Annotated in this window: 59 protein-coding genes and 1 pseudogene (1 of these 60 cut by a window edge); 50 read left to right on the top strand and 10 right to left on the bottom strand. The window is 60.8% G+C overall.

Going from position 1 to position 56,108, the window contains the following annotated elements:
* Positions 1-213: 213 nt before the first annotated feature.
* Together OC605_RS02945 and OC605_RS02940 are read right to left on the bottom strand one after the other, a co-directional pair.
* Complete coding sequence (locus OC605_RS02945; protein ID WP_039760212.1) at positions 214-621, bottom strand: PA2817 family protein; 408 nt, start codon at positions 619-621, stop codon at positions 214-216.
* 73 nt (positions 622-694) lie between these two features.
* Entirely contained in the window at positions 695-3,142 is a 2,448-nt protein-coding gene (locus tag OC605_RS02940; protein WP_262136261.1) for an acyl-CoA dehydrogenase, read from the bottom strand.
* 247 nt (positions 3,143-3,389) lie between these two features.
* Here OC605_RS02940 and OC605_RS02935 point away from each other — a divergent pair, with 247 nt between their 5' ends.
* The 4 genes from OC605_RS02935 (at position 3,390) to OC605_RS02920 (ending at position 6,558) form a co-directional block, all read left to right on the top strand.
* Complete coding sequence (locus tag OC605_RS02935) at positions 3,390-4,049, top strand: transglutaminase-like domain-containing protein (protein ID WP_262136260.1); 660 nt, start codon at positions 3,390-3,392, stop codon at positions 4,047-4,049.
* A 43-nt stretch (positions 4,050-4,092) separates the two neighbouring features.
* On the top strand, positions 4,093-4,716 hold the full coding sequence (locus tag OC605_RS02930; RefSeq protein ID WP_262136259.1) for a glutathione S-transferase family protein: 624 nt from the start codon (positions 4,093-4,095) through the stop codon (positions 4,714-4,716).
* Positions 4,717-4,849: 133 nt separating this feature from the next.
* The gene (locus tag OC605_RS02925) at positions 4,850-5,782 is read left to right on the top strand and encodes an ABC transporter ATP-binding protein (RefSeq protein WP_262136258.1); all 933 of its coding nucleotides are present in this window, start codon (positions 4,850-4,852) and stop codon (positions 5,780-5,782) included.
* Positions 5,779-6,558, top strand: coding sequence for an ABC transporter permease (locus OC605_RS02920; RefSeq protein WP_039760202.1), 780 nt, complete (start codon positions 5,779-5,781; stop codon positions 6,556-6,558). The genes OC605_RS02925 and OC605_RS02920 overlap by 4 nt, the downstream gene beginning before the upstream one ends.
* Before the next feature lie 140 nt (positions 6,559-6,698).
* On the opposite strand, the gene OC605_RS02915 is transcribed toward OC605_RS02920, so the two are convergent.
* Complete coding sequence (locus OC605_RS02915; protein ID WP_016770668.1) at positions 6,699-7,217, bottom strand: DUF2062 domain-containing protein; 519 nt, start codon at positions 7,215-7,217, stop codon at positions 6,699-6,701.
* Positions 7,218-7,353: 136 nt separating this feature from the next.
* Here OC605_RS02915 and OC605_RS02910 point away from each other — a divergent pair, with 136 nt between their 5' ends.
* From OC605_RS02910 to OC605_RS02855, 12 genes are all read left to right on the top strand, one after another.
* The gene (locus tag OC605_RS02910; RefSeq protein WP_262136257.1) at positions 7,354-9,588 is read left to right on the top strand and encodes a DNA internalization-related competence protein ComEC/Rec2; all 2,235 of its coding nucleotides are present in this window, start codon (positions 7,354-7,356) and stop codon (positions 9,586-9,588) included.
* Positions 9,589-9,689: 101 nt separating this feature from the next.
* Positions 9,690-10,325, top strand: a complete 636-nt coding sequence (locus OC605_RS02905) for a MotA/TolQ/ExbB proton channel family protein (protein WP_016771007.1) — start codon at positions 9,690-9,692, stop codon at positions 10,323-10,325.
* Positions 10,322-10,750 carry an ExbD/TolR family protein gene (locus tag OC605_RS02900; RefSeq protein WP_016771006.1) on the top strand — a complete coding sequence of 143 codons (429 nt, stop codon included), beginning with the start codon at positions 10,322-10,324 and terminating at the stop codon, positions 10,748-10,750. Before OC605_RS02905 ends, OC605_RS02900 begins: the two co-directional genes overlap by 4 nt.
* A complete protein-coding gene (gene lpxK, locus OC605_RS02895; protein WP_262136256.1) occupies positions 10,750-11,760 on the top strand; it encodes a tetraacyldisaccharide 4'-kinase in 1,011 nt (336 codons plus the stop codon). The genes OC605_RS02900 and lpxK overlap by 1 nt, the downstream gene beginning before the upstream one ends.
* Before the next feature lie 23 nt (positions 11,761-11,783).
* A complete protein-coding gene (locus OC605_RS02890) occupies positions 11,784-11,969 on the top strand; it encodes a Trm112 family protein (RefSeq protein ID WP_003179363.1) in 186 nt (61 codons plus the stop codon).
* Positions 11,966-12,730: a 3-deoxy-manno-octulosonate cytidylyltransferase gene (kdsB, locus tag OC605_RS02885; RefSeq protein WP_206421732.1), complete on the top strand. Its 765-nt coding sequence runs from the start codon at positions 11,966-11,968 to the stop codon at positions 12,728-12,730. The genes OC605_RS02890 and kdsB overlap by 4 nt, the downstream gene beginning before the upstream one ends.
* Positions 12,730-13,194 (top strand): low molecular weight protein-tyrosine-phosphatase, encoded by a 465-nt coding sequence (locus OC605_RS02880; RefSeq protein ID WP_130911824.1) that lies wholly within the window; start codon positions 12,730-12,732, stop codon positions 13,192-13,194. Before kdsB ends, OC605_RS02880 begins: the two co-directional genes overlap by 1 nt.
* The gene (gene murB / locus OC605_RS02875) at positions 13,191-14,210 is read left to right on the top strand and encodes a UDP-N-acetylmuramate dehydrogenase (RefSeq protein WP_262136255.1); all 1,020 of its coding nucleotides are present in this window, start codon (positions 13,191-13,193) and stop codon (positions 14,208-14,210) included. Before OC605_RS02880 ends, murB begins: the two co-directional genes overlap by 4 nt.
* Before the next feature lie 299 nt (positions 14,211-14,509).
* On the top strand, positions 14,510-14,980 hold the full coding sequence (locus tag OC605_RS02870; RefSeq protein ID WP_262136254.1) for a (2Fe-2S)-binding protein: 471 nt from the start codon (positions 14,510-14,512) through the stop codon (positions 14,978-14,980).
* Positions 14,977-17,298, top strand: coding sequence for a xanthine dehydrogenase family protein molybdopterin-binding subunit (locus OC605_RS02865; protein ID WP_262136253.1), 2,322 nt, complete (start codon positions 14,977-14,979; stop codon positions 17,296-17,298). The genes OC605_RS02870 and OC605_RS02865 overlap by 4 nt, the downstream gene beginning before the upstream one ends.
* Positions 17,298-18,278, top strand: a complete 981-nt coding sequence (locus tag OC605_RS02860; RefSeq protein WP_262136252.1) for an XdhC family protein — start codon at positions 17,298-17,300, stop codon at positions 18,276-18,278. The genes OC605_RS02865 and OC605_RS02860 overlap by 1 nt, the downstream gene beginning before the upstream one ends.
* Positions 18,275-18,871, top strand: a complete 597-nt coding sequence (locus tag OC605_RS02855) for a nucleotidyltransferase family protein (RefSeq protein ID WP_262136251.1) — start codon at positions 18,275-18,277, stop codon at positions 18,869-18,871. The genes OC605_RS02860 and OC605_RS02855 overlap by 4 nt, the downstream gene beginning before the upstream one ends.
* A gap of 191 nt (positions 18,872-19,062) precedes the next feature.
* Here the strand turns inward: OC605_RS02855 and rne are convergent, their stop codons facing one another.
* A complete protein-coding gene (rne, locus tag OC605_RS02850; protein WP_262136250.1) occupies positions 19,063-22,329 on the bottom strand; it encodes a ribonuclease E in 3,267 nt (1,088 codons plus the stop codon).
* A gap of 699 nt (positions 22,330-23,028) precedes the next feature.
* Between rne and rluC the strand changes: the two genes are divergently transcribed.
* The 3 genes and pseudogenes from rluC (at position 23,029) to sppA (ending at position 25,650) form a co-directional block, all read left to right on the top strand.
* Entirely contained in the window at positions 23,029-23,988 is a 960-nt protein-coding gene (rluC, locus tag OC605_RS02845; protein WP_016770994.1) for a 23S rRNA pseudouridine(955/2504/2580) synthase RluC, read from the top strand.
* Positions 23,975-24,637, top strand: coding sequence for an HAD-IA family hydrolase (locus OC605_RS02840; RefSeq protein WP_262136249.1), 663 nt, complete (start codon positions 23,975-23,977; stop codon positions 24,635-24,637). Before rluC ends, OC605_RS02840 begins: the two co-directional genes overlap by 14 nt.
* A gap of 24 nt (positions 24,638-24,661) precedes the next feature.
* Positions 24,662-25,650: pseudogene (gene sppA, locus OC605_RS02835) on the top strand (signal peptide peptidase SppA).
* 86 nt (positions 25,651-25,736) lie between these two features.
* On the opposite strand, the gene OC605_RS02830 reads toward sppA, so the two are convergent.
* Complete coding sequence (locus OC605_RS02830) at positions 25,737-26,315, bottom strand: Maf family protein (RefSeq protein ID WP_262136248.1); 579 nt, start codon at positions 26,313-26,315, stop codon at positions 25,737-25,739.
* A gap of 105 nt (positions 26,316-26,420) precedes the next feature.
* Between OC605_RS02830 and OC605_RS02825 the strand changes: the two genes are divergently transcribed.
* The 19 genes from OC605_RS02825 (at position 26,421) to OC605_RS02735 (ending at position 41,879) form a co-directional block, all read left to right on the top strand.
* Positions 26,421-26,948 (top strand): YceD family protein, encoded by a 528-nt coding sequence (locus OC605_RS02825; protein WP_003204262.1) that lies wholly within the window; start codon positions 26,421-26,423, stop codon positions 26,946-26,948.
* A 13-nt stretch (positions 26,949-26,961) separates the two neighbouring features.
* Positions 26,962-27,144, top strand: coding sequence for a 50S ribosomal protein L32 (rpmF, locus tag OC605_RS02820; protein ID WP_003179396.1), 183 nt, complete (start codon positions 26,962-26,964; stop codon positions 27,142-27,144).
* A gap of 4 nt (positions 27,145-27,148) precedes the next feature.
* Complete coding sequence (gene plsX, locus OC605_RS02815) at positions 27,149-28,159, top strand: phosphate acyltransferase PlsX (protein ID WP_083387041.1); 1,011 nt, start codon at positions 27,149-27,151, stop codon at positions 28,157-28,159.
* Positions 28,160-28,282: 123 nt separating this feature from the next.
* A complete protein-coding gene (gene fabD, locus OC605_RS02810) occupies positions 28,283-29,221 on the top strand; it encodes an ACP S-malonyltransferase (RefSeq protein WP_024013921.1) in 939 nt (312 codons plus the stop codon).
* Between the two features lie 16 nt (positions 29,222-29,237).
* Complete coding sequence (gene fabG, locus OC605_RS02805; protein ID WP_016770989.1) at positions 29,238-29,981, top strand: 3-oxoacyl-ACP reductase FabG; 744 nt, start codon at positions 29,238-29,240, stop codon at positions 29,979-29,981.
* Positions 29,982-30,177: 196 nt separating this feature from the next.
* Positions 30,178-30,414, top strand: coding sequence for an acyl carrier protein (gene acpP / locus OC605_RS02800; RefSeq protein WP_003175607.1), 237 nt, complete (start codon positions 30,178-30,180; stop codon positions 30,412-30,414).
* A gap of 108 nt (positions 30,415-30,522) precedes the next feature.
* The gene (gene fabF, locus OC605_RS02795; protein WP_038860467.1) at positions 30,523-31,767 is read left to right on the top strand and encodes a beta-ketoacyl-ACP synthase II; all 1,245 of its coding nucleotides are present in this window, start codon (positions 30,523-30,525) and stop codon (positions 31,765-31,767) included.
* Positions 31,767-32,582 carry an aminodeoxychorismate lyase gene (gene pabC / locus OC605_RS02790; RefSeq protein WP_136492930.1) on the top strand — a complete coding sequence of 272 codons (816 nt, stop codon included), beginning with the start codon at positions 31,767-31,769 and terminating at the stop codon, positions 32,580-32,582. The genes fabF and pabC overlap by 1 nt, the downstream gene beginning before the upstream one ends.
* Positions 32,583-32,585: 3 nt before the next feature.
* A complete protein-coding gene (mltG, locus tag OC605_RS02785) occupies positions 32,586-33,755 on the top strand; it encodes an endolytic transglycosylase MltG (protein ID WP_262136247.1) in 1,170 nt (389 codons plus the stop codon).
* A gap of 19 nt (positions 33,756-33,774) precedes the next feature.
* Positions 33,775-34,407, top strand: coding sequence for a dTMP kinase (gene tmk, locus OC605_RS02780; protein ID WP_016770985.1), 633 nt, complete (start codon positions 33,775-33,777; stop codon positions 34,405-34,407).
* Positions 34,400-35,383 carry a DNA polymerase III subunit delta' gene (locus OC605_RS02775; RefSeq protein ID WP_262136246.1) on the top strand — a complete coding sequence of 328 codons (984 nt, stop codon included), beginning with the start codon at positions 34,400-34,402 and terminating at the stop codon, positions 35,381-35,383. The genes tmk and OC605_RS02775 overlap by 8 nt, the downstream gene beginning before the upstream one ends.
* A 42-nt stretch (positions 35,384-35,425) precedes the next feature.
* On the top strand, positions 35,426-35,782 hold the full coding sequence (locus OC605_RS02770) for a PilZ domain-containing protein (protein WP_016770983.1): 357 nt from the start codon (positions 35,426-35,428) through the stop codon (positions 35,780-35,782).
* Between the two features lie 15 nt (positions 35,783-35,797).
* Entirely contained in the window at positions 35,798-36,589 is a 792-nt protein-coding gene (locus OC605_RS02765; RefSeq protein ID WP_110645998.1) for a TatD family hydrolase, read from the top strand.
* Positions 36,590-36,940: 351 nt separating this feature from the next.
* Positions 36,941-37,579, top strand: coding sequence for a TetR/AcrR family transcriptional regulator (locus OC605_RS02760; RefSeq protein ID WP_016770981.1), 639 nt, complete (start codon positions 36,941-36,943; stop codon positions 37,577-37,579).
* Between the two features lie 138 nt (positions 37,580-37,717).
* The gene (locus OC605_RS02755; protein ID WP_076563802.1) at positions 37,718-38,686 is read left to right on the top strand and encodes a GTP 3',8-cyclase MoaA; all 969 of its coding nucleotides are present in this window, start codon (positions 37,718-37,720) and stop codon (positions 38,684-38,686) included.
* 180 nt (positions 38,687-38,866) lie between these two features.
* Positions 38,867-39,472: a DUF4823 domain-containing protein gene (locus tag OC605_RS02750; RefSeq protein ID WP_016770979.1), complete on the top strand. Its 606-nt coding sequence runs from the start codon at positions 38,867-38,869 to the stop codon at positions 39,470-39,472.
* A gap of 14 nt (positions 39,473-39,486) precedes the next feature.
* Positions 39,487-40,047, top strand: a complete 561-nt coding sequence (locus OC605_RS02745; RefSeq protein WP_186567757.1) for a DUF1285 domain-containing protein — start codon at positions 39,487-39,489, stop codon at positions 40,045-40,047.
* 193 nt (positions 40,048-40,240) lie between these two features.
* On the top strand, positions 40,241-40,957 hold the full coding sequence (locus OC605_RS02740; RefSeq protein WP_039760144.1) for a FadR/GntR family transcriptional regulator: 717 nt from the start codon (positions 40,241-40,243) through the stop codon (positions 40,955-40,957).
* Between the two features lie 46 nt (positions 40,958-41,003).
* Positions 41,004-41,879, top strand: coding sequence for an SMP-30/gluconolactonase/LRE family protein (locus OC605_RS02735; protein ID WP_262136245.1), 876 nt, complete (start codon positions 41,004-41,006; stop codon positions 41,877-41,879).
* A gap of 36 nt (positions 41,880-41,915) precedes the next feature.
* Here OC605_RS02735 and OC605_RS02730 read toward each other — a convergent pair whose 3' ends face one another.
* Entirely contained in the window at positions 41,916-42,152 is a 237-nt protein-coding gene (locus tag OC605_RS02730) for a hypothetical protein (RefSeq protein ID WP_262136244.1), read from the bottom strand.
* On the opposite strand from OC605_RS02730, the gene OC605_RS02725 reads away from it, so the two are divergent.
* The 8 genes from OC605_RS02725 (at position 42,151) to OC605_RS02690 (ending at position 51,178) form a co-directional block, all read left to right on the top strand.
* On the top strand, positions 42,151-42,969 hold the full coding sequence (locus tag OC605_RS02725) for an SDR family oxidoreductase (RefSeq protein ID WP_186567759.1): 819 nt from the start codon (positions 42,151-42,153) through the stop codon (positions 42,967-42,969). The genes OC605_RS02730 and OC605_RS02725 overlap by 2 nt on opposite strands.
* A 137-nt stretch (positions 42,970-43,106) precedes the next feature.
* Positions 43,107-44,111, top strand: a complete 1,005-nt coding sequence (locus tag OC605_RS02720; RefSeq protein WP_016770973.1) for a substrate-binding domain-containing protein — start codon at positions 43,107-43,109, stop codon at positions 44,109-44,111.
* 53 nt (positions 44,112-44,164) lie between these two features.
* Positions 44,165-45,712, top strand: a complete 1,548-nt coding sequence (araG, locus tag OC605_RS02715) for an L-arabinose ABC transporter ATP-binding protein AraG (protein WP_262136243.1) — start codon at positions 44,165-44,167, stop codon at positions 45,710-45,712.
* A 12-nt stretch (positions 45,713-45,724) separates the two neighbouring features.
* Positions 45,725-46,693, top strand: a complete 969-nt coding sequence (araH, locus tag OC605_RS02710; protein WP_038861078.1) for an L-arabinose ABC transporter permease AraH — start codon at positions 45,725-45,727, stop codon at positions 46,691-46,693.
* 186 nt (positions 46,694-46,879) lie between these two features.
* Positions 46,880-47,593, top strand: coding sequence for a GntR family transcriptional regulator (locus OC605_RS02705; protein WP_016770970.1), 714 nt, complete (start codon positions 46,880-46,882; stop codon positions 47,591-47,593).
* Complete coding sequence (locus OC605_RS02700; protein ID WP_262136242.1) at positions 47,590-48,588, top strand: ADP-ribosylglycohydrolase family protein; 999 nt, start codon at positions 47,590-47,592, stop codon at positions 48,586-48,588. The genes OC605_RS02705 and OC605_RS02700 overlap by 4 nt, the downstream gene beginning before the upstream one ends.
* Before the next feature lie 201 nt (positions 48,589-48,789).
* Positions 48,790-50,256: a purine-cytosine permease family protein gene (locus tag OC605_RS02695; RefSeq protein WP_024013910.1), complete on the top strand. Its 1,467-nt coding sequence runs from the start codon at positions 48,790-48,792 to the stop codon at positions 50,254-50,256.
* Positions 50,249-51,178, top strand: a complete 930-nt coding sequence (locus tag OC605_RS02690) for a PfkB family carbohydrate kinase (protein WP_262136241.1) — start codon at positions 50,249-50,251, stop codon at positions 51,176-51,178. The genes OC605_RS02695 and OC605_RS02690 overlap by 8 nt, the downstream gene beginning before the upstream one ends.
* Positions 51,179-51,278: 100 nt before the next feature.
* Here the strand turns inward: OC605_RS02690 and OC605_RS02685 are convergent, their stop codons facing one another.
* The 4 genes from OC605_RS02685 to OC605_RS02670 all read right to left on the bottom strand — a co-directional run bounded on the left by OC605_RS02685 (position 51,279) and on the right by OC605_RS02670 (position 53,129).
* Positions 51,279-51,659: a Rho termination factor N-terminal domain-containing protein gene (locus OC605_RS02685; protein ID WP_024013908.1), complete on the bottom strand. Its 381-nt coding sequence runs from the start codon at positions 51,657-51,659 to the stop codon at positions 51,279-51,281.
* Positions 51,660-51,720: 61 nt separating this feature from the next.
* On the bottom strand, positions 51,721-51,978 hold the full coding sequence (locus OC605_RS02680; protein ID WP_262136240.1) for a hypothetical protein: 258 nt from the start codon (positions 51,976-51,978) through the stop codon (positions 51,721-51,723).
* Between the two features lie 44 nt (positions 51,979-52,022).
* Positions 52,023-52,367, bottom strand: coding sequence for a hypothetical protein (locus OC605_RS02675; RefSeq protein ID WP_071173201.1), 345 nt, complete (start codon positions 52,365-52,367; stop codon positions 52,023-52,025).
* A gap of 108 nt (positions 52,368-52,475) precedes the next feature.
* Entirely contained in the window at positions 52,476-53,129 is a 654-nt protein-coding gene (locus tag OC605_RS02670) for an HD domain-containing protein (RefSeq protein WP_262136239.1), read from the bottom strand.
* A 225-nt stretch (positions 53,130-53,354) separates the two neighbouring features.
* Between OC605_RS02670 and OC605_RS02665 the strand changes: the two genes are divergently transcribed.
* The 4 genes from OC605_RS02665 to OC605_RS02650 all read left to right on the top strand — a co-directional run.
* Positions 53,355-53,834 (top strand): GNAT family N-acetyltransferase, encoded by a 480-nt coding sequence (locus OC605_RS02665; protein ID WP_262136238.1) that lies wholly within the window; start codon positions 53,355-53,357, stop codon positions 53,832-53,834.
* 123 nt (positions 53,835-53,957) lie between these two features.
* Positions 53,958-54,884, top strand: coding sequence for a hypothetical protein (locus OC605_RS02660; RefSeq protein ID WP_262136237.1), 927 nt, complete (start codon positions 53,958-53,960; stop codon positions 54,882-54,884).
* An 89-nt stretch (positions 54,885-54,973) separates the two neighbouring features.
* Entirely contained in the window at positions 54,974-55,963 is a 990-nt protein-coding gene (locus OC605_RS02655) for a 2-dehydro-3-deoxygalactonokinase (protein ID WP_262136236.1), read from the top strand.
* Between the two features lie 19 nt (positions 55,964-55,982).
* Positions 55,983-56,108, top strand: the 5' end (the start) of a protein-coding gene (locus tag OC605_RS02650) for a 2-dehydro-3-deoxy-6-phosphogalactonate aldolase (protein WP_071173195.1). The gene runs 495 nt beyond the window's last position; the window shows 126 of its 621 coding nt (coding positions 1-126); the start codon lies at positions 55,983-55,985; its stop codon lies beyond the right edge, outside the window.

Below are 56,108 nucleotides of genomic sequence, written 5' to 3'. Positions count from 1 at the left end.
CCTCACCCCAGCCCTCTCCCCAGGGAGAGGGAGCCGATTTTTTGGCTTTTCGAAATCTCATTCGACTCGGTAATTCAGGTCGACTTACCTCGTCCAAACAGCGCGGTCAGTCCCCTCTCCCTCCGGGAGAGGGCTAGGGTGAGGGTGTTTTTGATCTTGAAAAAAAGGCCCGCATGGAATTTCCATGCGGGCCTTTTCATTTCCGTTTGAATATCAGTGCTTGCTGTCCTGCGCAGACATGGCCAGCAGTTGTTTTTCCTGGTTCCAGTCGAACGGTTCGTCGTTCTGTTCGGCTTCGTAGCGGCGTTCTTCGAGGGCCTGGTAGAGGTCGATTTCTTCGTCGGAGAGGTAGTGCAGGCAGTCGCCGGCGAAGAACCACAGCAGGTCGCGCGGGATCAGGTGGGCGATTTGCGGGTAGCGGCTGATGACTTGGGTGAGGATGTCCTGGCCCAGGTATTGGCTTTCGATAGGGTCGATCGGCAGGGAGGCCAGCAGTTCGTCGAAGCGCTCGAGGAACAGGGCATGGCTTTCTTCGGGCACTTGTTCGGCCTCACCTACGGCGACCAGGATACTGCGCAGGTGGTCGAGCAACACGAGATGATCGGCAACGACGTTGGACACGAGATAAGTCCTCAAGAGCAAAACGGGCGCGGGAGTATAAAGCCCTCGCGCCGTTTTTTCACATAAACCGGGATCAGCGGACTTTGCCCGCTGCCTGGGTCAGTTCCTCTTTGGCGAAATCATCGACGTCGATCACCTTGCGGCGGGCCGCTTCGGCGTCGCGCAGGCTTTGCGCTTCGACGGCTTGCAGCACGCCGGCTTCCAGCGCGGCATCGATGGCGTGTTCGCCGGCTGCCGGTTTGACCTGCCCGCTTTTCAACGCGGTGTGGAGTTTTTTGTGCAGCGGTTGCGCGGCGTTAAGCAGGTCGCTGGCGTGTTGCAGCGCGCCCACGGCATCGTCCGCCGATTGCGGGCGGTAGCAGCCGGCGAGCAGTTCTTCCAGGGCTGGATCGCCTTTGGCGCGACCGATGACCGCAGCGACTTCGGCGCCGAGTTTGTCCGATGGGCCTTTGTGACGGCGCCCGAACGGGAAGACGATGACCCGCAGCAGGCAGCCGAAGACTTTGTTCGGGAAGTTGCTCAGCAGTTCATCCAGCGCGCGCTCCGACTGGCCGAGGCTTTCTTCCATGGCCCAGCGGAACAGCGGCTCCATGTACGCCGGCGAATCCAGGTCGTGATAGCGCTTGAGCGCTGCGGAGGCCAGATACAGGTTGCTCAGTACGTCGCCGAGGCGCGCCGACAAACGTTCGCGGCGTTTCAGTTCGCCGCCCAGGAGCATCATGCTGAAGTCGGCGAGCATGGCAAATGCGGCGGCCTGACGGTTGAGCGCGCGGAAGTAGCCCTGACTGATCCTGTCGCCCGGCGCATGTTCGAAGTGACCAAGGCCGAGGTTCAGCACCAGTGTGCTGGCGGCATTGCTGACGGCAAAACCGATGTGCTTGAGCAACAGGCCGTCGAATTCCCTGAGCGCCTGATCCTTGTCCTCGCGACCGGCCAGGGCCATTTCCTTGAGCACGAATGGATGGCAGCGGATCGCGCCCTGACCGAAGATCATCAGGTTGCGCGACAGGATGTTCGCGCCTTCGACGGTGATGAAGATCGGCGCGCCGTTCCAGCTGCGGCCGAGGTAGTTGTTCGGCCCCATGATGATTGCTTTGCCGCCGTGCACATCCATGGCGTGGCTGATGCATTCGCGGCCGCGTTCGGTGAGGTGATATTTGAGGATCGCCGACAGCACCGATGGTTTTTCACCCAGGTCCACCGCGTTGGCGGTGAGCATGCGGGCGGCGTCCATCATCCACGCGTTACCGCCGATGCGCGCCATGGCTTCCTGGATGCCTTCGAACGCGGACAGCGGCACATTGAATTGCTCACGAATCTGCGCGTACTGACCAGTGACCAGACTGGTGAACTTGGCCGCGCCGGTGCCCACGGCTGGCAGCGAGATCGAACGCCCGACGGACAGGCAGTTCATCAGCATCATCCAGCCTTTGCCGAGCATTTCCTGGCCACCGATGAGGTAGTCCAGAGGAATGAACACGTCCTTGCCGGAGTTCGGGCCGTTCATGAACGCGGCGCCCAGCGGCAGGTGACGACGACCGATTTCCACACCTGCGGTATCGGTCGGGATCAGCGCCAGGCTGATGCCGAGGTCTTCCTCTTCACCGAGCAGGTGATCCGGGTCATAAGCCTTGAATGCCAGGCCAAGCAGGGTCGCTACCGGGCCGAGGGTGATGTAGCGCTTTTCCCAGTTCAGGCGCAGGCCGATGACTTCCTGTCCTTCCCACTGGCCTTTGCAGATGATCCCGGTGTCGGGCATCGCGCCGGCGTCGGAACCGGCCAGCGGACCAGTAAGGGCGAAGCACGGGATATCGTCGCCACGGGCCAGGCGCGGCAGGTAGTGATTACGTTGTTCATCGGTGCCGTAATGCAGCAGCAATTCGGCCGGGCCGAGGGAGTTCGGGACCATCACGGTAGAGGCGAGGTCGCCGCTGCGCGTCGCCAGTTTCATTGCCACTTGGGAGTGAGCGTAGGCGGAGAAGCCTTTGCCGCCGTATTCCTTGGGAATGATCAGGGCGAAAAAGCCGTGTTCCTTGATGTGCGTCCAGGCCTCGGGCGGCAGGTCCATGGACTGGCCGATCTGCCAGTCGCTGACCATCGCGCAGAGTTCTTCGGTCGGGCCGTCGATGAAGGATTGTTCTTCTTCGCTCAGTTGCACTTTTGGATAGGACAGCAGTTTGTCCCAGTCGGGCCGGCCGCTGAACAGCTCGCCGTCCCACCACACGGTGCCTGCATCGATCGCGTCGCGTTCGGTCTGCGACATCGGTGGCAGGGTTCTCTGGAACCAGTTGAACAGCGGCGCGGTGAAGTGCTTGCGACGCAGGTCAGGCAGCAACAATGGCGCGGCGACCACCGCCAACAGGACCCAGAAGACAAACAGCAGCCAGCCCGGCGCGTGACTGAAAATCCCCATGGCGACCAGATAGGCCGCAACGATGCCCAACGCGGGCAGCGGGGCGATGCGTCGATGGGCGAGATACGCCACGCCGACGATCAAAACCAGTATCCACAACAACAGCATATTCAGTCCTCCGTGAACCAAGGCAAATCGACCCTCCAGAGCTTAGACGGCATCTGCAAACAAGGGTGGTCAGAGCATGGTGATTGAAATCGTGGGAAACCCCGGATGGTTTTCGTAGGTTCGGTGGGCACCACGTGTGGGAAATCGTTCGTTGCTGCGCAGCTTTGCTTTCAGGTTTGGCCGAAACGTCGTTATCTCTGTGCTCAGGCTGTCGCTAGACTCGTGACTCATCCAGGAGATTGCCGTCATGCACGAGTATCTGAGCCCCGGCCGCTTCATCGATAGTGACCACCCGGAGGTGGTGGAGTTCGCCGAGCGGCATCGCGGCGCCAGTAATGAGCCGCGTGAGCAGGCGATCAGTCTGTATTACGCCGTGCGCGAGGCGGTGCGCTACAACCCGTACACCTTCAGCCGTGATCCGCAAACCCTGCGCGGCAGTTACGCACTGGCAGCAGGGGAGAGTTACTGCGTGCCGAAAGCCACGCTGCTCGCCGGTTGTGCCCGGCATTGCGGGATTCCGGCGCGAATCGGTCTGGCCGATGTGCGCAATCATTTGTCGACGCCGCGTCTGCTCGAGTTGCTGAAAAGCGATGTGTTTGCCATGCATGGCTACACCGAGCTGTTTCTCGACGGCCGCTGGGTCAAGGCGACGCCAGCGTTCAACCAGCAACTGTGCGAGTTGTTCAACGTCGCAGCGCTGGAATTCGACGGCATCAATGACAGCGTTTTCCACCCGTTCAACCGTGACGGCGCGCAGTTGATGGAGTATCTGCTCGATCACGGCCAGTTCACCGACGTGCCGGAAACCTTCTTCTTCGAGCACCTGCAAAAGTGCTATCCGCATCTGTTCAGTGAGCAACTGCCGGTGCTGCTGGGCGATATGCAGGCCGATTTGAGTCGCACCTGATCCGGCGTATGCTGGCCGTCCACTCATATGCAAAGAGGCGGTCATGCTGAAGATCTGGGGACGGAAAAATTCATCGAACGTCAGAAAGCCCTTGTGGGCTGCCGAGGAGCTGGGCCTGGCTTATGACGCCATCGATGCCGGCGGCGCGTTCGGTGTGGTCGACACGCCCGAGTACCGCGCGATGAACCCGAATGGCCGGGTGCCAGTGATCGAGGATGACGGTTTCGTGCTGTGGGAATCCAACGCGATCGTCCGCTATCTGCTGGCCAAATATGCACCGGACAGCGCTTGGTATCCGGCAGATGCGCAAGCCCGCGCCACGGCGGACAAATGGATGGACTGGACCACGTCGAGTTTCGCCGGGCCGTTTCGCACGGTGTTCTGGGGTGTGCTGCGTACGCCTGCGGAGAAGCAGGACTGGAAGGCGATCAACGCCGCGATCAAGGAATGCGATGAATTGCTGAACATGGCAGACCATGCCTTGATCAGCCAGCCTTATCTCTCCGGCAATGACATCGGCATGGGCGACATCCCGCTGGGCAGCTTCATTTATGCCTGGTTCGAAATGCCCATCGAGCGCGCCCCGCAACCGCATCTGCAAGCGTGGTATGAACGCTTGAAACAGCGTCCGGCCTACCAGAAAGCGGTCATGACCGCGTTGACTTGATAATTACTATCGACACACTTGACTGTACTTGTGCGGCGGCGGCAAGCACCATTGCGAACTTGCGCCGCGGTTGTTTCCCTCGCCGCCCGCCCTTATTTACTTCTTTCCTTCCTTCTTGGTGCGTAAATCCGATATGAGTTCCGCTCTGTCCATCCGGCAGCTAACCAAAACCTACGGCAACGGGTTCCAGGCCTTGAGTGGTATCGATCTGGACGTCGCCGAAGGTGACTTTTTCGCCTTGCTCGGCCCCAACGGCGCCGGCAAATCCACCACCATCGGCATCCTCTCGACCCTGGTCAACAAGACCAGCGGCACCGTGAATATTTTCGGCAATGACCTGGACAAGAACCCGGCGGCGCTCAAGCGCTCGATCGGCGTGGTGCCGCAGGAATTCAACTTCAACCAGTTCGAAAAGACCTTCGACATCGTCGTGACCCAGGCCGGCTACTACGGCATTCCGGCGAAAGTCGCCAAGGAACGCGCCGAGCAGTACCTGACCCAGCTCGGCCTGTGGGACAAGCGTGATGTGCCGTCGCGTTCGCTGTCCGGCGGCATGAAACGGCGTTTGATGATCGCCCGTGCGCTGGTGCATGAACCGCGCCTGCTGATTCTCGATGAGCCGACTGCGGGCGTCGATATCGAACTGCGCCGTTCGATGTGGACCTTCCTCACCGAGCTGAACCAGAAAGGCATCACCATCATCCTGACCACGCATTATCTGGAAGAGGCCGAGCAGCTGTGCCGCAACATCGGCATCATCGACCACGGCACCATCGTCGAAAACACCAGCATGAAAAAGTTGCTGGGTCAGTTGCATGTGGAAACCTTTTTGCTCGACCTGAAGAACGACTTGAGCGCGGCGCCGCAATTGCTCGGCTACCCGGCCCGATTGCTCGACGGCCACACCCTGGAAGTGCAGGTCGACAAATCCATGGGCATCACGGCGTTGTTCACCCAGTTGGCGCAGCAGAACATTGAAGTGCTGAGCCTGCGTAACAAAACCAATCGCCTCGAGGAGTTGTTCGTGTCCCTGGTGGAGAAAAATCTGTCGAAGGTGGCGGTATGAGTTCCGAGTTCGGTCCCAACCTCGTTGCCCTGCAAACCATCGTCTACCGCGAGGTCAAACGCTTCATGCGGATCTGGCCGCAGACCCTGCTGCCGCCGGCGATCACCATGGTTCTGTACTTCGTGATCTTCGGCAACCTGATCGGCCGGCAGATCGGCGACATGGGTGGCTTCACCTACATGGAGTACATCGTGCCGGGGCTGATCATGATGTCGGTGATCACCAACTCCTACGGCAACGTGGTCTCGAGCTTCTTCGGCAGCAAGTTCCAGCGCTCGATCGAAGAGTTGATGGTCTCGCCGGTGTCACCGCACACGATCCTGATCGGCTTCACCATTGGTGGTGTATTGCGCGGTCTGGCAGTGGGTCTGATCGTGACGATTCTGTCGCTGTTCTTCACGGATTTGCAGGTGCATCACCTCGGCGTGACCATTCTGGTGGTGGTACTGACCGCGACAATCTTCTCGCTGCTGGGCTTCATCAACGCGGTGTTTGCGCGCAACTTCGATGATATTTCGATCATTCCGACCTTTGTGCTGACCCCGCTGACTTACCTGGGCGGCGTGTTCTACTCGATCACTTTGCTGCCACCGTTCTGGCAGACCGTGTCGCTGGCCAACCCGGTGCTGCACATGGTCAACGCCTTCCGCTACGGCATCTTGGGTGTTTCGGATATCCGCATCGGCATCGCCATTACCTTCATGCTGGTGGCGACCGTGGTGCTGTATCTCGGCTGTGCGCGGTTGCTGGTGAGTGGGCGCGGGATGCGTACCTGATCCCGACCGCGTCGCTTTCTTCGCGAGCAGGCTCGCTCCCACACTGGAATGATGTTCTCTGTGGGAGCGAGCCTGCTCGCGAAGGGGCCAGCCCGGACACAACAAAAAACGGCCTCCCATCGCGGAGGCCGTTTTTGCATTCATTTCTGCCGACTTTTCTTGCGCCGCCGCCATTGCCGCGCCACCCACCAGCGCCAGTACAGCATCACCAGAAAGTAGGCGAGAACGCCCAGCACCAGACCGACGACCACCGAACCCAGCAAAAACGGCTGCCACAATGTCGACAGCTCACCGCTGATCCATTCCCAGGTCAGCTCGTCCGGCAGATGCCGCGCCGGCACATCCATCAGGAACGCTCCGGCCTGGTAGGTGCAGAAAAACACCGCCGGCATGGTGATCGGATTGGTCAGCCAGACCAGGCTCACCGCGATCGGCATATTGCCGCGCACCATCACCGCCAATGCCGCCGCCACCAGCATCTGCGCGGGTATCGGCAGGAATGCCGCAAACAGGCCGACCGCCATCGCCCGGGCGACCGAATGGCGGTTGAGATGCCAGAGGTTCGGGTCATGCAGCAACGTGCCGAGAAAGCGTAAGGACTTGTGTTCCCTGATGCTCGTCGGGTCGGGCATGTAACGTTTGAATAAGCGCCGGGGCATAAGGCTTCTCGGTCGGTTAAGGCGGCAAGTATGTCTGGATTCTACGAACCGCCCATTCAGACTTTGTGACAATTGTTGACGACGGTGGTGCCGCACACCCGCTATGCCTAAGGAGGGGACTCTCAAGGACGGGCATATGCGCACAGGGATGATGGCGCTGGCAGTCGGTCTGCTGGCCCCGGTTTTATTGCCGGCCTTGCCGCCGGTCGGCTTGCTGGCAGTGCTGCCAGTGGTGGCGCTGATGCTGCTGCCGTTTCGCAGCTATCCATTGGCTTTTTTGCTGTTTGGTTTCACGTGGGCTTGTTTCAGTGCGCAGTGGGCGCTGACTGACCGCTTGCCACCGGGCCTGGACGGCGAGACCCGTTGGCTTGAAGGACGAGTGGTCGGCTTGCCGCAACACAACGATGGCGTGGTGCGTTTCGAGCTGGCTGATGCGCGTTCACGCCACGAAAAGCTGCCGTCGCTGCTGCGCCTGGCCTGGTACGCCGGGCCGGCGGTGAATAGTGGTGAGCGTTGGCGTCTGGCGGTGAAATTGAAGCGCCCGAGTGGCTTGCTCAACCCGGACGCCTTCGATTACGAGGCCTGGCTGCTGGCGCAACGGATCGGGGCGACCGGCACGATCAAGGATGGCCAGCGCCTGGCTGAGGCCCGGTATGCATGGCGCGACGGCGTCCGCCAGCGCCTGCTGGCGGCCGATGCGCAAGGACGAGAGGGCGCGCTGGCGGCGCTGGTGCTTGGTGACGGTTCAGGCCTCAGTCGCGAGGATTGGCAGGTGCTGCAAGACACCGGCACCGTGCATTTGCTGGTGATCTCCGGCCAGCACATCGGCTTGCTCGCCGCAGTGATGTATCTGCTGGTCGCCGGGCTGGCGCGTTTCGGAATCTGGCCGTTGCGCTGGCCATGGCTGCCGTGGGCGTGCGGCCTGGCCTTCACGGCGGCGCTGGGTTACGGCCTGCTCGCCGGTTTCGATGTGCCAGTGCAGCGCGCCTGCGTGATGGTGGCGCTGGTGCTGCTGTGGCGCCTGCGTTTTCGCCATCTTGGTGCGTGGTGGCCGTTATCGCTGGCGTTCAATGGCGTGCTGCTGTTTGATCCACTGGCCAGTTTGCGTCCCGGCTTCTGGCTGTCCTTCGCGGCGGTGGCAGTGTTGATCTTCACTTTCGGCGGGCGGCTGGGGGCCTGGCGCTGGTGGCAGACCTGGACCCGCGCGCAGTGGCTGATCGCAATCGGCTTGTGTCCGGTGTTGCTGGCGCTGAGCTTGCCCATCAGCGTCAGCGGGCCTGTAGCCAATCTGCTGGCCGTTCCGTGGGTCAGCCTCGTGGTGTTGCCGCCGGCATTGCTCGGCACGCTATTGCTGCCCGTGCCTTATGTTGGCGAGGGACTGTTGTGGCTGGCCGGTGGTTTGATCGACTGGCTGTTTATCGGGCTGGCGCTGATTGCCGGGCAATGGCCGGCGTGGGTACCGGCCGCCATTCCATGGTGGGCGTTGGTCCTGGGCAGCCTTGGCGCGATTTTATTGCTGTTGCCCCGTGGCGTGCCGATGCGTCCGTTGGGCTGGCCGCTGCTGTTGCTCCTGGCATTGCCGCCTCAAGAGCGAATAGAAGAAGGGCGGGCCGATGTCTGGCAACTCGACGTCGGGCAAGGCCTGGCCATCCTCATCAGCACCCGCCATCACGCGCTTCTCTATGACGCCGGCCCGCGTTTCGGCGAGTTCGATCTCGGCGAGCGGGTGGTGCTGCCAGCGTTACGTAAACTCGATGTGCAAGCGCTCGATTTGATGCTGCTCAGCCATGCCGACGCCGATCACGCTGGCGGCGCCCGGGCGGTAATGCAGGGATTGAAGGTGCACCGCGTGGTCAGCGGCGATGTGCCAAACCTGCCGCCGGAGCTGAACGCCGAAGCCTGCGCAAGTGGCGAACAATGGCAGTGGGACGGCGTGCGGTTCCAGCTCTGGCAATGGTCGGCGGCAGATGACAGCAACCAGCGCTCCTGTGTCTTGCAGATCGAGGCCAACGGCGAACGCCTGTTGCTCACTGGCGATATCGACACTCACGCCGAGCGCGTTCTGCTCGACAGCCCGCTGGCCGTGCCGACGCAGTGGCTGCAATCGCCACATCACGGCAGCCGCAGTTCATCATCGATGGCGCTGTTGAAAGCCTTGCAGCCGGAATCAGTGCTGATCTCCCGCGGTCACGGCAACTCGTTCGGTCATCCGCATCCAACCGTGCTTGCGCGCTACCGCAAGCAAGGCCTGCGCATCTACGACAGCGCCGGGCACGGTGCCATTCATCTGCAACTGGGCAGCTTCAAACCGCCGTGGACGATGCGTCAACAGCGGCGTTTCTGGCGCGATCCGCCCGTCCCGGGCCGTTGATCGGTGCCAGCATGGGTGCCACCTCACGGTCGTCGGGGCGGCGGGTCTTAATCGCGGATCGGTATGGTAAAGTGGCGCACTTTTTCGAGGGGACTGTCACTGTGTGGGAATTGGTCAAATCCGGCGGCTGGATGATGTTGCCGATCATTCTGAGTTCCATCGCGGCCATGGCGATCGTTGCCGAGCGCCTGTGGACACTGCGCGCCAGTCGCGTCACCCCCGAGCATCTGCTGGGTCAGGTCTGGGTCTGGATCAAGGACAAGCAGCTCAACAAGGAAAAACTCAAGGAGTTGCGCGCCAACTCGCCGCTGGGGGAAATCCTCGCCGCAGGCCTGGCCAATTCCAAGCATGGTCGCGAGATCATGAAAGAGTGCATCGAAGAGGCCGCCGCGCGGGTCATTCATGAACTCGAACGCTACATCAACGCACTCGGCACCATCGCCGCCATGGCGCCGTTGCTCGGCCTGCTCGGCACCGTGCTGGGCATGATCGACATTTTCAGTGCCTTCACCGGGTCCGGCATGACCACCAATGCTTCGGTACTGGCCGGCGGTATTTCCAAAGCGCTGATCACGACCGCAGCGGGCCTGATGGTCGGGATTCCAGCGGTGTTCTTCCACCGGTTTTTGCAGCGCCGCATCGACGAGCTGGTGGTCGGTATGGAGCAGGAAGCGATCAAACTGGTGGAAGTGGTGCAGGGCGACCGTGATGTCGATCTGGCCGAGGGCAAAGCGTGAAATTCCGTCGCAAGCCCCGGGAAACCGTAGACATCAACCTCGCGTCGCTGATTGACGTGGTGTTCATTCTGCTGCTGTTTTTCGTGGTCACTACCACTTTCACTCGGGAAACCCAGTTGCGCGTGGATCTGCCGGAAGCGGTCAGTGGTTCGCCAGCCGAAGATCAGCAGGTCAAACAGCTGGACGTCGCCATCAGTGCCGAAGGCGTGTTCTCGGTGAACAACAAGATTCTGCCGAAGAATGATCTGGCGACGCTGATGGAAGCCATGCAGAAAGAATCCAACGGCGACACCAACATGCCGCTGTCGATCAGTGCCGATGGCAAGGCCCAGCATCAATCGGTGATCACCGCCATGGACGCGGCCGGCAAGCTCGGTTTCAGCCATCTGCGCATGACCACGGTCGAGGCGGCGCCGAAATCCTGATGAGCCTGTCTGATCGCCTGCTCGCCGCGTGGTATCAGGGGCATCCGGCCCTGACGCTGCTGCGGCCGCTGGAAATGCTGTATCGCCGCGTGGTGATCAACAAGCGTCAGCGCTTTCTCGACGGCGAAGGTGAAATCTACCAATCGCCCGTGCCGTTGATCGTGGTCGGCAATATCACCGTCGGTGGCACCGGCAAGACGCCGATGATTCTCTGGCTGATCGAACATTGCCGACGCCGTGGACTGCGCGTCGGCGTGGTCAGTCGCGGTTACGGCGCCAAACCGCCGCAACTGCCGTGGCGGGTTGAGGCCGAGCACAGCGCCGAGATTGCCGGTGACGAGCCGTTGCTGATCGTCCAGCGCACCGGCGTGCCGCTGATGATTGATCCCGATCGCAGCGCCGCCGTCAAAGCCTTGATTGCCAGTGAGCCACTGGACCTGATTCTGTCTGACGACGGCATGCAGCATTATCGTCTGGCGCGGGATCTGGAGCTGGTGCTGATCGATGCCGCACGGGGCCTGGGCAACCAGCGCTGTCTGCCGGCCGGGCCTTTGCGTGAGCCGGTCGAGCGCCTGCAAAGCGTTGATGGCGTGCTGTTCAACGGTGCCCTTGATGATCGCGACGATGGTTTCGCCTTCCGCCTGCAACCCACGGCCCTGGTCAATCTGCGCAGCGGCGAGCGTCAGTCGCTCGAGCATTTCCCGCCCGGGCAAGCGCTGCATGCGGTGGCCGGGATCGGCAACCCGCAACGTTTCTTCAATACCCTCGAAGCGCTAGACTGGCGGCCGATCACCCATGCATTTGCCGACCACGCCGAGTACAGCGTGCAGGCGTTGAATTTCACCCCGTCATTGCCGTTGGTGATGACCGAAAAGGACGCGGTGAAGTGCCGTGCCTTTGCTGCTGCCGACTGGTGGTATCTGGCGGTCGATGCCGTGCCGTCGCCAGCCTTCGTGGCCTGGTTCGACACCCAGCTGATGCGCCTGTTGCCGGATCGTCTGCTGCCTTAACTCTTTTATTTCTGGGAATGTTCATGGACACCAAACTGCTCGACATCCTCGCTTGCCCCGTGTGCAAAGGCCCGCTCAAGCTCAGTGCCGACAAGACCGAACTGATCAGCAAGGGCGCCGGCCTGGCCTATCCGATCCGCGACGGCATCCCGGTGATGCTGGAAAGCGAAGCGCGCACCCTGACCACCGACGAGCGTCTGGATAAATGACCACAGCCTTCACCGTTGTCATCCCGTCGCGGTTCGCCTCGACCCGTCTGCCGGGCAAGCCGTTGCTGGATATTGCCGGCAAACCGATGATCCAGCATGTCTGGGAACAGGCGAGCAAAAGCAGCGCGACCCGCGTCGTTGTTGCAACTGACGATGCACGCATCGTCGAGGCATGCAAAAGCTTTGGCGCCGAAGTGGTGCTGACCCGTGAAGATCACAACTCCGGCACTGATCGTCTGGCCGAGGTCGCAGCGAAACTCGGTCTTGCGCCTGATGCGATCGTGGTCAACGTCCAGGGCGATGAGCCGCTGATTCCGCCGAGTGTGATCGATCAGGTCGCCGCTAACCTGGCCGCTCACACCGAAGCGCGCATGGCCACGCTGGCTGAACCGATCGAAGACGTGGAAACCCTGTTCAACCCCAACGTTGTGAAGGTTTCCAGCGATATCAACGGTCTGGCCCTGACGTTCAGTCGTGCAACTTTGCCGTGGGCTCGCGATGCATTTGCCAAGAGCCGCGAGCACCTGCCGGAAGGCGTGCCCTATCGCCGCCACATCGGTATTTATGCCTATCGCGCCGGGTTCCTCCACGACTTCGTGAGCTGGGGGCCGTGCTGGCTGGAAAACACCGAATCCCTCGAACAACTGCGTGCCTTGTGGCATGGCGTGCGTATCCATGTTGCCGACGCGCTGATCGCGCCGCCGACCGGTGTCGACACCGTTGAAGACCTTGAGCGGGTTCGTCGCCTGCTGGGGGCCTGATGCGCGTTCTGTTTGTGTGCCTGGGCAACATCTGCCGTTCGCCCACCGCTGAAGGCGTGTTGCGCCACAAGTTGCGTGAAGCCGGGCTGGCGGATGTGGTCGAAGTGGCCTCCGCCGGCACCGGTGACTGGCACGTCGGCAACCCGCCGGACAAGCGCAGCCAGGCGGCGGCGAAACTGCGCGGTTATGACTTGTCGACGCAACGCGCGCAGCAGGTCAGCCGGGCCGATTTCGCCAGCTACGACCTGATTCTCGCCATGGACAACAGCAATCTGCGCAATCTCAAGGCCCTGCAGCCGTCCACCGGCAGAGCCGAGCTGGATCTGTTTTTGCGTCGTTATTCCGGGCTGGTCGATGAAGTGCCGGATCCGTATTACGACGGTGATCAGGGTTTCGAGCAGGTGCTCGATCTGATCGAAGCGGCCTGCGACCAGTTGCTGATCGAAGTGAAGGGCCGTTTATGAGTTTGCAGGTCCAACCGCAAGTATCGTTGCAGGCCTTCAATACGTTTGGCGTCGATGTGCGCGCGCAGCTGTTTGCCGAAGCCCACAGTGATGACGATGTCCGCGAAGCGCTGGCCTATGCCGCGTCCCATGACGTGCCGTTGCTGGTGATCGGCGGCGGCAGCAACTTGCTGCTCACGGCGGATATTGCGGCGTTGGTATTGCGCATGGCCACGCGCGGCATCCGCGTGCTCAGCGACGATGGCAGTCGCGTGGTGGTCGAGGCGGAAGCGGGCGAACCGTGGCATCCGTTCGTGCAGCACACGCTGGCCCAGGGTTTTGCCGGGCTGGAAAACCTCAGCCTGATTCCCGGCACCGTCGGCGCCGCGCCGATGCAGAACATCGGCGCCTATGGTGTCGAGATCAAGGACGTGTTTACCGGCCTGACTGCGCTGGATCGCGAGAGCGGCGAGCTGCGGGATTTCAGCCTGGAGCAGTGCAATTTCGGCTACCGCGACAGTGTGTTCAAGCAGCAGCCGGGACGTTGGCTGATCCTGCGGGTGCGCTTCAAGCTGGATCGCGCAGCGCACCTGCATCTGGAATACGGCCCGGTCCGTCAGCGCCTGAGCGAGCAGGGCATCGAGCAGCCGACGCCCAGCGACGTCAGCCGCGCCATCTGCAGCATCCGCAGCGAAAAACTGCCGGACCCGGCGGTGCTCGGCAATGCTGGCAGCTTTTTCAAGAATCCGCTGGTGCCTGCCGCTGTGGTCACGCAGATCAAAGCGCAGCACCCGGATCTGGTGGCTTACCCGCAAGCGGACGGGCAGATGAAACTGGCCGCTGGCTGGCTGATCGAACGCGCCGGCTGGAAAGGTTTTCGCGACGGCGATGCCGGCGTGCACAAGTTGCAGGGGCTGGTGCTGGTCAACTACGGCACGGCCACCGGCCTGCAACTGCTCGACCTGGCGCAACGTATCCAGAAAGACATCGCCGAGCGCTTCCATGTCGAACTGGAAATGGAGCCCAATCGGTATTGAAGCAGCTGCAAGTTTCAAGCTTCGAGCGGCAAGCTGCGCTGCGTCATGAGCTATCAGCCGCTCTTGCTTGCAGCTTGTAGCTAGAAACTTGCAGCTAAAAAGCCCTGTATAAGCAGGGCTTTTTTGTTAATGCTGGGTTAACTTAGCCGCCTAACGATATCAATTATTTGCTCCACCCAAGGCGCGGTTGCGAGCTGCAATCTGCGAGCGAATCAGACGCGCCTTCACTTTGAGCTTGCAGCTTGCAGCTTGCCGCTAAGATGTAACCCATAACCACTAAAAAATATGCGGGCGTGCCCATGATTACCCTGAAACTCAACGGTCAAGACCACTCCCTCGATGTCACCGAAGACATGCCGCTGTTGTGGGCGATTCGTGACGTCGCCGGTTACAACGGCACCAAATTCGGTTGCGGCATGGGCCTGTGCGGCGCCTGCACCATCCATATCGACGGCTTGCCGGCACGCAGTTGCATCACGCCGATCGGCTCGGTGATCGGCCAGAACGTCACCACCATCGACAATCTCCAAGCCGACCCGGTAGGCAAGGTCGTGCAGCAAGCCTGGCTCGACAGCGCCGTGGCTCAATGCGGTTATTGCCAGGGCGGGCAGATCATGTCGGCCACCGCTCTGCTGAAAACCAACCCGAACCCGAGCGACGAGCAGATCGAAGAAGCCATGGTCGGCAACATATGCCGCTGCGGTACTTACAACCGGATCAAAACCGCGATCCGCCAGGCCTCCACCCAACTGAAGGGGGTGAAGGCATGAGCCGCGTCCCGAATGATTTCGCCCTGAGCAACCTCAGCCGCCGTGGTTTTCTCAAAGGCGTCGGCGCCACCAGCGCGCTGGTCCTCGCCGCGAGCTGGGGCTGGCAGGATGCGTTGGCCGATGACGCTGCGAAGAAATTTGGCGCCGACGGCATGCCCAATGGCTGGATCGACGATCCCAAGGTCTACGTGAGCATTGCTGCCGATGGCAGCGTCACCGTGGTGTGCAACCGTTCGGAAATGGGCCAGGGCGTGCGCACCAGCCTGAGCATGGTCGTTGCCGATGAACTCGAGGCCGATTGGGCTCAGGTCAAAGTGCAGCAGGCGCCGGGTGACGAAGTGCGCTTCGGCAACCAGGACACCGATGGTTCGCGCAGCATGCGTCACTGGTACGAGCCGATGCGTCGTTGCGGCGCCGCCGCGCGGACCATGCTCGAACAGGCCGCCGCTGCGCAGTGGAAAGTGCCGGTTGGCGAATGCCATGCGCAACTGCACAAGGTCATTCACAAACCGTCCGGCCGTGAACTGGGCTACGACGAACTCGCCGCTGCGGCCAGTGCGCTGGCAGTACCGGCGCGTGACAGCCTGCGTCTCAAGCAGCCGTCGGAGTTTCGCTACATCGGTAAGGAAGGCACCAAGGCCATCGACGGTGCCGATATCGTCAATGGCCGCGCAGTGTACGGCGCCGACGTGCATTTCGACGGCATGCTCTACGCCACTATCGCTCGCCCGGCAGTGTACGGCGGCAAGGTCAAAAGCCTCGATGACAGCGCCGCGCTGAAAGTCCCCGGCGTGCTAAAAGTCATGCAGATCGAAGGCCGGCCGTTGCCGTCAGAGTTCCAGCCACTGGGCGGCGTTGCGGTTGTGGCCAGCAACACCTGGGCGGCGATCAAGGGTCGCGAGGCGCTGAAGATCGAGTGGGATGACGGCCCGAATGCCAGTTATGACTCGATTGCCTATCGCAAGGAGCTTGAAGCCGCGTCGCTGAAGGCCGGCAAAGTGGTGCGCAACACCGGTGATATCGACAAGGCCTTGAGCGGCGCCGCCAGCACGCTCGAAGCCTCGTATTACCTGCCGCACCTGGCGCAGGCGCCGATGGAACCGATGGTTGCTATCGCCCGTTACAAGGACGGCGTGTGCGAAGCCTGGGCGCCAAGTCAGGCACCGCAGGTCACCCGTGAGCGCATCGCCGAGCGTCTTGGCGTGCCGTTCGAAAAGGTCACCTTCAATGTGACATTGCTGGGCGGTGGTTTCGGGCGCAAGTCGAAACCGGACTTCGTCGTTGAAGCGGCAATTCTCGCCAAGGAGTTTCCGGGCAAGGCTGTACGGGTGCAGTGGACCCGCGAAGACGATATCCACAATTCGTATTTCCACACCGTGTCGGCGGAATATCTCAAGGCGGGTATCGACAAGAACGGCATGCCGTCCGGGTGGCTGCATCGCACCGTGGCGCCAAGCATCACCGCGCTGTTTGCGCCGGACATGAACCACGAAGCGGCGTTCGAGCTGGGCATGGGCTTTACCAATATGGCCTATGCGATTCCCAACGTGCGCCTGGAAAACCCCGAAGCCAAGGTACACACGCGGGTCGGCTGGTATCGCTCGGTGTCGAACATTCCTCACGGCTTCGCGATTCAGAGCTTCGTCGACGAACTGGCGCACAAGGCCGGGGAAGATCCGCTCAAGTACCAGATCAAATTGCTCGGCCCGGACCGGCAGATCGATCCACGCACCTTGAGCGAAGAGTGGAATTACGGCGAATCGCCCGAGCGTTACCCGATCGACACCGGGCGCATGCGTACGGTGCTGGAAACTGCCGCCAAGGCCGCCGGTTGGGGGCGCAAACTGCCCAAGGGCCGTGGCCTCGGTCTGGCGGTGCATTACAGCTTCGTCACCTATGTGGCGGCCGTGATCGAAGTCGAGGTCAAGGACGACGGTTCGCTGATCGTGCACAAGGCCGACATCGCCGTGGACTGCGGGCCGCAGATCAACCCTGAGCGCATCCGTTCGCAGTTCGAAGGCGCGTGCGTCATGGGCTTGGGCAACGCTGTACTCGGCGAGATCAGCTTCAAGGACGGCAAAGTCCAGCAGGACAACTTCCATATGTACGAGGTCGCGCGCATGTCGCTGGCGCCCAAGAAAGTTGCGGTGCATCTGGTCACGCCGCCGGGTGACGTGCCGTTGGGTGGCGTTGGTGAGCCGGGTGTGCCACCGATTGCCCCGGCGCTGTGCAATGCGATTTTCGCCGCCACCGGCAAGCGCATCCGCAATCTGCCGGTGCGGTATCAGTTGCAGGGCTGGCAGAAGGCGCAAGCGTAATGGACAGCGTCGATCTCAACGTCCTGCGCAGCGTCCTCGAGTGGCGCCGCGCCGGACAGCGGGTGGTGCTGTTCAGCGTGGTGCAGACGTGGGGCACCGCGCCGCGCTCGCCCGGCGCCATGCTCGCCTTGCGCGAGGACGGCGTGGTGATCGGTTCGGTGTCAGGTGGCTGTGTCGAAGATGACTTGATCGCGCGGCTGCACGACGGCCACATTGCCACCGATGGTCCGCCAGTGCAGATGATTACCTACGGCGTGACCCGCGAGGAGGCCGCGCGTTTCGGCCTGCCTTGCGGCGGCACCCTGCGCCTGACCGAAGAGCGCGTTGGTGACCCAGCGTGGGTCGCCGAGCTGCTGCAGCGTTGCGAAAACCATGAAATCGTTGCCCGGGAACTGCACATCGAAACCGGCGAGGTGCGGCTGGCTCCGGCGAGCAAGTCCGATTCGCTGGTGTTCGACGGCAAGACTCTGCGAGCGATTTATGGTCCGCGCTGGCGCTTGTTGCTGATCGGTGCCGGGCAGTTGTCGCGCTACGTCGCCGACATGGCGCGGCTGCTGGATTTTGAAGTGCTGATCTGCGATCCGCGCACCGAATTCGTTTACGGCTGGGAAGAGCAGCACGGCCGTTTCGTCCCCGGCATGCCGGATGAGGCTGTGCTGAACATCCAGACCGACGAGCGCACGGCGATTGTCGCCTTGACTCACGATCCACGCCTGGACGATATGGCTTTGCTCACCGCGCTCGACTCGCCGGCGTTCTACGTCGGCGCGCTCGGTTCGCGGGTCAACAGCCAGAAGCGCCGGGAAAATCTGGCTCAGCTAGGCTTGTCGCAAGCATCGATTGATCGCTTGCACGGGCCGATCGGCCTGCACATCGGCAGTCATTCGCCGGCAGAGATCGCCTTGTCGTTGCTGGCGGAAATTGTCGCGATCAAGAACGGTGTGGAGCTGAAACAGAAAAAACCGCTGGAGGGTGCATGAGCCAATCCATCGCAGTGATTGTGCTGGCGGCGGGCGAGGGCAAACGCTTTCGCCAGATCGCCGGCCCCGACAAAGACAAATTGCTCGCTGACTGCACCGGGCGCGACGGCGCGGTGCGCTCGGTCATCGAGCAGGTGCTGGTGAACCTGCCGGCCAGTCTCGACAAGCGCGTGCTGGTCACCACCGAGGCTCGACCGCAGGCGATGCGCATGGCCCAGGCTTATGGCTGCGACGTGGTGTCGATCGAATTGACCGGCATGGGCGACAGCATTGCCGCAGGTGTTGCCGCTTGCCCGGAGGCGGATGGCTGGTTGATTGTGCTCGGCGATATGCCGTTTATCTTGCCTTCGAGTATCGAGCGAGTGGTTGCGGCGATGGCTGATGACGCGGTGAGCGTGCCGGTGCTGGATGGCGAATTTGGCCATCCCGTGGGGTTTGGTCGTTCGTTTGGCGCGCAATTGCAGGCGCTGACCGGCGATCGTGGCGCACGGCCGTTGTTTGCGCAGGGGCGGGTGGTGGAAGTGGCGGTGGATGATCCTGGCGTGTTGTGGGATATCGATGTGCCTGAATCTTTGGGATTTCCTCGTTCCTGAGCCATGTTGAAATCCCTTGTGGGAGCGAGCCTGCTGGCGAATGTGATGGTTCAGTTACATGAATATTGTCTGACCCAGCGCTTTCGCGAGCAGTCTCGCTCCCACAAAGGTTGCGGATGATGCTGGAATTTCAGGCATAAAAAAGCCCCGCCAGGCTTTCACCAGGCGGGGCTTTTTAATGGCTTCAGGAATTACACGAGTGGTTTAGGCTCGTGCTCTTTTTCCTGAGCTTCTTCGCGCTGTTCAACCGCGTCCTGAACGGAGCGTGGTGCTTCAGCGATCACCGATTCTACCGTTGCTTCTTCCGCGACCGGGGCAGGAGCTGCCTCGGTCACTTCAGCTGCAGGGGCCGGTTCGGCAGGCACAGGGGCCGCAGCGGCAGCCAGTTCGGCTTCCTTCTGCAGACGCTCGGCTTCACGCTTGCGACGACGCACTTCACGCGGGTCGTTTGGCGCGCGGCCGTTCGGCGTCAGGGCGCTGACCGGAGCCGGCGCTTCAACCACTGGCGCTGGCGCTTCGACTGCGGCTGGTGCTTCTTCAACCTGAGCTTCGGCAACCGGAGCTTCAACTACTGGTGTCGGCGCCGGCTCTGCTGCTGCAACTACTGGCTCGGAAACCATGGCTTGCGGCACTTCGGCTTCAGCGACTGGCGCTGGGGCTTCGGTGACGGCTGGCTCGGCAACCCAGTTGAACGCAGTCTGCTCTTCGCGAACTTCACGCACGGTTTTGGTCACGTTTTCGCTGACGGTTTCTACCGCTGGCTCAGTGATGGCCGTTGGTGCTTCGACGACAGCTTCCGGTTCGGCAGCCGCTTCAACCTGAGGTAGAGCTTCGCGGACCGGAGCGACTTCGATTTCCGGTGCAGCAGTCACTTCCACTGGTGTCGTGGCTTCGACAACCGGCGCTTCGACTGGAGCGGTTTCCAGTGTGGCGGCGGTGGCGCGTTCAGCCTGCTCGTGGGCTTGGGCTTCTGCCGGAGCGCTGATGGTGCTGCTGGCAACGGCGGCGGTGACGGCCAGGCCAGCGGCCAGATCGGCAGTGCTTGGCTCGCCAGCGTTTTCAGCGGACTCGGACTCTTCCGAACCTTCGATCACGTTGCCGTTGGCATCACGTTGACGCTCGCGACGGTTGCTGCGACGACGCTGGCCACGGGAGCGACGACGTGGACGATCGCCTTCGGCGTTGTCCTGACCGTCTTCCGGCAGTTGCTCTTCGTTGTTGCTGTTCACTTCTTCTTCAGCGACGGCAGCAGCGGCCTGCTCGGCACGCGGTTGACGCTCTTCACGCGGCGGACGCGGAGCGCGTTCTTCGCGTGGCTGACGGGCCGGACGCTCTTCAGCGGTCACGGCAGCAACGGCTGCGGCTGGCGCGGCGTCCAGTGGCTCGCGCAGTTCACGCACGCGTTCTTCACGCTCGCCACGCGGCTTGCGATCTTCACGTGGGGCACGCGGTGCACGTTCTTCACGCGGGGCACGTGGTGCGCGCTCTTCGCGGGCTACCGGCGCTTCGCTGCGGGTTTCACGCGGCTCGCGGGCTTCACGTGGCTGGCGCTCTTCGCGCGGCTCGCGTGGTGCGCGCTCTTCACGTGGAGCACGTTCTTCGCGCGGCTTGCGTTCTTCATCGCGACGACCGTTACGGTTGCGGCTCTGCTGGCGACCGTTGCGACGCTCTTCGTTGCGGGCAGGACGCTCGGTGGCAGCCGGTTTCGCAACCGCGACCGGTGCGGCTGGCTCTTCCTTGGTGGCGAACAGGCTGACCAGCGACTTCACCAGACCCTTGAACAGGCTTGGCTCAGGCGCGGCAACCGGTGCAGGAGCAGGTGCGGCAGGGGCAACTTCAGTCGGCACCGGTGCGTTGGCACGGGCCGGCGCAGTCTTCACTGCAGCTTCCTGGCGAACCAGAGTGCGAGTCGCAGCGGCTGGCTGGACTTCTTCGACTTCGGCAGCGGCGGCAGCGATTTCGTAGCTGGACTGGTTGGTCGCGGCTTCCGGGCTGTCGTCACGCAGGCGCTGAACTTCAAAGTGCGGCGTCTCGAGGTGATCGTTCGGCAGAATGACGATACGGGCACGGGTGCGCAGTTCGATCTTGGTGATCGAGTTGCGTTTTTCGTTGAGCAGGAACGCAGCGACCGGGATCGGCACTTGCGCGCGAACTTCGGCGGTGCGGTCTTTCAGGGCTTCTTCTTCGATCAGGCGCAGAATGGCCAGCGACAGCGATTCAACGTCACGGATGATGCCGGTGCCGTTGCAACGCGGGCAGACGATGCCGCTGCTTTCGCCCAGCGATGGACGCAGGCGCTGACGGGACATTTCCAGCAGGCCGAAACGCGAGATGCGACCGATCTGCACGCGGGCACGGTCAGCTTCCAGGCATTCACGGACTTTTTCTTCCACGGCGCGCTGGTTCTTGGCCGGGGTCATGTCGATGAAGTCGATGACGATCAGGCCGCCGATGTCGCGCAGGCGCAACTGACGGGCGATTTCTTCGGCGGCTTCAAGGTTGGTCTGCAGGGCGGTTTCTTCGATGTCGCTGCCCTTGGTGGCGCGCGCCGAGTTGATGTCGATGGACACCAGGGCTTCGGTCGGATCGATGACGATGGAGCCGCCGGAAGGCAGTTCAACGACGCGCTGGAACGCGGTCTCGATCTGGCTTTCGATCTGGAAACGGTTGAACAGCGGCACGCTGTCTTCGTACAGCTTGATCTTGCTGGCGTACTGCGGCATCACCTGGCGGATGAAGGTCAGGGCTTCGTCCTGGGCTTCAACGCTGTCGATCAGCACTTCGCCGATGTCCTGGCGCAGGTAATCGCGGATGGCGCGGATGATCACGTTGCTTTCCTGGTAGATCAGGAATGGCGCGGAGCGATCCAGCGAGGCTTCTTTGATGGCGGTCCACAGTTGCAGCAGGTAGTCGAGGTCCCACTGCATTTCTTCGCTGCTGCGGCCCAGGCCGGCAGTGCGCACGATCAGACCCATGTCGGCCGGAGCAACCAGGCCGTTCAGCGCTTCACGCAGTTCGTTGCGCTCTTCGCCTTCGATGCGACGGGAGATGCCGCCGGCACGCGGGTTGTTCGGCATCAGTACGAGGTAGCGACCGGCGAGGCTGATGAAGGTGGTCAGGGCGGCGCCCTTGTTGCCACGTTCTTCTTTCTCGACCTGAACGATGACTTCCTGGCCTTCGCTCAGGACGTCCTTGATGTTGACGCGGCCTTCGGGGGCTTTCTTGAAGTATTCGCGGGAGATTTCTTTGAGGGGCAGGAAGCCGTGGCGCTCGGAGCCGAAATCGACAAAGGCAGCCTCAAGGCTTGGTTCGATGCGAGTGATACGGCCTTTATAGATGTTGGCCTTCTTCTGCTCGCGTGCACCGGATTCGATGTCCAGGTCGTAGAGGCGCTGGCCATCTACCAGTGCAACACGCAACTCTTCGGGTTGAGTTGCGTTAATCAGCATTCTTTTCATGTAGTACCGTCGGTTTCCGGGCTGCCGGAAACGGCGTTCGGCACACACGACTTCTCACGGTCGGTGTCAGGTGCGTCGGGAGTGGTTGGCCATTCCCGTGTCCAGCGATGTGCGGCCAATTGGGCCGATACCGCGACGTACGCGTCCTGCTTGCTGTGGCTACTTAAGCACTCAGTCAGGAGGAGGAATCAACCAGCGGCTGTGGACGAGATGAAGCGTCTTGATCAAAGCTTGTTGCTACACAGTCCGGCGGTTGTGCATCTCCACCCTACACGTATCCCTGATAATTCGGGTGCTGCCGCGCGCAGAATCCGCAGCGGGTTGGCATTTACCGTGAGCTCCGAAAGGGGAGGTCACGCATCATGGCTAATTCAGGCGATGTTTCCGAAGCAATCGCTCGGGGTCATTTGCAGTCGACTGCACTTTGTGAACTGGCCTTGAATGTTGCCTGCCGGGCGAGTGAGAACTCTGCTCGGCGGTGTAATTCAGGCCTCATGTCACCTGCGCTCGTTACAACCGCAAACTCCACCGTTACGTAGCGAAAGCCCCGTAGGACGGCCTCGCGCCCTGGTGAATTGCGTTGGTCAGGGCCGGTCTTTGACCGTGGTTCCGCTGTCCAGGCCGCTTTTGGCGGCGTTCGCGACTATAGCAGCAATGATTAAGTGCTTCAATTCCATAAAAATTGTTATCATCCGCGGCATGACAACTACTGCCCCTTCGACTCCAGGCGTTCAACTGCTTGAAGTCTCGCCGGAGTATGCCGGCCAACGAATCGACAACTTTCTCCTCGCCCGGCTCAAAGGCGTGCCCAAGACCTTGATCTACCGCATTTTGCGCAAAGGCGAAGTGCGTGTGAACAAAGGTCGGATCAAGCCCGAATACAAGCTGCAGGCCGGCGACATCGTGCGCGTGCCGCCGGTTCGCGTGCCTGAGCGCGACGAACCGGTGCCGCTGGCCCAAGGGCTGTTGCAGCGCCTGGAAGCCTCGATCGTCTTCGAAGACAAGGCCCTGATCGTGATCAACAAGCCCGCCGGCATTGCGGTTCATGGCGGCAGCGGGCTGAATTTCGGCGTGATCGAAGCCTTTCGTCAGCTGCGTCCCGATGCCAAGGAGCTGGAGCTGGTTCACCGTCTCGACCGTGACACCTCCGGCCTGCTGATGATCGCCAAAAAACGCAGCATGTTGCGCCATCTGCACGAGCAACTGCGTGGCGATGGCGTCGACAAGCGCTACATGGCGCTGGTGCGTGGCAACTGGGCAACCTCGATCAAGCAGGTTCGCGCACCGTTGCTCAAGAGCAATCTGCGCTCCGGCGAGCGCATGGTCGAAGTTAACGATGAAGGCAAAGAAGCCCTGACGCTGTTCAAGGTGCTGCGCCGCTTCGGCGATTTTGCCACCATGGTCGAGGCGAAACCGGTTACCGGTCGTACCCACCAGATTCGCGTGCACACCTTGCATGCTGGCCATTGCATTGCCGGTGACAGCAAGTATGGCGACGAGGATTTCACCAAGGAAATCCGCGATCTGGGTGGTAAGCGCCTGTTCCTGCACGCCTACATGCTGACCGTGCCGCTGCCCGACGGCGGCAAGCTGAATCTGCAAGCGCCCGTCGACGAAATGTGGGCCAAGACCGTGGAGCGATTGAGTGCGCCCATCTGATTACAAAGTGCTGATTTTCGACTGGGACGGCACCCTTGCCGATTCCATTCATCGGATCGTCGAGGCGATGCACTCGGCGTCCGGGCGTTCCGGTTTCGAGCTGCGCGATGACTTCGCCGTCAAAGGCATCATCGGTCTTGGCTTGCCGGAAGCGATTCGCACCCTGTATCCCGAAATTAGCGACGCAGAGATGCTCGCGTTTCGCGAGTACTACGCCGATCACTACATCGCTGCCGAAGCCGTGCCTTCGCCGCTATTCGAGGGCGTGGTCGAGTCGATGGCATCGTTTCGCGAGCAGGGTTATCACCTGGCGGTAGCGACGGGCAAAAATCGTCGCGGTCTGGATCGGGTGCTCAAGGCCAATGGCTGGGAAGATTATTTCGATATCACCCGCGCTGCCGATGAAACTGCCAGCAAGCCACACCCTCTGATGCTTGAGCAGATTGTCAGCCACTGCGGCGTACGCCCGGAGCAGGCGTTGATGGTCGGTGATTCGTCGTTCGATCTGCTGATGGCACGCAACGCGGGGATGGATTCGGTGGCGGTCAGTTATGGCGCGCAATCGATCGAGTCCCTGCAACAGTTCGAGCCGCGCCTGTCGATCGACCGTTTTTCTCAATTGCACGCCTGGCTGGGTCAGCGGGCTTAATACGTTTTTGCTGGGGTAGATGGCATGACCGACGAATGGAAAGCACCGGCCAAGGCAAGTGCCGACGACGGTGACGCGAAAAGCTGGAAGCTGTTGGAAAAGACTTTGCTGGCCGGTGTCCAGGAGCAGCGTCGGTCGCGGCGTTGGGGATTTTCTTCAAGCTGCTGACGTTTGTTTATCTGTTTGTTGCTCTGCTGTTGTTCACGCCGCTGATGGACATGGAAAAAAGCGCCACCCGCGGTCCGAACTACACGGCGTTGATCGAGATCGACGGAGTGATCGCCGACAAGGAGCCGGCCAGCGCTGACAATATCGTTGGCAGCCTGCGCGCGGCGTTCGAAGACAAAAAGGTCAAGGGCGTAGTCCTGCGCATCAACAGTCCGGGCGGCAGTCCGGTGCAGTCCGGTTATGTCTATGACGAGATCAAGCGTCTGCGTGGCCTGCACCCAGAGATCAAGCTCTACGCAGTGATTTCCGATCTTGGTGCTTCGGGCGCCTATTACATCGCCAGTGCGGCGGATCAGATCTACGCTGACAAGGCCAGTCTGGTCGGCTCGATCGGCGTGACGGCGGCGGGTTACGGTTTCGTCGGCACCATGGAGAAACTCGGCGTTGAGCGTCGCACCTACACCTCGGGCGAGCACAAGGCATTCCTGGATCCGTTCCAGCCGCAAAAGCCTGAAGAAACCGCATTCTGGCAAAGCGTGCTCGACACCACGCACAAGCAGTTCATCAACAGCGTCAAGCAGGGTCGTGGTGATCGCCTGAAGGACAAAGAGCATCCTGAGCTGTTTTCCGGGCTGGTCTGGTCGGGTGAGCAGGCGCTGCCGCTGGGTCTGATCGATGGCTTGGGCAGTGCCAGTTCGGTGGCGCGTGATGTGATTGGCGAGAAGGAGCTGGTGGACTTCACCGTGCAGGAATCGCCGTTTGATCGCTTCTCGAAAAAGCTCGGCGCCAGCGTGGCCGAGCAGTTGGCGATGTGGATGGGGTTCCACGGGCCGTCGTTGCGGTAAGACGTTTGAAGGTCGAAAGATCGCAGTCGGCGGCAACTCTTGCACGGATCGGTGTAGGAGCTGCCGAAGGCTGCGATCTTTTGCTTTTAAGGGATTTGCACGCCTTCGACCAATAACATATCGGTCAGGCGAATCAGCGGCAGGCCGATCAGGCTGGTGGCATCCGGGCCTTCGGTCGATTGAAACAGGCTCACGCCCAGTCCCTCGGCCTTGAAGCTGCCGGCGCAGTCGTACGGTTGCTCGATGCGCAGGTAACGTTCGATGCGCGCCGGATCCAGCTGACGCATGTGCACGGTAAACGGCACGCAGTCGACCTGGCATTGCCCGGTCTGGCTGTTGAGCAGCGCCAGACCGGTCAGGAAGGTCACGCTCGCGCCGCTCGCCGCCATCAATTGCTTGCGAGCCTTCTCGAAGGTGTGCGGCTTGCCGATGATCTGTTCGCCGAGGACGGCGACCTGATCCGAGCCAATGATCAGATGAGCAGGGTGGCTGTCCGCCAGGGCGCGGGCTTTTTCCTCGGCGAGGCGTTTGACCAGATCGATCGCGGACTCGCCCGGGCGGTGGCTTTCGTCGATGTCCGGCGAGCTGCAGACGAACGGCAGGTGCAGGCGGGCGAGCAATTCACGGCGATAAGTCGAGCTTGAAGCGAGTAATAAAGGCAGCATGGACGTCTCCTGAGGCAGGTGCGGATTCTAGCGGAGGCGCGCAAGTGACGGACAGGGCACAATTTCCTTTGACATGGGTGGGTGCATCCCTATAATGCTGCGCCTATGTTGAATGACCCGATTCCACCTCACGTTGACCCGCGCAAATTGGCTGACCGTGGCACCACCCTTCAAGGTGAACTGCTGCTGGCCGATTTGAAGAGACTTTGCGACCCGCTTTCCGACGATGTCGGTACGGTGCAGGCCAAATTCGTTTTTGAACGAGATGAACGTAAGTCTGTGGTCATCCACAGCTTTATCGACACCGAAGTCAAAATGGTTTGCCAGCGTTGTCTTGAGCTGGTCACCCTGCCGATCCACAGCGAATGCAGTTACGCGGTGGTGAAGGAGGGTGCGAATACCCAGTCGTTGCCGAAAGGTTATGACGTGCTGGAACTGGGCGAAGATCCATTGGATCTGCAGTCACTGATCGAGGAGGAGCTTCTGCTCGCCTTGCCCATTGTGCCTGCTCATCATCCGGAAGAATGCCAGCAGCCGGCGGGAGCAGATGAGCCCGAACCGAGCGAGGACGAGGTAACGCGGTCCAACCCGTTCAGTGTATTGGCGCAGTTAAAGCGTGACCCAAACGTTTAGGAGTTAATCAATTATGGCTGTTCAGCAGAACAAAAAATCCCGCTCTGCCCGTGACATGCGCCGTTCGCACGACGCTCTCGAGGCTAGCACCCTGTCTGTAGAAAAAACCACTGGTGAAGTTCACCTGCGTCACCACGTATCGCCAGAAGGCGTATACCGTGGCCGTAAAGTGATCGACAAGGGCGCTGACGAGTAATCACTTGTCTGCTCAAGTCATCGCGATTGACGCAATGGGCGGGGACTTCGGTCCCCGCAGCATTGTTCAGGCCAGTCTCGCTTGCCTGTCTGCTACACCCTCGCTGCACCTGACCCTCGTCGGTCAACCCTCCCTTCTTGAAGAACTGATCCACGGCCAGTCGGCTGCCGATCGCGCGCGCCTGACGATTGTTGCGGCGAGCGAAGTCATCACCATGGATGAAAAACCCGCTCAGGCCCTGCGTGGCAAGCCGGATTCGTCGATGCGTGTGGCCCTCGAACTGCTGCGCGATGGCAAGGTGCAGGCCTGTGTCAGTGCCGGCAATACCGGTGCGTTGATGGCCTTGTCGCGTTTCGTGTTGAAGACATTGCCCGGCATTGATCGGCCGGCCATGGTCGCGGCGATTCCGACGCAGACCGGTTATTGCCAGCTGCTCGATCTGGGCGCCAACGTCGATTGCAGTGCCGAGCACCTGTTGCAGTTCGCGGTGATGGGTTCGGTGGCCGCGCAGACCTTGGGTATCGCCCGTCCGCGTGTGGCACTGCTGAACATCGGCACTGAAGACATCAAGGGTAATCAGCAGGTCAAACTGGCCGCCACGCTGTTGCAGGCGGCGCGCGGGATCAACTACATCGGCTTTATCGAAGGCGACGGCTTGTACCGCGGTGAGGCCGACGTGGTGGTGTGTGACGGCTTCGTCGGCAACATCCTGCTCAAGTCCAGCGAAGGTCTGGCGACGATGATTGCCGCGCGCATCGAGGCCCTGTTCAAGAAAAACCTGGCGTCTCGCGCAGTGGGTGCCTTGGCACTGCCGTTGATGAAACGTCTGCAGGCTGATCTGGCCCCGGCGCGACATAATGGCGCAAGCTTTCTCGGCTTGCAGGGCATCGTTGTGAAAAGTCACGGATCGGCCGGGGTGCAGGGCTTTCAGAGTGCCATTCAACGGGCGCTGATCGAGATTCAGGAGAACCTGCCCGAGCGTCTCCACGGTCGTCTGGAGGAACTGTTGTCTTAGGCGTTTTCGTCGGACAATGCTTAAATGTGACCGCCCGGTTCAAAGGGCCATCCAAACTGTCAGTTTCTGGCGTCCCCAACGGGGCGTTATTTTCCGACGACAAGATCATTAGGGGCTTGTTACATGTCTGCTTCCCTCGCATTCGTCTTTCCAGGACAGGGTTCGCAGTCCCTCGGCATGCTGGCCGAGCTGGGCGCGCAACATCCGCTGATCCTCGAAACCTTTCAAGAAGCCTCTGCTGCGCTGGGCTACGACCTGTGGGCACTGACCCAGCAGGGCCCGGAAGAGCTGCTCAATCAAACCGACAAAACCCAACCGGCCATTCTGACCGCTTCGATCGCCCTGTGGCGTCTGTGGCTGGCCGAAGGCGGCGCGCGCCCGGCATTCGTCGCCGGCCATAGCCTGGGTGAATACAGCGCGCTGGTCGCTGCCGGCAGCCTGAGCCTGGCTGACGCGGTCAAGCTCGTCGAGCGCCGTGGTCAGTTGATGCAGGAAGCGGTGCCGGCCGGGCAGGGCGGCATGGCCGCGATCCTCGGCCTGGAAGATGCCGACGTGCTGGCTGCCTGCGCCGAAGCGGCGCAAGGCGAAGTCGTCAGCGCGGTGAACTTCAACTCGCCGGGCCAAGTGGTGATCGCCGGTGCCAAGGCGGCCGTCGAGCGCGCCATCGAGGGTTGCAAGGCCCGTGGTGCCAAGCGCGCCATGCCGTTGCCAGTGAGCGTGCCGTCGCACTGCGAGCTGATGCGTCCGGCTGCCGAGCGCTTCGCCGAATCCATCGCCGCCATCGACTGGCAGGCGCCGCAGATCCCCGTGGTGCAGAACGTCAGCGCACAAGTGCCGGCCGATCTGGAAACCCTCAAGCGCGACCTGCTCGAACAGCTCTACAAGCCAGTGCGCTGGGTTGAATCGGTACAGACTTTGGCCGCCAAGGGCGCGACCAATCTGGTCGAGTGCGGCCCGGGCAAAGTCCTCGCTGGCCTGAACAAACGTTGCGCCGAAGGCGTTTCGACTTCCAATCTCAATACCCCAGACGCCTTCGCTGCCGCTCGCGCAGCGCAGGCCTGAATCAGGAGAAACTTGCATGAGTCTGCAAGGTAAAGTTGCACTGGTTACCGGTGCAAGCCGCGGTATCGGCCAGGCCATCGCGCTGGAACTGGGTCGTCAGGGCGCCATCGTTGTCGGCACCGCGACCTCCGCGTCGGGCGCCGAGCGCATTGCCGCGACCCTGAAGGAAAACGGTATCCAGGGCGCCGGTTTCGAACTCAATGTCACCAGCGACGAATCGGTCAGCGCCGTGCTGGCAGGCATTCAGGAGCAGTTCGGTGCGCCGGTGGCGATTCTGGTCAATAATGCCGGCATCACCCGCGATAACCTGATGATGCGCATGAAAGACGACGAGTGGTACGACGTGATCGATACCAACCTGAACAGTCTGTATCGCCTGTCCAAGGGCGTTTTGCGTGGCATGACCAAGGCGCGCTGGGGTCGAATTATCAGTATTGGCTCGGTGGTGGGTGCCATGGGCAACGCCGGCCAAGTAAACTATGCAGCCGCCAAGGCCGGTCTGGAAGGTTTCAGCCGGGCGATGGCGCGTGAAGTCGGTTCGCGTTCGATTACGGTCAACTCGGTAACCCCAGGGTTCATCGACACCGATATGACCCGCGAGCTGCCTGAAGCACAGCGTGAAGCCTTGCAGACGCAGATTCCGCTGGGTCGTCTGGGGCAAGCTCAAGAGATCGCGTCCGTGGTCGCTTTTCTTGCATCCGACGGTGCGGCATACGTTACCGGGGCTACAATCCCGGTGAACGGTGGGATGTACATGTAAGTAAAATGTGACGGATTGCTTCAAAAAAATGTCATACGAGCTGTCTAAAATCCGTTATAAAGCTGCAATCTATTTATAGGCAGAGGGCCGCAGGGTTTGAGGAGTGAAGCTTTCAGTTGAAAAACTGAAAAGGCTTTCTATACACTTACCCACTGGCCAGCTGCCTGAATTTGTCCATTAGGAGTGAAAACAAGGTATGAGCACCATCGAAGAGCGCGTCAAGAAAATCGTTGCCGAGCAACTGGGTGTTAAAGAAGAAGAAGTGGTCAACACCGCTTCCTTCGTAGAAGACCTGGGTGCCGACTCCCTTGACACCGTTGAGCTGGTGATGGCTCTGGAAGAGGAATTCGAGACCGAAATCCCTGACGAAGAAGCTGAAAAGATCACTACTGTACAAGCTGCAATCGACTACGTTACCAGCCACCAGGCGTAACAGTTTGTAATCGTTGCTTGCTGTCATGGAAAAACCGCACTGCCATCATGGCGTGCGGTTTTTTCTTTAGGCCTGATGCAAAGTCGTCATTTGAAAAAGGAGAGTGCTGTGTCGCGTAGACGCGTCGTAGTCACCGGTATGGGTATGTTGTCGCCACTGGGCACGGATGTGCCGAGCAGTTGGCAGGGCATTCTGGCTGGCCGCAGTGGCATTGGTCTGATCGAACACACCGACCTTTCTGCCTATTCGACCCGCTTCGGCGGTTCGGTCAAAGGCTTCAATGTCGAGGAATACCTGTCGGTCAAGGAAGCGCGCAAGCTCGACCTGTTCATTCAGTACGGCCTCGCCGCAGGCTTTCAAGCCGTGCGCAACGCCGGTCTGGAAGTCACCGATGCCAACCGTGAACGCATTGGCGTGGCCATGGGTTCGGGGATTGGCGGTCTGACCAACATCGAAGAGACCAGCCGCACCCTGCACGAGACCGGTCCACGACGGATCTCGCCGTTCTTTGTGCCTGGCTCGATCATCAATATGATTTCCGGTTTCCTGTCGATCCATCTGGGCGCACAGGGACCCAACTACGCCATCGCCACCGCGTGCACCACCGGTACGCACTGCATCGGCATGGCCGCGCGCAACATCATGTACGACGAAGCCGACGTGATGATTGCCGGCGGTGCGGAAATGGCCGCCTGCGGTCTGGGCATGGGCGGCTTCGGCGCGTCCCGTGCGCTGTCGACCCGCAACGACGAGCCGACTCGTGCCAGTCGTCCATGGGACAAGGGTCGTGACGGCTTCGTCCTGTCCGACGGTGCCGGCGCTCTGGTTCTTGAAGAACTGGAACACGCAAAGGCTCGTGGCGCGACGATCTACGCCGAGTTGATCGGTTTCGGCACCAGTGGCGATGCGTTCCACATGACCTCGCCACCCGCCGATGGCGCCGGTGCCGCGCGCTGCATCACCAATGCCCTGCGCGACGCGAAGATCAATGTCGATCAAGTGCAGTACATCAACGCCCACGGCACCTCGACCCCAGCCGGCGACCTTGCCGAAGCCAACGCGATCAAGTCGGTGTTCGGCGATCACGCCTACAAACTGGCTGTCAGCTCGACCAAGTCGATGACTGGCCACCTGTTGGGTGCGGCGGGCGCGGTCGAAGCGATCTTCAGCGTGCTGGCAATCAACAGCCAGGTGGCACCGCCGACCATCAACCTTGATGAACCGGACGAAGGCTGCGATCTCGATTTCGTCGCGCACACCGCGCGTAACATGGACATCGATGTCGTGCTGTCCAACTCCTTCGGTTTTGGCGGCACCAACGGCACGCTGGCGTTCCGTCGGTTCGCCGGCTGATGGACAGCTGGGTCGACGGTCAACCGGCTGACGCGCTGTCGCTGAAAGATCGCGGCCTGGCTTACGGCGATGGTCTGTTCGAGACCATTGCCGTGCGCAGTGGACAGCCGGTCCTGCTGGATCGACACCTGACGCGCCTGGCCGATGGCTGCGCGCGTCTGGCCATTGCGACCGACCTCGAGCTGGTTCGCCATGAGCTGCTCAGCTATGCCGCTGCGATGGGCGAGGGCGTGCTCAAGCTCATCCTCACGCGTGGCGACGGCTTGCGCGGTTATGCGCCCGATCCTGCGGCGCAGGGCCGACGCATTCTGCAAGGCAATCCGCCGGCGGCTTATCCTGCTGCCCATGCCGAGCACGGCATCCGCCTGTTTCCCTGCAACACGCGTTTATCTACGCAGCCGTTGTTGGCCGGGCTCAAACATCTGAATCGACTGGAACAGGTGCTCGCCCGCGCCGAATGGCAGGACAGCGAGCATGCCGAAGGCTTGATGCTTGATCAGGCCGGGCGCGTCGTTGAGGGCGTGTTCAGCAATATTTTCCTGGTGCGCGACGGTGGCTTGATCACGCCCGACTTGAAGCGCTGCGGCGTCGCTGGGGTGATGCGCGCGGAAATTTTGTTTCAGGCCGAGTCGCTGGCCATCCCCACGCAAATCGCCGATATCCGCCTCGAACAGCTGCAATGGGCTGATGAAGTGTTTGTCTGCAACAGCGTTTATGGCGTCTGGCCGGTACGCGCCTGTGCTGCACTGAGCTGGCCGGTTGGCCCGCTCACCCGTAAACTGCAAACCATTGCCCGCGCGCTACTGGATGCTTGATTCGTGAGACGTAAACTTTTGCTGCTGCTGGAAACCGGACTGGTTCTGGCAGGGCTGCTGTTGGGCGCCAGCGCCTGGAAAATTCATTCGGCGCTGGAACAGCCCCTGAACATCCCGCAGGAACAACTGCTGGATGTGCCGAAAGGCTCTACACCGACCCGTACCTTCCTTGAACTCGAAACCGATGGCGTCATCAAGGACGCGTTCTGGCTGCGCGTCTACTGGCGCTTCAATCTTGCCGGCACGCCGATTCACAGCGGCGAATACCGCATGCAGCCGGGCATGACCGTCAACGGTCTGATCGAATCGTGGAAGCGCGGCGACGTGGTTCAGTACAGCCTGACCCTGGTCGAAGGCTGGACTTTCCATCAGGTGCGCGCCGCCCTGGCCAAGGACGACAAGCTCGAGCAGACCCTCAATGGTCTGAGCGACAGCGACGTCATGGCGAAGATTGGCCACAAGGGCTTGTTCCCCGAAGGCCGGTTTTTCCCGGACACCTACCGCTTCGTACGTGGCATGTCCGATGCCGAGCTGTTGAAGAAAGCCTTTGACCGTCTCGACGAAGTGCTCGCCAAAGAGTGGGCGCAACGTTCTGCCGATGTGCCTTACAGCGAACCTTATCAAGCGCTGATCATGGCCTCGCTGGTCGAGAAAGAGACCGGCGTTCCGCAGGAGCGCGGGCAGATTGCCGGCGTCTTTGTACGGCGCATGGCGCTGGGCATGCAGTTGCAGACCGATCCGACGGTGATTTATGGCCTCGGTGATCGCTACACCGGCAAACTGACCCGCGCGCATCTGAAAGAACCGACGCCCTATAACACTTACGTGATTCCCGGTTTGCCACCGACGCCGATTGCGATGGTCGGGCGCGAAGCGATTCATGCTGCGCTCAACCCGGTGGAAGGCAGCAGCCTGTATTTCGTCGCCCGTGGCGATGGCAGCCATGTGTTCTCCGATGATCTGGATGCGCACAACAACGCGGTGCGCGAATACCAGCTCAAGCGCCGTGCCGATTACCGTTCCAGCCCGGCACCAGTAACCGCGCCCGCCACCGATGAGGCTATCCCGGCGGCCTCGCCGAATACCGCGCCCGAGGCGCTGCCGCAAGTGCCGCCGCAAGAACCTGCGCCAGCCCCGGAACCGGACGCCGCTGTACCGCAGAACGCGCAATGACTTTGATAAAGGACTGCCTGTGACTGGCTTGTTTATTACCCTGGAAGGCCCGGAAGGCGCGGGCAAGAGCACCAATCGCGAATACCTCGCCGAGCGCCTGCGCGCCGCCGGTATCGAAGTGCTGCTCACCCGTGAGCCCGGCGGTACACCGCTGGCCGAACGGATTCGTGATGTCCTGCTGACCCCGGCCGACGAAGTGATGCATCCGGACGCCGAGCTGTTGCTGGTGTTCGCCGCGCGCGCCCAGCATCTGGCCGAGGTGATTCGCCCGGCGCTGGCCCGTGGCGCTGTGGTGCTGTGTGATCGCTTCACCGACTCGACATACGCCTATCAGGGCGGCGGTCGTGGTTTGTCGCTGGAACGCATCGCCACCCTGGAAACTTTCGTGCAGGGTGACTTGCGGCCCGATCTGACACTTATTTTCGATCTGCCCGTAGAGATCGGTCTGGCCCGCGCCAGTGCCCGTGGCCGACTGGATCGTTTCGAACTCGAAGGCCGGGCGTTTTTCGAAAACGTGCGCAATGCGTTCCTGAAGCGCGCCGAAGCCGACCCGTCGCGTTACGTGCGCATCGATGCCGGTCAGCCATTGGCCAAGGTCCAGCAATCGCTGGACACCTTGTTGCCGAATCTGCTGGAGCTGGCCCGTGGCTGAGGCCTATCCATGGCAGGACAGCCTCTGGCAGCAACTGGCCGGACGCAGTCAGCATGCCCACGCGTATCTGCTGCACGGTCCCGCCGGTATCGGCAAACGTGCTCTGGCCGAACGCTTGATGGCCAGCCTGCTGTGTCAGCGTCCTACGCCTGAGGCGTGCGGCGAGTGCAAATCCTGCTTGCTGCTCAGGGCCGGCAGTCATCCGGACAATTACATCCTGGAGCCGGAAGAGGCGGACAAGGCGATCAAGGTCGATCAGGTTCGTGATCTGGTCAGTTTCGTTGTGCAGACCGCGCAGCTCGGCGGGCGCAAGGTGGTGTTGATCGAGCCGGTCGAGTCGATGAATATCAACGCTGCCAACGCCTTGCTCAAAAGCCTTGAAGAACCGTCCGGCGATACGGTGCTGCTGTTGGTCAGTCACCAGCCGAGCCGTTTGTTGCCAACCATCAAGAGCCGTTGCGTGCAGCAGGCCTGCCCGCTGCCGGGCGAGGCGATGAGCCTGCAATGGCTGGCCCAGGCGCTGCCGGATTGCGCGGAAGAAGAACGCGTCGAACTGCTGACGCTGGCCGCAGGTTCGCCGCTGATGGCGGTCAGCCTGCAATCGCAAGGTGTGCGTGAACAACGTGCACAAGTGGTCGAAGGCGTGAAGAAATTGCTCAAGGGCCAGCAATCGCCGACGCAACTGGCGGAAGAGTGGAAAAGCATTCCTATGCTGCGCCTGTTCGATTGGTTCTGCGACTGGTCGAGCCTGATCCTGCGCTATCAACTGACTCAGGACGAAACCGGCCTCGGCCTGGCCGACATGCGCAAGGTCGTGCAGTACCTGGCGCAGAAAAGCGCGCAGGGCAAAGTGCTGGATATTCAGGACTGGATTCTCGCCCAAAGGCAGAAAGTGTTGAGCAAGGCCAACCTCAATCCGGCGCTTTTGCTGGAAGCATTGTTGGTGCAATGGGTGGGATTGCCTGGTCAAAGATAAGAATGTGTACCTAGACTCTGAAGATCAGCAGTGGAGGTGAACATGATTGAACCTGTCAGCCCGGGGCCGCGTAACGGCATCTTGTCCCTGACCATCAAGGACAAGTCGGTGCTCTACGCCGCCTACATGCCGTTCATCAAGAATGGCGGACTGTTCATTCCGACCAACAAAAGCTACCGGTTGGGCGACGAGGTGTTCATGCTGTTGCACCTGATGGATGAAGCGGAAAAAATTCCCGTCGCCGGCAAAGTCGCCTGGATCACCCCCAAAGGCGCACAAGGCAATCGCGCCGCCGGTGTCGGCGTGCAGTTCAACGATGGCGACGATACCGCGCGCAGTCGCATCGAAACTCATCTGGCCGGAGCGCTGAAATCCGACCGTCCCACTCATACGATGTAAGTTGCAGTCCTTTTTATGCTCGTAGATTCCCATTGTCACCTTGATCGTCTCGACCTCGCCGCCCATGACGGCTCGCTGGATGCCGCTCTCGCTGCGGCCCGCGAGCGTGGGGTCGGACATTTTCTGTGCATCGGCGTCAGTGCCGACAACGCCGCCGACGTCAAAGCTCTCGCCGAGCGGTATGCCGATGTTGATTGTTCGGTCGGCGTGCATCCGCTGGATGTTCAGCCGGGCGCGGCACCGGCGCTGGATTGGCTTCTGCACGAACTTGATCACCCGAAAGTGGTGGCGATCGGCGAAACCGGTCTCGACTATCACTACGAGCCGGAAGCTGCCGAGTTGCAGCAGGAGTCGTTTCGCCTGCACCTGCAAGCGGCGCAGCAGACCGGCAAACCGGTGATCATCCACACCCGTGGCGCCCGTGCCGACACCCTGGAACTGCTGCGCGAAGCGGCGTTGCCTCAGGCCGGTGTGTTGCATTGCTTCACCGAAGACTGGGACATGGCCAAAGCGGCACTGGACATGGGCTACTACATTTCCCTGTCGGGCATCGTCACGTTCCGCAATGCCGACGCCTTGCGTGATGTGGCGAGCAAAGTGCCGGCCGATCGCCTGCTGGTGGAAACCGACTCGCCGTACCTGGCGCCGATCCCGTATCGCGGCAAGCCGAACCTGCCGCAGTACGTGCGCGAAGTGGCGGAGTTTCTGGCGATGCTGCGTGGTGAGAACTACGAGCGCTTTGCCGAGCAGACCACAGAGAACTTCAAGCGTCTGTTCCCGCTGGCGAGTGTTAAATCTGCCGTATGACGGCTGGCCAAATCGCAGGCAAAAAAAACCCGGGTTCTGGGGGGTGAATCCGGGTTAAGACCATTAGGAGTAAAACAAAGGCACGCGGTCCGTTGGTACCTTTACCGGCGCGACACTTGGGGGAGATGTCGCCCGACAGTTCAAGTATTGATCAGTCTGGCGTGCAGTCCAGTGAGCCGGTCGGGATTTTTAAACAAATTTGGAATACGTTTGCTTCAGTTGAGTTCTCATTGCACCCGAATCGTTCTCGAAATGAACAAGAAACACAGATTTGGTCGATGAACCGTGCTTTTTTGCGCAAGTTAGGCATAATACGCGGCTTCGAATTTTGACCCTTCAGACCTTTTTCTTATGCATAAAGAACCTCGTAAGGTCCGTGAATTTCGTCGCCGCGAGCAGGAAATTCTCGATACCGCGCTCAAGCTGTTCCTCGACCAGGGTGAAGACAGTGTCACCGTCGAGATGATTGCTGATGCCGTGGGTATCGGCAAAGGCACGATTTACAAGCACTTCAAATCCAAGGCGGAGATCTACTTGCGCCTGATGCTCGACTACGAGCGCGATCTGAACGAGCTGCTGCATTCGGCGGATGTCGACAAGGACAAGGAAGCGCTGTCGCGCGCCTACTTCGAATTCCGCATGCGCGACCCGCAGCGCTATCGCCTGTTCGACCGTCTCGAAGAGAAAGTGGTCAAGGGTAATCAGGTGCCGGAGATGGTCGAGGAGCTGCACAAGATCCGTGCCTCGAACTTCGAACGCCTGACCCTGCTCATCAAGGGCCGTATCAGCGAAGGCAAGCTCGAAGACGTGCCGCCGTACTTCCACTACTGCGCATCCTGGGCGCTGGTGCACGGCGCGGTGGCGCTGTATCACTCGCCGTTCTGGAGCAATGTGCTGGAAGATCAGGAAGGCTTCTTCCAGTTCCTGATGGACATCGGTGTGCGCATGGGCAACAAGCGCAAGCGCGACCCGGAAACGCCGAGCACATAAGTCATTCAGCGGGCTGATTGCGCCGTGTTTTCGCAACATGGCGCAATAGCACAGGAATATACTCAGGCATAGGGCTTGCTAAAACCTGATTTCTCAGTCAAGTTTTACTCGCTCGATTTTCTTTCGCCGGAGTGTTTCATGATCGTTGACCGTCAAGGCAGGCGTTTTCGCAATCTGCGCATCAGCCTGACCTCTGCCTGCAATTACGCCTGTACCTACTGCGTGCCCAACGGCAAGCGGTTGGTCGCTGCGCAGGATGAACTGTCGGCCGAAGCCATGGCGCGCGGCGTCGAATACCTGATCGAAGCGGCCGGCATCGAGCGCCTGCGCATCACTGGCGGCGAGCCACTGGTCAGCCCCAAACTCGAATCGTTCATGACTGCCGTCGGCCAGATGGGCCTCGACGACATCAGCCTGACCACCAACGGTCAACTCCTCGCGAAAAAACTGCCGCTGCTGGTCGATGCCGGTCTGCGTCGAATCAACGTTTCCCTCGATACTCTCGATGCCGCGGCTTTTCGCAGCATCGCCCGTGGCGGCGATCTGGCCAGCGTGCTCGATGGCATGGATCAGGCTGCCGCCGCCGGGATGAAGATCAAGGTCAACATGGTGCCGTTGCGCGGGCAAAACCTCGATCAGGTCATGCCGCTGCTTGATTACTGTCTGGAGCGCGGCTTCGAACTGCGCTTCATCGAGCTGATGCGCATGGGCCACCTGGCCAAGGATTCCAATGCCTTCCTGCAGCAGTTCGTCAGCCTTGAGCAGTTGCTCGGCCTGATTGGCGAGCGCTATGAATACGCCCAGACCGACGCACCGGTGGACGCCACGGCTGTGCGCTATGCGATTCCCGGTCGCGGCAATTTCGGGGTGATCGCCAACGAAAGCGTGCCGTTCTGCCGCACCTGTTCGCGCTTGCGCCTGTCATCGACCGGTTGGCTGCATGGCTGCCTGTCGTCGAGCAACCGCCACTATGTCGGCGATCTGCTCGACAAGCCGCGCCACCAGGCTTTGCCGGCGCTGCAACGTTTGCTGGTCAAGGCGTTGGGTGACAAGCAGGAGGTGGCGTTCTCCGGTGGTGCGACCGTCATGAAGATCATTGGCGGTTGAAGAACCGCTTTCGCGAGCAGGTCGAATCGTCGCACCGTCGCTCCCACATTTGGAATGCATTTCAATTGTGGGAGCGAGCCTGCTCCGAATGCCTCTATCACTGAATTTGCCGAGCTGGCGCAAAAGCTGCATCCAACGGCCATTCGCCGGTTTTCCGACACCGGCTTCTGGAGGAATAGGATGCGTAGCCTGGTTTTGCTGCTGGCCGTTTTGGCGCTTGGCGGCTGCATGAATGTCAGCGATATGGCCGAAGGCACTCGTTATCACATGAGCGATGCGGGGCTTTTGGACCATAGCGACAGCCGCCGGGTGAACAATCTCCGCATTCAGCCGGACTCGTTCATCTTCATCGCCCAGGGCGCGTTCGCGCCACCGGGTGGTTCCTATCCACGGCCGAATGTGGTCGCCGAAGAAGCCTTCAAGGGCTTTGTCGAATACTTCCCGATGGTCCGCCGCGCCCGTGCGCCGGAAGGCCTCGATCAAGCCATGGGCGAAGCCCGTGATGCCGGCGCGCATTACCTGCTCTACACACGTTTCGCCAAGGCTGACGACCGCATCGGCAACTCCGACGAGTGGCTGGATCAGGAAGCCGTGGATCGCCTCGGTATCGACGGCGGCGTGATTCAGATCATGTTGATCGAGACCAGCACCCAGTATTTGATTGATACTGCACGGATCAAGAGTCGTGGCGGTTTACTGACGTTCCATGACTCCAAACCCGAAGACCTCATCGGTCCGCCACTGGCGCAATACGCACGCAGCCTGCTGGGGATCGGCGACCAGTAATCAAGGAGTACGCCATGAGTGACCCGCAAACAGCCAATGACCTGCTGGGGCAGATCCCCAAGACCAAAGGCCTGCCACCGGTGCATTTGTGGAACCCGGATTTCTGCGGTGACATCGACATGCGCATTGCCCGCGACGGCACCTGGTACTACCTGGGTACGCCGATCGGGCGCAAGCCGATGGTCAAACTGTTCTCCACCATCATCCGCCGCGACGGCGATGATTACTTCCTCATCACCCCGGTCGAGAAGGTCGGGATCAAGGTCGATGATGCGCCGTTCGTAGCGGTTGCCGTGGAAGTGCAAGGCGAGGGCGAGGCGCAGGTTTTGCGCTTTACCAGCAACGTCGAGGAAACCATCGAGGCGGGGGCAGAGCATCCGCTCCGTGTCGAGATCGATCCTCAGACCCAAGAGCCTGCGCCCTATGTGCATGTGCGCAGCAACCTTGAAGCGCTGATTCACCGCAATGTGTTTTACCAGTTGGTGGAACTGGCGGTGAGCCGCGAGATCGATGGTCAGCGCTGGTTGGGCGTGTGGAGTGGCGGCGAGTTCTTTCGCATCGGCCTGGAACCCTGACACAACATCAAAATGTGGGAGCGAGCCTGCTCGCGAATGCGCTGTATCAGTCGGTAGCAATGTTGACTGACACGACGCTTTCGCGAGCAGGCTCGCTCCCACAAAGGTTTGTGCAAGCTGAAAAAAATCCGATTGACTGTTATTCGTATGATGATTAGCGTAGGCACCCATCGCGATTCGCCTTGAGGTGTACATGTCCAGCAGCTTTCATGCGTCGACCGTTGACTGGCTGGGCAGTTGGATTGCTGCCGGTCAGGTCAAGCCGGGGCAGACCATCAAGGTCGAGGCGGATCTGGGCGAACAGCTTGGTGTCAGCCGCACGGTGATTCGCGAAGCCATCAAAACCCTCGTCGCCAAGGGCATGCTCGAAGTCGGGCCGAAAGTCGGCACGCGGGTGTTGCCGGTACGGCGCTGGAATCTGTTCGATCCGCAAGTGGTCGGTTGGCTATCGCGCAACGGCTTGCCGGAAAACTTCGTCGATGACCTGCTGGATTTGCGCCGCACCATCGAGCCGATGGCGGTGCGCTGGGCCTGTGAGCGCGCAACGCCGGAGCAGATCGAAGCGGTGCAACTGGCTTTCAATGCACTGGAGCGTGCGGTCGACAGTGGCATCGATTACAACCGTGCCGACCAGGCCTTCCACGAATGCATCCTGGCCGCCAGCCATAATCAGTTCATCGAACAAATGGTCCCGGCCCTCGGCGCGTTGCTGGCGGTGTCGTTCGAAGTCTCCGCCGCCGACCCCGATGAACTGCGCCGCACCTTGCCGATCCATAAAGACATGGCCGATGCCATCGCCGCGCGCGATTCGACCCGTGGCGTGTGGGCGTGCATGACCTTGATCGACAACGCCGACCTGGCGATAAAACGCTTTTACCCGAAAGTCATGGCGGACCGCAAAGCCAGCTGAAACCCAGCCTCCTGTATGAAAACAACAAGAACATAAAGGATTCCAGATGACCTGCACCGCCCTGACCCAACATCGCGCGCAACTCGGCGAGGGCCCGTTCTGGGATGCGCCGACCCAGGCGTTGTACTGGGTCGATATCGCTGGCAAACAAGCGTTGCGCCTGATCGGTCAGAACGTGCAGATCTGGCAGATGCCCGAGCACATCTCCGCCTTCATTCCCTGCGCCAGCGGCGATGCGCTGGTGACATTGAGCAGCGGTGTCTACCGCCTCGATCTCGATTCACCCGGCCTCGAGCCACGCTTGACGTTGTTCTGCGTTGCCGACCCGCAACCGGGCAACCGCCCCAACGAAGCCCGTTGCGATGCCTTGGGTCGGTTGTGGTTGGGCACTATGCAGAACAACATCGGCGAGCACGGCGAGGATCTGCCGCTGGTGCGCCGTTCCGGTGGCCTGTTCCGTATCGATCCTGATCAGCGCGTGACACCGCTGCTGCTCGGTCTGGGCATTCCCAATACCTTGTTGTGGAGTGAGGACGGCACCACGCTGTTGTTTGGTGAAAGCCTCGACAGCACGCTCAATCGATATTTCATCCGCACCGACGGCAGTCTCGATGCGCCGCAGGTGTTTTACTCGTCCGATCAACACGGCGGCCCCGACGGCTCGGCGATGGACGCCGAAGGCTACGTGTGGAATGCACGCTGGGACGGCAGTTGCCTGTTGCGCCTGACGCCGGACGGGCAGGTGGACCGCAAGATCGATCTGCCGGTCAGTCGCCCGACCAGTTGCGTTTTCGGTGGCGAAGACCTGAAAACCCTGTTCATCACCAGCGCGAAGAGTCCACTGAATCATCCATTGGATGGCGCGGTGCTGAGCATGCGCGTCGACGTTGCAGGAAAACTCTGTACGCGTTTTGCTGGCTAGATCCCAAAATATGGGATGCAAAATTATATATTGAGATTATTTGGCGGTCGGGTTTATAGTCGGCTCCAGCAGTAACACGCACTCACACTTAAAAAGAACAAAACAGGTGAAGTGATGCAGCGAATTCTTGTCGCCCGCGCAAGCGGGATCCGCCTTTCGTCGCGGCTTGATGCCGTCGGCGACGCTTGCCTGTTTGTTTTCCCCAGCCGTCAGAACCGGACATCGACCGATGCCCGTTTTTTTTTGCGCCTGCGTGCAGGAGGCCTGAGCCATGGCTGAAGCGCTGACATTGCCACCAGTGCCGGCGCCGCCGAAAGGCGAGCGCCTGAAAAACAAGGTCGTGCTGCTGACCGGGGCCGCTCAGGGCATCGGCGAAGCCATCGTTGCCGCGTTCGCCTCGCAGCAAGCCAGATTACTCATCAGCGATATCCAGGCCGACAAGGTCGAGCAGGTCGCCGCTCACTGGCGCGATCAGGGCCATGACGTACAGGCGCTCAAGGTCGACGTATCGAATCAGCAGGATCTGCATGCCCTGGCCCGACGCGCCGTGGAATTGCATGGCCGCATCGATGTGTTGGTCAACTGCGCCGGGGTCAATGTGTTCCGCGATCCTATGCAGATGACCGAAGAGGACTGGCGCCGCTGCTTTGCCATCGATCTGGACGGCGCCTGGTATGGTTGCAAAGCCGTGCTGCCGCAGATGATCGAGCAGGGCGTCGGCAGCATCATCAACATCGCCTCGACGCATTCCAGCCACATCATTCCCGGCTGCTTTCCGTACCCGGTAGCCAAGCACGGCTTGCTCGGCCTGACCCGTGCACTCGGCATCGAATACGCGGCCAAAGGCATTCGCGTCAACGCCATCGCGCCGGGCTACATCGAAACGCAGCTGAACGTCGATTACTGGAATGGCTTTGCCGATCCGCATGCCGAGCGTCAACGCGCCTTTGACCTGCACCCGCCCAAGCGCATCGGCCAGCCGATCGAAGTGGCAATGACCGCGGTATTTCTGGCCAGCGATGAGGCACCGTTTATCAATGCTTCGTGCATCACCATCGATGGTGGTCGCTCGGTGATGTACCACGACTGAATAAAACGGATTTCCAGCGCTGAACTACGCTTGAAATCCAATCATCATACGATATGACTATTTTCAAACAGCTTCACTGAGAACACGCTTCAACGCTTTTCAAACCTTGCTCAAAAAAAATAACAAGGAGTCATCTGATGAAACGTCGTTTCGGGATTCGTACCCTGTGCAGCACTGCCCTGGCGGTCACTGCGTTCAGCCTGAGCAGTGCGCTGCTCGCCGCCGACGCGGTGAAGATCGGTTTTCTGGTCAAGCAGGCCGAAGAACCGTGGTTCCAGACCGAATGGGCTTTTGCCGAAAAAGCCGCCAAGGACAAAGGCTTTGAACTGATCAAGATCGCCGTGCCGGATGGCGAGAAGACCCTTTCGGCGATCGACAGCCTGGCAGCCAACGGCGCCAAGGGCTTCGTGATCTGCCCGCCGGACGTGTCCCTCGGCCCGGCCATCATGGCCAAAGCCAAGATCAATGACCTGAAAGTAATTGCCGTCGACGACCGTTTTGTCGACGCCAACGGCAAATTCATGGAAGACGTGCCGTACCTGGGCATGGCCGCGTTTGAAGTCGGCCAGAAGCAGGGCGCCGCCATGGCTGCCGAAGCGAAGAAGCGTAACTGGGACTGGAAGGACACCTACGCGGTGGTCAACACCTACAACGAACTCGACACCGGCAAGAAGCGCACCGACGGTTCGGTCGATGCCCTGAAGAAGGCCGGCATGCCTGAGGACCACATCCTTTTCGCCGCGCTGAAAACCCTCGACGTACCGGGCAGCATGGACGCCACCAACTCGGCGCTGGTGAAACTGCCGAGCGCGGCGAAAAACCTGATCATCGGCGGCATGAACGACAACACCGTGCTCGGTGGCGTGCGCGCCACCGAAGCGGCCGGTTTTGCCGCGAGCAACGTGATCGGCATCGGCATCAACGGCACCGACGCCATCGGCGAATTGAAAAAGCCTAACAGCGGCTTCTTCGGTTCGATGCTGCCAAGCCCGCACATCGAAGGCTACAAGACCGCCGAGATGATGTACGAGTGGATCACCGCCGGCAAAGAGCCGCCGAAGTACACCGCCATGGATGACGTCACCCTGATCACCCGAGAAAACTTCAAGCAAGAGCTGGAAAAAATCGGCTTGTGGAACTGAGGCAGCGACGGCCCGGGCAGCCGGGCCGTTTTTCGGTGTGAAGAGGTGGCTTTATGCACGCGCAAGTACAGACACAAGAACAACACAGCGCCAGCGGCAGCCTGCGCTTCAACGGGATCGGCAAGACCTTTCCCGGCGTGAAAGCGCTCGACGGCATCAGCTTCGTCGCCCACCCCGGCCAGGTTCATGCCCTGATGGGCGAGAACGGCGCGGGCAAATCGACCCTGCTGAAGATTCTCGGTGGTGCTTACATTCCGAGCAGCGGCGAGCTGCAGATCGGCGAGCAGGCGATGGCGTTCAAGTCCACCGCCGACAGCATCGGCAGCGGCGTCGCGGTGATTCACCAGGAACTGCATCTGGTCCCGGAAATGACCGTGGCCGAGAATCTGTTTCTCGGTCATCTGCCGGCCAGTTTCGGCCTGATCAATCGCAGTGAGCTGCGCCAGAAAGCCTTGAATTGCCTGAAAGGCCTGGCCGACGAAATCGATCCGCAAACCAAGGTCGGACGCTTGTCGCTGGGCCAGCGGCAATTGGTGGAAATTGCCAAAGCGCTGTCGCGCGGCGCCCACGTTATCGCTTTCGACGAACCGACCAGCAGCCTCTCGGCACGCGAGATCGATCGCTTGATGGCGATCATCGGTCGTCTGCGCGACGAAGGCAAAGTGGTGCTCTACGTGTCCCATCGCATGGAAGAAGTCTTCCGTATCTGCGACGCCGTCACCGTGTTCAAGGACGGCCGCTACGTGCGTACCTTCGATGACATGAGCCAGTTGACCCACGATCAACTGGTGACCTGCATGGTCGGCCGCGACATTCAGGACATCTACGATTACCGCCATCGCCCGCGCGGTGCCGTGGCGCTGAAAGTCGACGGCCTGCTCGGCCCAGGCCTGCGCGAGCCGATCAGTTTCGAAGCGCACAAAGGCGAAATCCTTGGCCTGTTCGGGCTGGTCGGGGCAGGGCGCACCGAGCTGTTTCGCCTGCTCAGCGGCCTGGAGCGCAACACCGCCGGCCGTCTCGAATTGCGCGGCCATGAGCTGAAACTGCGCTCGCCCCGTGACGCGATTGCCGCCGGCATTCTGCTCTGCCCGGAAGATCGCAAGAAAGAAGGCATCATCCCCCTGGCCAGCGTCGCCGAGAACATCAATATCAGTGCCCGTGGTGCGCATTCCGGGCTCGGCTGCCTGATTCGCGGCTTGTGGGAAAAGGGCAACGCCGACAAGCAGATCAAAGCCCTGAAAGTAAAAACCCCGCACGCCGGTCAGCAGATCAAGTTCCTTTCCGGCGGCAATCAGCAGAAGGCCATTCTTGGCCGCTGGTTGTCGATGCCGATGAAAGTCCTGCTGCTCGACGAACCGACCCGTGGCATCGATATCGGCGCCAAGGCCGAGATCTACCAGATCATTCATAACCTCGCCGCCGACGGTATTTCGGTGATCGTGGTGTCCAGCGATCTGATGGAAGTGATGGGCATTTCCGACCGCATCCTGGTGCTGTGCGAAGGCGCCCTGCGCGGCGAAGTCAGCCGCGACCAGGCCAATGAATCCAACCTGCTGCAACTGGCTTTGCCACGCCACCGCGCTGACGGCGTGGCGAACTGAGAGGTAACTATGATGACTACGCAAAACGAAACCCTGCCGACCGAGCGCAAACCGCTGGACCTGCGGCGCTTCCTCGATGACTGGGTCATGCTGCTGGCGGCGATCGGCATCTTCGTCGCCTGCACACTGCTGATCGACAACTTCCTCTCGCCGCTGAACATGCGCGGTCTGGGTCTGGCGATTTCCACTACCGGTATCGCCGCGTGCACCATGCTTTATTGCCTGGCATCCGGGCACTTCGACTTGTCGGTGGGCTCAGTGATCGCCTGTGCCGGCGTGGTCGCGGCGGTGGTGATGCGTGACACCAACAGCGTGTTTCTCGGCGTCAGCGCAGCACTGGTGATGGGCCTGATCGTTGGTCTGATCAACGGCATCGTGATTGCCAAGTTGCGCGTCAATGCGTTGATCACGACGCTGGCGACCATGCAGATCGTTCGCGGTCTGGCCTATATCTTTGCCAACGGCAAAGCGGTCGGTGTTTCGCAGGAATCGTTCTTCGTCTTCGGTAACGGCCAGCTGTTCGGTGTGCCGGTGCCGATCCTGATCACCATTGTCTGCTTCCTGTTCTTCGGCTGGCTGCTGAACTACACCACCTACGGGCGCAACACCATGGCCATCGGTGGCAACCAGGAAGCGGCGTTGCTGGCGGGTGTCAACGTTGACCGGACCAAGATCATCATCTTCGCCGTGCATGGTTTGATCGGTGCGCTGGCGGGTGTGATTCTGGCCTCGCGGATGACTTCCGGGCAGCCGATGATTGGTCAGGGTTTTGAACTGACGGTGATTTCTGCCTGCGTATTGGGCGGGGTTTCGCTGAGTGGCGGCATCGGCATGATTCGTCATGTGATTGCCGGGGTGTTGATTCTGGCGATCATCGAGAATGCGATGAACCTGAAGAACATCGACACGTTTTATCAGTATGTGATTCGGGGTTCGATTCTGTTGCTGGCCGTGGTCATTGACCGCTTGAAACAGCGCTAGCACAAGCACTTCCCTGTGGGAGCGAGCCTGCTCGCGAAGGCATTGGCACATCCAGCATTGATGTGTCAGGAATCCCGCCTTCGCGAGCAGGCTCGCTCCCACAGTTGATCGCACCATTCCTGCCTTCTGTCATCTCCCATAAATAATTCTTGCTCGTCAGCGACCGTTTCGGTTATCAATTTGTACATGATTAGACAGGTACGATTCGACAAGAAACAACGGGTGGTCGACGAGCTCGTCCGACGCATCGAGAGCGGCCTCATGGAGGACGGTTTTCTGTTGCCCGGCGAACATCAGTTGGCTCAAGAATTCCAGGTCAGCCGTGGCACCTTGCGTGAGGCGCTGGCCGAACTGAAGCGGCGTAATTACATCGCCACGCAGAGCGGTGTCGGCTCCATCGTCACTTTCGACGGCGTCGCGCTCGACCAGCGTAGCGGCTGGGCACAGGCATTGGCCGACAGCGGGGCGCTGATCAATACCGAAGTGTTGCGCCTCGAAGCCGTGACTCGCCCGGATCTGCTGGTGCGTTTCGGCACCGATCAATTCATCACCCTCGACCGTCGCCGGCGCGCCACCGACGGTACGCTGGTGTCTCTCGAACGATCCTTGATGCCGGCCAACGGCGGCCTGGAAAGCCTGCCCCGCGTTGGCCTGATCGACAATTCCCTGACCATCACCCTGGCCGCCTACGGCTACATCGGCGAGCGCGGCGATCAGTGGATCGGCGCCGAGCCGCTGAATGCCGAAGACGCCGAGCTGCTCGGCCGTCCGGTCGGCACGGTGTTTCTCAAAGCCCTGCGCACCACCTACGACCGGCAGAACCGTTTCATGGAACAGGTCGAAAGCCTGCTCGACCCGGTGCACTTTCGTCTGCACCTGCAATTCGGAGAATCGAAATGACCGCGCTCAATCGTGCGCTTGGCGCTTTCTATGGTCTGGCCCTGGGTGACGCGCTGGGCATGCCGACGCAATCGCTCGATCGCGAAACGATCAAGGCGCGCTTCGGCCAGATCACTGATCTGCAAGACGCAGGTCCCTTGCAACCGATCGCCGCGAACATGCCCAAAGGCTCGATCACCGATGACACCGAGCAGGCGATTCTGGTCGGCGAGTTATTGGTCGAAGGCCACGGCCGCATCGAGCCGGCGGTTCTCGCCCGGCGCTTGATCGAGTGGGAAGCCGAGATGCAGGCCAAAGGCTCGCAGGACTTGCTCGGCCCATCGACCAAACGCGCCATTGAAATGATCCTCGCCGGGCATTCCCCGGAAGAAGCCGGGCGCTACGGCACCACCAACGGCGCAGCGATGCGCATCACCCCGGTGGGCATTGCCGCGAACGTGGCCGATCCGCAGCGCTTCATTGCGGCGGTCGTGCAGGCTTGCCAAGTGACGCATAACACCACGCTGGGAATTTCCAGTGCGGCGGCGGTGGCGGCGGTGGTCTCCGCTGGCATCAATGACGTCGATCTCGGCGAGGCGCTGAACCTCGGCCAGCAGATCGCGCAGCAAGCCGAAGCGCACGGGCATTGGATTGCTGGCGGGCGCATCGCCTCGCGCATCAGTTGGGCGCGCAGTATCAGTGTCGACAGCGACAAAGCACTGCTCGCCGATCTGCTCTACGACGTAATCGGCACATCGGTGGCGTCGCAGGAGTCGGTGGTGGTTTCATTCGCCCTGGCCCAGCAAGTGGCCATCGGCGAGATGACGGCATTCGAAGCGCTGTGTATGGCTGCCAGCCTGGGCGGCGACACGGATACCATCGCGGCGATTCTTGGCGCCATGCTCGGGGCTTGCCTGGGGCTTGAGTGCTGGCCGCAGCCGATGATCGAGACGGTGAAAGCTGTTAATCATCTCGAGCTTGAGCCATTGGTGCAGGGGCTGTTGGCCTTGCGTTGACTGGCTGGCCTCTTCGCGAGCAGGCTCGCTCCCACAATGGAATGCATTCCCTTGTGGGAGCGAGCCTGCTCGCGAAAGGGGCGGCGCATTTCTAATGAATTCACACAGCAATGGATCGCACAGACAGGCCTCGGAAGGCCGGTTGTCTTGTCGTTTTGCATCATTGCCACAACCACAAAAAAGGCAAACAGGAGCATCTTCATGAGTTCATCAACCGCCGGGCAAAGCGTCGGGCAATTGGAAACCCGGGGCATCGAGCCGGTGCCGGAAGCCGAGTGCAACGGTCATCCGCTGCAGCTGTTCTGGGTCTGGTTTGCGGCGAATATTTCCATCCTTGGCCTGCCGCTGGGCGCCACGCTGGTGGCGTTTCGCGGGCTGGCGATCTGGCAGGCGATCATCGTCGCCATCCTCGGTGCCGCCGGTTCGTTTGCCGTGGTCGGGATCATCTCGATTGCCGGGCGACGTGGCCGCGCGCCGAGTCTGACACTGTCGCGGGCGATCTTCGGCGTGCGCGGCAACATCGGCCCGACGCTGGTTTCGCTGATGTCGCGTCTGGGTTGGGAAACCGTCAACACCACCACCGCCGCGTTCGTGCTGCTGTCGCTGTGTTCGATCCTGTTCGGCTCGCCGGTCGAGGCGAAAAGTGCGCCGATACTGACGCTGATCTTTATCGCCATCTTCGTCCTGCTGACCTTGTCGGTGTCCGGCCTCGGCCACGCGACTCTGCTGGTGATCCAGAAGTGGGCGACCTATGTGTTCGGTGCGCTGAACATTCTCGTCGGTGGCTTCCTCTGCGCGACGATTGACTGGAGTGCGGTGTTCAACGCCACGCCAGCACCGCTGAGCGCAATGATCATCGGCATCGGCACCATGGCCGCCGGCACTGGCATCGGTTGGGCCAACGCTGGTGCCGACATGTCGCGCTACCAGCACCGCAGCGTCAAAGCCGTGCGGCTGGTGGCGTCGGCGGCGTTCGGCGCGGGCATTCCGCTGGTGCTGCTAATCACCCTCGGCGGCTTGTTGTCGGTGGGCAACAATGACCTGGCGTCGGCGACTGACCCGATCGTGGCGATTCGCGACATGCTGCCGACGTGGATGGCCGTGCCGTACCTGATCACCGCGTTCGGCGGTCTGCTGCTGTCGAACAACCTGTCGGTGTACTCCGCCGGCCTGACCACGCTTACCCTGGGCCTCAAGGTCAAACGGGTCTACGCGGTGGTGGTGGATATTGTCGCGATCTTCGCCGGCTCGATCTACTTCATGCTGATCGCCGACAGTTTCTACGGCCCGTTCATTACCTTCATTTCCCTGCTGGCAGTGCCGATCACTGCCTGGGTCGGGATCTTCGTGGTCGACCTGATTCACCGTCACTACTACAGCCCTAAAGACCTGCTCGACGTCAGCCCGAGCAGCGCCTATTGGTATCGCGGCGGCATCGAGTGGCGCGCGTTTGGTGCCTGGGCGATCGCTATCGTCCTCGGTTTCAGCTTTACCACCATCGGCACCACGGCGGAGAACGTCTGGTTCAAGGGCTTTTTGTCTGACTCCTGGCTGGGCCACAACGGCCTCGGCTGGATCGTGACTTTCGTCGTCGCAGGCGGCATTTACCTGGTCCTTGGTGGCGCGAAAGATCGCCGCGCCGCGCAACCCGAGAATGCTCATGCCTAAGATGTTGCACACCGGCCAGGTCATCATCGACCTGGTCATGGCCGTGGATAAACTGCCGCAGATTGGCGGCGACGTGCTGGCGCAGTCGGCGGGGTTCGAAGCTGGCGGCGGTTTCAACGTGATGGCCGCTGCGGTGCGCAACGGCCTGCCGGTGGTTTACCTCGGTCGCCATGGCACGGGGCGTTTTGGTGACTTGGCGCGCCAAGCGATGCAGGCGGAAGGTATCTGCATCGGCATCCGCGAACCGGCCGAGCGCGATACCGGTCTGTGCGTGGCGCTGACCGATGCCTCGGCTGAACGCAGTTTCATTTCCTACATCGGCGCCGAAGGCGAGGTGACCGGGGAGGATCTCAATAGTGTGGCTGCCGAGCCCGGCGATTACGTTTATCTCAGCGGTTACAGTCTGCTGCACGAGGGCAAGGCGCAGGCGTTGCTCGACTGGACGCTGGCGCTGCCGGCGGCGGTCAATGTGGTGTTTGACCCGGGGCCGTTGGTGGAGTCGCCCGATGCGCCAATGATGCAGAAGTTGCTGCCGCGCATTGATGTGTGGACGAGCAACAGTGTCGAAGCGCTGCGGTTTACCGGAGCCGATGAGATTGTTATCGCAATGGATCGCCTCGTGGAACTGCTACCGGAAAATGTGCTGATGGTGGTGCGCGATGGACCGCAGGGTTGCTGGATTCAACAGCGTGGCGAGCGTCGACAGGTGCCGGGGTTTGCTGTGAAAGCGGTGGACAGTAATGGCGCTGGTGATGCGCATGCCGGGGTGTTTGTGGCCGGATTGGCGCAGGGGCTGGAGGCACCGGAAGCGGCGCGGCGGGCCAATGCGGCGGCGGCACTGGCGGTGACGCGCTGGGGGCCGGCGACATCGCCGGGGGCGAGTGAGGTGGATGCGTTTATCCGCGAATCCTGCGGCGACTGACCCGAAGCCTTCGCGAGCAGGCTCGCTCCCACAAGTGCGATACGGTGTCAAATGTGGGAGCGAGCCTGCTCGCGAAGAGGCCGTGGGGATCGCGCAAAACTTAGCCAGCCTTGCGCAACGCCTCAATCAACTCCTGCTTGCGCATCGACGAGCGCCCCGGAATGTTCTTCGCTCGGGCCTCTTTCATCAGGCTATCGACAGTCTGCGTATCCTTCGAAGTCTCGCTGTTGCGTGAATGGCCCTTGCGACTGGCCACCGCACGGCGCGATGATTCTTTGCGATCTTCCGACTTGGCACTGGCGGGCTTCTTGCGCCCCGAGCCGCCGGACTTCTCACCGCCACCGGACTGTTTGTTCACCGTCGCCCAAGCGCGCGCCTCAGCTTCATCTTTCGACACGCCCTTTTTCTCGTAGCTGTCTTCGATGTGCTCGGCTTTGCGCTTCTGTTCGCTGGTGTATTTGTCTTTGCTTCCACGAGGCATGGGATTTCTCCTCAAGTTGCGGATCCGGCCGCTCGCCGCTTCGACGGCGAGCGGCTTGGCACTACTGCAGGTCCAGTTTGCGCGCCGCTTCGACGCCGGCAGAACTCAGCTTGATCGGCAGGGTCAGCGAGTGTTCACCCGCTTCGCTCATGGTCACATGACCATGATGAATCAGCCCGCGATCCTGCAGGGCGGCGAGGGCGCTGGCCACGACTTTCTCGCCCCGGTAATTGTCCAGCACCTCCTTGCCCAAGCCGTTGGGATGCGCGTGCAGCAGGCGGGTGAGGACTTCTTTTTCCAGGTCTTTGTCGACGTTCATGGTTACCTCTTCATGGGAGTGAATAGGGCGCTCGCGTCGGCGAACTACTGACCGGCACCTTCGGAGCCGGAGCCACCGGTTGTGGTTTTCGAGCCGACACCGGGGCCGGCATTGTCAGGCGCAGTGGCAGGAGAATCAGGCGTGTTCATGCCACCCTGGCGCCCCGGATCGCTGCCCTGAGTACGCGGATCGGTGCCAGTGGCGGGTGGCTGATTGATCAACGGCACGCCGGAACCATCGGTGTTCATTCCGGGGGCGCTGTTGATAGCGGGCGCGCGTGGCGGGGTCGGATCGGTAGGGCCAGTGCCCGCTGCCGTGGACGAGGCGGCGAACACCGCAGGGCAGAGCAGGGCGCTAAAGACTAAAGCGGTCAACCTTGACGGGATCATAGGGCTTCTCCAGTGATTGGAATCCTTACACTTGGTTGGTCAGCCCTGGTGATGGAATGGTGCCTGATGATCGACGAACGGTCTTCGTCGGGGTTACGTGTCTGCTGTTCAGACGATGCCAATTTCCTCTTTGAACTGCTCCATGAAACCCTTCAGTCGTTGATGACGAATGTGCGCCAGGCGCTGACCGGTCACCGTTTGAAAACCATCGGCCAGATGTAGCAGTTTGGTCTGGAAATGATCGAGGCAAAAACGCGTGTCATCGTACTCACGCTCAAGCGCTTCGGGATCCTGTGGGTCGTACAGCGCCGAGCCCATGCGCCCGGCCACATAGAAGGTTCGGGCAACGCCGAGCATGCCCAGCGAGTCGAGACGATCGGCGTCCTGGACGATTTTCGCTTCGAGCGTGATTGGGGTGATGTTGGCAGAGAAGCTGTGGGCTTCGATGGCGTGGGCGACGTTGCTGATTTTCTCGTTGGGCCAGTCCAATTCCTTCAGCACGGAAGAAGCTTTGTCCGCTGCCAGACGCGAAGCTTGCGAGCGTAGCGGCGAGTTTTTTTCGACCGATACGCAGTCGTGCAACAGCACCGCTGCGAGCAAAACCTCCAGATCGCCGCCTTCGGTCGCATGCAGGGTGCGTGCGGTGTGCCACACCCGCTGCAGGTGGGCGAGGTCGTGGGCGCCGTCATCTGACGGCTCCAGTGTGTGCCGAATCAGCGCTGATGCCAGTGCTTCCATCGGCGCAAAACAGTTAACGGTCATAAGCATCCTTTCAGAATTTGCGATATCAACTGTGGGAGCGAGCCTGCTCGCGAAAGCTTCGTTTCAGTCAGACGTTGATTCAACTGACAGAATGCTTTCGCGAGCAGGCTCGCTCCCACAAGGGCAACAGTGTTCAGCAAATTGGGCAGATCAGTATGTTTGCCATGTGACGAGTGCCGCTGCGCGCCTTAGTATGGCGCTTTAATTTGCACACAAGGCCCATTCATGACGATCGAAATCCGCCCGGCGACCCCCAGCGATGCGCCGCAAATCCTCACCTTCATCACCGAACTGGCAGATTTCGAGAAGGCCCGTCACGAAGTCATCGCCAGCGTCGCTGACATCGAACGCAGCCTGTTCGGCGAAGGCGCCACCGCCCACGGCCTGATCTGCCTGCGCGACGGCTCGCCGATCGGCTTCGCGGTGTTCTTTTTCAGTTACTCGACGTGGCTGGGCAGCAACTGCCTGTACCTCGAAGACCTCTACATCACCCCCGAACAGCGCGGCGGCGGCGCCGGCAAAACCCTGCTGCGCCACCTGGCAAAAATCGCCTGCGCCAACGACTGCGGCCGCTTCGAATGGAGTGTGCTGGAATGGAACACCCCGGCCATCGAGTTCTACAAGTCGCTCGGTGCGCAACCGCAGGAGGAATGGGTGCGGTATCGCATGGATGGCAAGGTGTTGCGCGAATTTGCGCTAGGCTGAGTAACTGCCGCTCGAACGTCTGTCTGTCTGTCTGTCGATCCGCAAGCTGAAATAGCCTTGCGCCCGTTTTGTCAGGCAGTCGCCTGCCGTTGTCTTTTCAGCTGTATTTCAAAGGATTGAATCTTGAGTTTTCGACACTTCAAGCAAGTGATGCTGTGCGGTTTTTTATCGTGTTCGTCATGCATGCACCTCAACGTGCCGCCCGCCAGACTGGAATTTGTTTCCATCGATCGCGTGAACTCTTCTTATTACGACTTGCGATTTACATCCGATAGAAATCTTGTCGACCTGTACAAGGCGCATGGACGCGAAGGTCAGATTGGCACCTGGATTCATTGCTCGCTGAACGGTGACCCGGACTTTTCCATCGAACACACCATTGTCCTGGAAGCCTCGGGAATCGTCAGCAGCATGCGTTTGATCGAGGGCGATCGCCGCTATGAGATGCTCGCGGCCATCAGTGTGGAAAATCATGCCCTTGATGACGGCCGCAACTACGTCAGGCCAAGTGAGTTGATACAAATTCTCAAGCCACAACAGTACGTCCCGTGCAAGGCGGTCATCACCGCGTTCCCGTTCGTGGCGTACTACTCGAAAGTCATGTACGTGCCCGCATCCAGATTCATCCATGCCATCGAAAGTCCTTGGCTGGCACCTGCGCGTATATCCCTTGAGTTTTCACAGCAACCAAGGTCGCTGCTGCCTTTTGCGTCCGTTTGCATTGTGCGCTGGCGTTATGACCCGGCAGGCGGATATGACCATATCGACAGATTGGGGTCCTGTAGTGATGTGCCCTACGCCGGCATGCTGGCATCGTTTGCGCCGTATACGACGAAGCTGAAAATTGTCTCTGGCTCCGAGCAGGCCCCGGAACCGTTCGCGGCTTACACCATACTTCGTGGTGACGGACGCCAAGAGCCCGGAATCGCCGACGAGAACGGCCGTACCCATGAGGTGGGTGCCAGTGAGTACGAAGTGGTGAAGATCCTGATCAACGCTCAGATGAACGTTGTCGAGCGCTGGACGAAATGGACGGATTCTATCCCATAATATGGGATTGATATTTATATATTGAGATTTCCCGTCCCTCGGGTTTATAGTCCATCGCACTCACTGCCAAAAACAAAACAGGTGAAGCGATGCAGGCGCAATTGATCGCGCTCGATTGGGGGACGACCTCATTACGTGCTTACAAACTCGCGGCGGACGGTGTGGTGCTGGAGCAGCGTGCGCTGTCGTCCGGGATCATGCAGTTGCCCAAGACCCCGCGAATCATCCACGGCCGTGAATGCGCCGATGGTTTTGAACTCGCCTTCGACGAAGCCTGTGGTGACTGGCTCGATGCGCAGCCGGTTCTGCCGGTAATCGCTTGCGGCATGGTCGGCAGTGCACAGGGCTGGCGCGAAGCGGCTTACTGCGAGACGCCGGCCGACGTCGCCCATCTCGGAAATTCCCTGCGAACCGTTGTCAGCTTGCGCGGTACGCCGGTGCATATCGTCCCGGGCGTGATTCAGCGTTCGCGACTGCCGAATGTAATGCGTGGCGAAGAAACCCAAGTCCTCGGCGTGCTGCAGAGTCTGCCGGCCGAGGCGGGTAGCGATCTGCTGATCGGCCTGCCCGGCAGCCACTCGAAATGGGTGGAAGTGGTCGATGGCCGCATCACCCATTTTGATACGTTCATGACCGGCGAAGTGTTTGCCGTACTCAGCGAGCACAGCATTCTCGGGCGCACCCAGCAGCCTAGCGCGACCTTCGATGCGCAGGCGTTCGATCGTGGTGTGCAAATCGCGCTGTCGGCGGATGCCGAGCTCGGTGTGCTCTCGACCTTGTTCAGCGCCCGCACCCTCGGCCTGACCGGTGAGCTGAGCCCGACTGCTCAGGCGGATTATCTCTCCGGCCTGATGATCGGCCATGAGCTGGCCGCACTCGCCAACGTGCAGCGGCGCCGGCGCAATCAAGCGAATCTTCCATCGATCGTGCTCATCGGCAACGCGCAATTGTGCACGCGATATCGCCGTGCCCTCGATGCCTGCGGCTTTGCTCAGGTGACGCTGGCCGAGCAGGCCACCGAGCGTGGCCTGTGGCAACTGGCGCGCGCCGCCGGACTGATCGATTCCTCATCCCGTTAACCCTGACTGGAGGCCTGACATGCTCAAGCAAGCACTGGCACAAAACGGTCTGATCGCGATTCTGCGTGGCCTGCAACCGCAGGAAGCGGCGGCTGTCGGTGAAGTCCTGTATTCCGCCGGATTTCGCGTCATCGAAGTACCGCTC

It is taken from the genome of Pseudomonas sp. Marseille-Q5117 (assembly GCF_946901175.1).
GTDB classification, from domain to species: Bacteria; Pseudomonadota; Gammaproteobacteria; order Pseudomonadales; family Pseudomonadaceae; genus Aquipseudomonas; species Aquipseudomonas iranensis.
Note: the sequence above shows the minus strand (reverse complement) of the source record. Positions and strands in the feature narration are given on the sequence as shown.

Bases quoted from the DNA above. Each gene is read 5' to 3' on its own strand.
- pabC (WP_136492930.1), top strand. From the start codon at position 31,767: ATGGACAGCTGGGTCGACGGTCAACCGGCTGACGCGCTGTCGCTGAAA.
- OC605_RS02730 (WP_262136244.1), bottom strand. From the start codon at position 42,152: ATGGCTCAGGCCTCCTGCACGCAGGCGCAAAAAAAAACGGGCATCGGT.
- OC605_RS02890 (WP_003179363.1), top strand. From the start codon at position 11,784: ATGGACACCAAACTGCTCGACATCCTCGCTTGCCCCGTGTGCAAAGGC.
- OC605_RS02725 (WP_186567759.1), top strand. From the start codon at position 42,151: ATGGCTGAAGCGCTGACATTGCCACCAGTGCCGGCGCCGCCGAAAGGC.
- OC605_RS02695 (WP_024013910.1), top strand. From the start codon at position 48,790: ATGAGTTCATCAACCGCCGGGCAAAGCGTCGGGCAATTGGAAACCCGG.
- araG (WP_262136243.1), top strand. From the start codon at position 44,165: ATGCACGCGCAAGTACAGACACAAGAACAACACAGCGCCAGCGGCAGC.
- OC605_RS02865 (WP_262136253.1), top strand. From the start codon at position 14,977: ATGAGCCGCGTCCCGAATGATTTCGCCCTGAGCAACCTCAGCCGCCGT.
- OC605_RS02860 (WP_262136252.1), top strand. From the start codon at position 17,298: ATGGACAGCGTCGATCTCAACGTCCTGCGCAGCGTCCTCGAGTGGCGC.
- OC605_RS02880 (WP_130911824.1), top strand. From the start codon at position 12,730: ATGCGCGTTCTGTTTGTGTGCCTGGGCAACATCTGCCGTTCGCCCACC.
- OC605_RS02915 (WP_016770668.1), bottom strand. From the start codon at position 7,217: ATGCCCCGGCGCTTATTCAAACGTTACATGCCCGACCCGACGAGCATC.
- OC605_RS02720 (WP_016770973.1), top strand. From the start codon at position 43,107: ATGAAACGTCGTTTCGGGATTCGTACCCTGTGCAGCACTGCCCTGGCG.
- OC605_RS02750 (WP_016770979.1), top strand. From the start codon at position 38,867: ATGCGTAGCCTGGTTTTGCTGCTGGCCGTTTTGGCGCTTGGCGGCTGC.
- fabD (WP_024013921.1), top strand. From the start codon at position 28,283: ATGTCTGCTTCCCTCGCATTCGTCTTTCCAGGACAGGGTTCGCAGTCC.
- OC605_RS02910 (WP_262136257.1), top strand. From the start codon at position 7,354: ATGCGCACAGGGATGATGGCGCTGGCAGTCGGTCTGCTGGCCCCGGTT.
- acpP (WP_003175607.1), top strand. From the start codon at position 30,178: ATGAGCACCATCGAAGAGCGCGTCAAGAAAATCGTTGCCGAGCAACTG.
- OC605_RS02745 (WP_186567757.1), top strand. From the start codon at position 39,487: ATGAGTGACCCGCAAACAGCCAATGACCTGCTGGGGCAGATCCCCAAG.
- OC605_RS02755 (WP_076563802.1), top strand. From the start codon at position 37,718: ATGATCGTTGACCGTCAAGGCAGGCGTTTTCGCAATCTGCGCATCAGC.
- OC605_RS02925 (WP_262136258.1), top strand. From the start codon at position 4,850: ATGAGTTCCGCTCTGTCCATCCGGCAGCTAACCAAAACCTACGGCAAC.
- OC605_RS02705 (WP_016770970.1), top strand. From the start codon at position 46,880: ATGATTAGACAGGTACGATTCGACAAGAAACAACGGGTGGTCGACGAG.
- OC605_RS02870 (WP_262136254.1), top strand. From the start codon at position 14,510: ATGATTACCCTGAAACTCAACGGTCAAGACCACTCCCTCGATGTCACC.
- OC605_RS02665 (WP_262136238.1), top strand. From the start codon at position 53,355: ATGACGATCGAAATCCGCCCGGCGACCCCCAGCGATGCGCCGCAAATC.
- OC605_RS02825 (WP_003204262.1), top strand. From the start codon at position 26,421: ATGTTGAATGACCCGATTCCACCTCACGTTGACCCGCGCAAATTGGCT.
- rpmF (WP_003179396.1), top strand. From the start codon at position 26,962: ATGGCTGTTCAGCAGAACAAAAAATCCCGCTCTGCCCGTGACATGCGC.
- OC605_RS02830 (WP_262136248.1), bottom strand. From the start codon at position 26,315: ATGCTGCCTTTATTACTCGCTTCAAGCTCGACTTATCGCCGTGAATTG.
- lpxK (WP_262136256.1), top strand. From the start codon at position 10,750: ATGAGCCTGTCTGATCGCCTGCTCGCCGCGTGGTATCAGGGGCATCCG.
- OC605_RS02700 (WP_262136242.1), top strand. From the start codon at position 47,590: ATGACCGCGCTCAATCGTGCGCTTGGCGCTTTCTATGGTCTGGCCCTG.
- OC605_RS02655 (WP_262136236.1), top strand. From the start codon at position 54,974: ATGCAGGCGCAATTGATCGCGCTCGATTGGGGGACGACCTCATTACGT.
- rne (WP_262136250.1), bottom strand. From the start codon at position 22,329: ATGAAAAGAATGCTGATTAACGCAACTCAACCCGAAGAGTTGCGTGTT.
- araH (WP_038861078.1), top strand. From the start codon at position 45,725: ATGACTACGCAAAACGAAACCCTGCCGACCGAGCGCAAACCGCTGGAC.
- OC605_RS02765 (WP_110645998.1), top strand. From the start codon at position 35,798: ATGCTCGTAGATTCCCATTGTCACCTTGATCGTCTCGACCTCGCCGCC.
- OC605_RS02770 (WP_016770983.1), top strand. From the start codon at position 35,426: ATGATTGAACCTGTCAGCCCGGGGCCGCGTAACGGCATCTTGTCCCTG.
- OC605_RS02935 (WP_262136260.1), top strand. From the start codon at position 3,390: ATGCACGAGTATCTGAGCCCCGGCCGCTTCATCGATAGTGACCACCCG.
- OC605_RS02740 (WP_039760144.1), top strand. From the start codon at position 40,241: ATGTCCAGCAGCTTTCATGCGTCGACCGTTGACTGGCTGGGCAGTTGG.
- murB (WP_262136255.1), top strand. From the start codon at position 13,191: ATGAGTTTGCAGGTCCAACCGCAAGTATCGTTGCAGGCCTTCAATACG.
- OC605_RS02920 (WP_039760202.1), top strand. From the start codon at position 5,779: ATGAGTTCCGAGTTCGGTCCCAACCTCGTTGCCCTGCAAACCATCGTC.
- OC605_RS02680 (WP_262136240.1), bottom strand. From the start codon at position 51,978: ATGAACGTCGACAAAGACCTGGAAAAAGAAGTCCTCACCCGCCTGCTG.
- OC605_RS02760 (WP_016770981.1), top strand. From the start codon at position 36,941: ATGCATAAAGAACCTCGTAAGGTCCGTGAATTTCGTCGCCGCGAGCAG.
- OC605_RS02855 (WP_262136251.1), top strand. From the start codon at position 18,275: ATGAGCCAATCCATCGCAGTGATTGTGCTGGCGGCGGGCGAGGGCAAA.
- OC605_RS02670 (WP_262136239.1), bottom strand. From the start codon at position 53,129: ATGACCGTTAACTGTTTTGCGCCGATGGAAGCACTGGCATCAGCGCTG.
- OC605_RS02735 (WP_262136245.1), top strand. From the start codon at position 41,004: ATGACCTGCACCGCCCTGACCCAACATCGCGCGCAACTCGGCGAGGGC.
- OC605_RS02690 (WP_262136241.1), top strand. From the start codon at position 50,249: ATGCCTAAGATGTTGCACACCGGCCAGGTCATCATCGACCTGGTCATG.
- OC605_RS02940 (WP_262136261.1), bottom strand. From the start codon at position 3,142: ATGCTGTTGTTGTGGATACTGGTTTTGATCGTCGGCGTGGCGTATCTC.
- OC605_RS02930 (WP_262136259.1), top strand. From the start codon at position 4,093: ATGCTGAAGATCTGGGGACGGAAAAATTCATCGAACGTCAGAAAGCCC.
- fabG (WP_016770989.1), top strand. From the start codon at position 29,238: ATGAGTCTGCAAGGTAAAGTTGCACTGGTTACCGGTGCAAGCCGCGGT.
- kdsB (WP_206421732.1), top strand. From the start codon at position 11,966: ATGACCACAGCCTTCACCGTTGTCATCCCGTCGCGGTTCGCCTCGACC.
- OC605_RS02675 (WP_071173201.1), bottom strand. From the start codon at position 52,367: ATGATCCCGTCAAGGTTGACCGCTTTAGTCTTTAGCGCCCTGCTCTGC.
- OC605_RS02685 (WP_024013908.1), bottom strand. From the start codon at position 51,659: ATGCCTCGTGGAAGCAAAGACAAATACACCAGCGAACAGAAGCGCAAA.
- rluC (WP_016770994.1), top strand. From the start codon at position 23,029: ATGACAACTACTGCCCCTTCGACTCCAGGCGTTCAACTGCTTGAAGTC.